Origin of the sequence: Bacillus smithii (genome assembly GCF_001050115.1) — a bacterium.
GTDB classification, from domain to species: Bacteria; Bacillota; Bacilli; order Bacillales; family DSM-4216; genus Bacillus_O; species Bacillus_O smithii.
Genome location: NZ_CP012024.1, coordinates 1,709,974 through 1,767,644, shown reverse-complemented (window position 1 = coordinate 1,767,644; position 57,671 = coordinate 1,709,974). Strand labels below are relative to the sequence as shown.

Sequence of the window (57,671 nt, the reverse complement as noted above, 5' to 3'; positions counted from 1 at the left end):
CAATGCCCGGGATTTAATCCAGCTGAAAAAATCACTACAGCAAATACCTTCTTTGAAAGATCTATTAGGTCAAATGGACAATGACGATATTCAAACAATAGCGTCCAAATTAGACCCGTGTGAAGAATTAACCGATCTGCTCGAACGGGCGATTGTCGAGAATCCGCCATTGTCCGTGAAAGAAGGCGGAATTATCAAGGACGGTTACCACGCGGAATTAGATCGCTACCGAGACGCTAGTCAAAACGGGAAAAAATGGATCGCTCAATTGGAAAAAGAAGAAAGAGAGCGAACCGGAATTAAATCGTTGAAAGTCGGCTATAACCGCGTGTTTGGATATTATATTGAAGTGACAAAAGCCAATCTACATTTGCTGGAAGAGGGGCGCTATGAACGTAAACAAACGTTGGCAAATGCAGAACGTTTTATCACACCGGAATTGAAAGAAAAGGAAGCTTTAATTTTACAAGCGGAAGAAAAAAGCGTAGATTTGGAATACGAAATCTTTTTATCTATTCGGGAATATGTTAAAACATTTATTCCGAGACTGCAGGCTTTGGCCAAAACCGTCAGCGAGCTGGATTGTTTGCAATGTTTTGCCACTGTCAGCGAAAAACAACACTACGTAAAACCGCGTTTTAACGATGGGCGAACATTACGGATTAAAGGGGGCCGCCACCCGGTTGTAGAAAAAGTCATGGATTCACAAATGTATGTGGCCAATGATTGTTTGATGGATAAAGGTCGGGAAATGCTGCTCATCACCGGACCGAACATGTCAGGAAAAAGCACGTATATGAGACAAATTGCCTTAACGGCTATTTTAGCCCAAATTGGTTGTTTTGTACCGGCTGAAGAAGCGGTTCTGCCTATTTTCGATCAAGTGTTCACGAGAATTGGCGCAAGTGATGATTTGATTTCAGGACAAAGCACGTTTATGGTGGAAATGCTGGAAGCAAGAAATGCCATCGTTCATGCGACGCAAAATTCTTTAATTCTTTTCGATGAAATCGGCAGAGGAACCTCTACATATGATGGAATGGCTTTGGCACAGGCTATCATTGAATATATCCATGATCATATTGGGGCTAAGACTTTATTCTCGACCCACTATCATGAATTAACGGTTTTGGAGAAAGAACTGGATCAATTGAAAAATGTTCATGTAAGTGCCGTCGAGCAGAACGGAAAATTAGTTTTCCTTCATAAGGTAAAAGAAGGAGCTGCAGATAAAAGTTACGGTATTCACGTAGCGGAATTAGCGAATCTCCCTCAAACGTTGATTAAAAGAGCAAAGGAAATTTTGACGGATCTCGAATCTACAGGTGCTTCTCCTTCTAATAAGGAAAAAACCGATGAAAGTGAAAAGAAAGATTCCAAGACGTCAGTGAAACAGGAAGTGGAGCAGCTGTCTTTCTTCGATGAGGAGCAAAAGACAGAACCGAAAGCAGCCGTCACCCCGCGGGAAAAAGAAGCAGCCCGAGCGTTAAAAGCTCTCAACTTATTAGAAACGACTCCGTTAGAAGCATTAAACAAGTTATATGAATTGCAAAAAATACTAAATCAATAATATGATGAAATGAATCTCCGTTAAGCCGTCCGTTTAGAGGATCGAGGAAAGGAGAGGGCTTTTATGGGAAAAATTATTCAACTCGACGACATGTTGTCCAATAAAATTGCGGCGGGAGAAGTCGTGGAACGCCCTGCATCGGTTGTCAAAGAATTGGTGGAAAATGCCATAGATGCCCATAGCACGGTGATCGAAATCGATGTCGAGGAAGCTGGTCTCCAATCCATTCGAGTAGTGGATAATGGGGACGGAATCGAAGAAGAAGATGTGTTGACAGCGTTTGAACGACATGCCACAAGCAAGATCAAGGATGAAAACGACTTATTTCGCATTCGTACGCTAGGGTTTAGGGGCGAGGCGCTCCCAAGCATTGCTTCGGTATCTTATTTAGAAATCACGACAGGAACAGGGGAGGGGGCCGCTACCAGAGCTGTCTTAGAAGGAGGCAAGGTCGTTCGGAAGGAAAAAGCATCCGCTCGTAAAGGGACGGAAGTGATCGTTTCCAATCTTTTTTATAATACACCCGCAAGGCTGAAATATATGAAAACGATTCATACAGAACTCGGAAACATTACCGATACGGTCAATCGTCTGGCGCTTGCTCATCCAGACGTTTCCATTCAGCTGCGACATAATGGCCGAGTTTTGCTTGAAACAAACGGAAATGGGGATGCTCGGCAAGTTCTCGCCGCTATCTATGGACTAAACACGGCTAAAAAAATGATCCCGATTTCTGCCAGGAGCATCGATTTTGAAATCGAGGGATGGATCTCCCTTCCGGAGTTAACGCGTGCCTCCCGCAACTATATTTCGACTATTATCAATGGCCGATATGTCAAAAATTATCCTTTAGTGAAAGCCATTCAGGAAGGCTATCACACGTTGCTTCCGATTGGAAGATATCCCATTGCGTTAGTGATGATCCAAATGGACCCTCTACTGGTAGATGTCAATGTGCATCCATCCAAATTGGAGGTTCGTTTAAGCAAGGAACAAGAATTGAATGAGCTGATGATGAAAACCATTCAAGAAGCGTTTCGGTCAAAGCGATTGATTCCGTTGGAAAATGCTGCTCCTAAATGGAAAAAGGAAAAAACTGTCCAGCAAAGTTTTGAACTTGACCACCTGCCGAAACAAACGGAGCCCATTATCGATACAGCCGTTCCAATTCATCGTCCGCCTGAGCTTACCAACACTTATGAGAAACATCAAGAAGAGGAACGTCATTTGCCTGAAGACATGTTGGAACAAGAGCAGTCGGAGCCAAAGAGTTCTCCGGATTTTGTGCGAGAATATGATGTACAAGAATCCGAAACGGTTGTGGAGGCCGCTGACGACTCTTCATTGGAAACGACCGAGAGCAGTCAACGTCAGAGCCGCATTCCGCCATTATATCCCATCGGTCAAATGCATGGAACTTATATACTGGCCCAAAACGAACTAGGACTTTACATTATTGACCAACATGCTGCTCAAGAACGGATCAAATATGAATTTTTCCGTGAAAAAGTGGGGCAAGTGGAAAACGAACTGCAAGAAATGTTAGTGCCGTTGACATTGGAATTTTCGGCTGACGAATATGTGAAAATTTTAGAGTATAAAGATGAATTGGAAAAAGTGGGAGTTTTTCTGGAGCCGTTCGGTATTCACTCTTTTATCGTACGCGCTCATCCTCAATGGTTTCCAAAAGGAGAAGAACAAGAGATCATTGAAGACATCCTTCAACAACTGATTACGATGAAAACGGTTGATATTAAAAAACTGAGGGAAGAAGCAGCGATTATGATGAGCTGCAAACGATCCATTAAAGCGAATCACCATTTGCGCCAAGATGAAATTCAGGCGCTTTTGGACGATTTACGGAAAGCTTCCGACCCGTTCACTTGCCCTCATGGCCGACCCGTTATTATTCATTTTTCGGCATATGAACTGGAAAAAATGTTTAAACGGGTAATGTAGCGGGATTATGATTAACACGATTTGGTGGTGTTTATCCGCCATTTTCCCTCATTTTCTAGGCTATCGAATACCTCTTTTATTCAACTTTGATCAATATGAGAAGGCGTTTGTGAAGACTCCTGTCTAATGGCGATCTGAACCAACCAATGATGGTAGGAGCACTTCACAAATGCTTTTTTTATGCCTTTAACCCAAGATGTTGTACCGAACGAAAATGTGGTTTAGAGCAAAATTTTTTTGCCTTTTTCAGTTTGCTATGTATGCTGCAATATCATAGATGATCACGTCATACTCTTTGTTATCGATTTGAATGGAACAGCAATCAACCACTGGCTTCTTATTTACAAGAATGTTTGGCGAAGAGGGAGAAATGAACAGAGTCATTTATGAATCACAACCTTCGTTCCAACTGGCACTTTAGAAGATAATTCTAGAACATCATGATTAAACATTCGAATACATCCATGTGAGACATTCTTGCCGATGGAAGATGGGTTATTGGTTCCGTGTATGCCGTAATGAGGCTTTGACAACCCCATCCAAAACACTCCGAATGGTCCACCGGGATGGCGTTGTTTATTGATAATTGTAAACGTCCCATAAGGGGTTTGTGTCAATATTTTTCCAACTGCTATGGGGTAAGTTTTTATAAGTCTGTTTCCGTCAAATAGTTTTAATCTATGCTGAGATAAGGATACGTCGATCCATTTCACTATAAAGATCCACTCCGTTTTTGAATATAGTATGAAGTGACTTAGGCATTTGTTCATGGCTCTTTAAAAAATTGCTTGGATTTCTCCCGCTTTGCCCAGCATGGCAAAGGGGATTGTAAATATTTGGGAAGCGAACAATTGCAACGTATATCGTTAAGGATATACAACCAAAATGATTTCGGCACCTACAAGCGGATAGGGGAGACAGACAATGGATCGGCTGATGGAAATATTTCCGTTTTAATTTGAGAGAAAAACAAATAAAGAGGTTTAAATATCTCTGGGATTCCTATAAAATGGAATTATAGTCTAATAATGGTGGTTGATGAGGGAAATGAAATTAATGGGAATTTCTTTTGCTACCAGTTTTTTAGCCGGAGCTTTAATAACACTTATTTCTTTATTCTTTCATGATTTACTAACGTACTTCCTTTTTTGTTTTTCGCCAAGCTGGTATTTTGTTATGAAGCATCACAACATGGAGGCAAAAATCTTAATAGACATTTTGTTATGTGTCGTCATTTTTGCTTTCCTTCTAATAATAAGGATGATAAAAACGAAACGTTCGATGGAAAAATAACAGGGATTGACGAAACGAAGCAACTCTATCGTAAAAACCGAGGACACTGAATCACGCAAAAGCGTTGTTTAGTGTCCTATTTATTTGATTTAATATATATTGTTTGACTTAGGTAATCCAGCCATTAAAAAAATCATTTTTTCTCGAATTTTAAAGAGTGATCATTTGAAAATAGCCATTTTTAAATCTCTCTTTTGTGAAACAACATAATTAGAACAAGTTCTTGTTAAAGAATGAAGAAAGTTTTTTTATAGCATTTTTACTTTCAGGTAAGGTAGGATCTGCGCAAAAAACATGCCAAAGACCATTAAAAATGTCTAAACTCACTTCTACTTTTTGATTCATAGCATTTTGTGCAATGCGAGTTGAATCACTTAATAATATTTCATGACTACCAGCAATGATCATCATTGGTGGAAAATCTTTATAATCTCCATAAACAGAAGAAATGAAGGGGTTTTTTACATCTTCTTTTTGGACATACATGTTTGCGAATACGGATAACTGTTCTTGACTTAAGATGGGATCTACTCCGGCCAAAGTATTAAAAGTTTCTCCAGAAAAACTCAAGTCAGCCCATGGAGATAACAAGCCCAAAGCTGCTGGCAATTTGGCATTCATTTCCTTGAGCTTTAGTAACATTGATAATGCAAGCCCCCCACCTGCAGAATCACCTAAAATACCAATATTATTTGCTGAGTATCCATGGTTGCAAAGATAATGAAAAACTTTGACCACATCATTTAATCCATTAGGAAATGGATTTTCTGGGGCGATGATGTAAATTATTTTGTGTAAGCAAATTTTTCTACTAGAAAAAAAGAAAAAGGCAGGGTATTCTCAGATTTGCGACCAAACAAAACTGAAAGGAGATACCCTACCTTATGAGTAATAGTATACTCAACTCAGATTTCGCAAATCAACTGGAAAATATGATAAAAGATTTTGTTCAAGAAAAGCTTGAATTCATCATGAGAGAAGAAATCAAAAATTTCCTCCAAGTGGAACAGGAACACGTTCAAAACTCAAGAAATGGTTATTATCACCGTACTCTTGATACAAAGTACGGGAAAATAGAAGCTCTTACGGTTCCAAGAGATCGCAACGGGGATTTCCAGACTCAACTGTTTGAGCCTTATCAACGTCAAGACGGCTGGCTGGAACAGGCGATTATTAAAATGTATCAAAGTGGGATGAGCACTCGAGAAATTGGGAAGTTTATCGAAAGAATTCTTGGTTCAACCTACTCTCCTACCACGATTAGTCATATTACAGATGCCGCGTTGGAGGATATTCAAAAATGGCAACAACGTCCATTAAACAAACGGTATTCTGTGTTGTATCTTGATGGGTTTTATATAAAAGTTCGTCGTGATACGTATGCCAAAGAAGTCATTTACGTTGTTCTTGGTGTCAATGAAGAAGGTTATCGTGAAATTCTTGGCTTTTACGTTGGAGGTCAAGAAAGCGCGCATGGCTGGCAAGAGATTCTCCAAGACCTTTATACACGCGGTGCTCATGAAGTCTTACTTGGTGTTTTTGATGGACTCCCAGGTCTTGAAGAAGCCTTTAAAGCCGTCTATCCGAAAGCCGATGTTCAACGATGTGTGGTCCACAAAGTAAGAAATACGTTAAACAAGGTAAGGAAAAAAGACCAATTTGAAGTGGCTGAAGACCTAAAGCTGATCTATCGTTCGATGACAAGAGACGCAGCCATTCAAGCCTTTCATGAGTTTAAAGACAAGTGGTCTAAAAAGTATCCTAGAGAAGTCCAATCTTGGGAACAGGATTTAGATGTCCTCCTAACATTCATGAAATATCCGACCAGTATTCGTAGTGTCATCTACACGACCAATGCGATTGAACGAACGATTAAAGATATACGTAAACGACTCAAAACGATGAACAGCTTAACCAGTATTGAAGCAGCAGAAAAAATCACGTTCTTAACGGTACAGGACTTGAATGAAAAATGGTCCACTAGAAAACTTAAAGGGTTTTCTACGGCATACAAGGCACTTCAAGATATGTTTGAAGAAAGATACTGAAAGACCAAATTTTGTTCATGAAGAACAGAGTCTAGGGAGACTAAGTTGTCTTATATGAGACTGAATATTCAGTCTCATATAAGACAACTAAACACCTCCTCCAAGATTAAAAAAACGTATCTGAGAATACTCTCTTACACAAAATTCTTGACGGTACCTCTGGGGCTAAACTATAATCAATAGATAAAATATTAATCTGACTACTATGAGCTAGTTGAATAGGTATGGTAGTGTATATTTCGGTATTTCCAGATACGTAACATCCACCATGTAAATAAAGAATCACTTTTTTATCTTCTTGGATCTGTGGAGTTGAGATCCAGACAGCCTGTATGCCATCGATGCTCACTCTTTCTAATTGATAGTCCACTGTTATTTTATTTAGTAATTCTTTTAAGTTTTTATCCATCATTCGTCTAAAAATTTCTAATGAATGGGGGTGGGAAAAGTTTATATTTTCAGATTCTTTGGAGGAGGTAAAAAGCATTTTCGCAATTGTTTGAGCTTCTATGCTCATTTCTTTATTGATGGGAATATGAAATTCATTGTTAATCTGGCTCATCCTGTTCACTCCGTTTCTAAATATACTATAGAAGAAACAATATAGTACATCATTGCATATGTAATGACTTAATCGAATCCAAAAAGCTTATGTGAGGGTTGTATTATTAAAGAAAAACCCACTTGTAATGGAGAACGGTTAAGTTGGCACAAACAGTATAATGAAGTAAGAACGGTCACTGGCCGTCCTTTTATTAATGAATATATTACTCTTTATCCCATTCAACAATTGTAAGGAATCGATTGTTCCAAATGTTTTCATGATGTTTGATAATGGTATGGGCATCTAAAATGGCATTATTTACAGTACTATGAGTATTTTTAAAAAGAAGATTATTTTGAAATCCTAAACTAAAAGCTGCTCTTATGGTTGTATCCATACAAAATTCTGTTTGCGCTCCTGCAAAAATAAGTTGTTCTATTTCATTATCTTTTAAGTAATCTAAAAGTTCAGTTTGGTAAAATGAATCCCAGGTTGTTTTTTGAATAATTTTATCTGTGTGACGTATGTTTAAATTTTCATGAAGTTTCCATGTATCTTTCCCTTCAAATAAATCATCTCGTTCATCTTGACTTGTGTGTTGAATGAAGATAACGGGTGTATTTTTTTCATGAGCCTGATCTATTAATCTGCTGATATTATTCACTAGTTGTACACTATTATATAAAAGGTTTTGGGGAAGCTTGAAGAAAATTTCTTGTACATCGATGACAATTAAGGCTTGCTTCATTTATCCATCACATCCTAATCGAATCTAATTAATGTTGTTGTAGTTATAGTATCTAAAAAATGATGAAAAAGCACTCTTTAGTTTAATTCGGATTTCCCGTCCATTCTTTTATTTGAGCATTTTGCATATTTTTTGACCCAAGAGCCATAAGGATTTCAAAGACACAAAAAAGGACTTCACCCCTAAAATGTAGAATTTTTGAAGTGACGAAACCACAAAAATTCAAAAGGAGGAAGTCACTTTGTATATTCTACAAGAAAGCCTATTTTCCTTTGAAGAACTGCAAAAATTAGAGTCAAAAGAGAAATTACCTATCTTTTTTAGCTCGCTTGATTTACGCCCTTATGCTAAACAGTTGAGAAGTTCTTCACCCCGAGGGGCTGACGGTCATTCCAGAGAAGGGATTCTAAGGGCTCTCATCGCTGCCCCACTCGAAGGCATCGACACCTTTACCGCCCTTCATCATCGATTGGATAAAGACCTTCGTTTCCGTTATCAATGCGGTTTATCGATTGATCGCCCCGCACCGTCTATCTCCACTCTCAGCCGGGTTTTTGCGGCACTTATCAAAAAAAAGCTGGCTGAAAAGATCTTCCTTGACTTGGTACAGTTAGCTCAGGAGGAAGGAATAATTGACGGCAGCCACCAGGCCATCGACAGTGCCGCCATTGATGCCTATGAAAAGAAACAGCCCAAAAAGCGTAGTGAACAAACGGGTAATGCCAATTGGGGCGCAAAATATGATTCCTTCGGCAATAAAATTACCTGGTTTGGCTATAAGATGCATCTTTCAGTCGATACCGCAAGCGAACTGCCAATGGCCATAAAAGTAACCCCTGCCCATGTGAACGATGGAGAAGTCGCACCAGAATTAATAGAGCAAGTGGCAGAGCGTACCAAATCCAAAATTGAATTTCTGATCATGGATGGCGGATATGACCAACTAAAAAACTATGAATCAGCCAAAAACATTGGAGCGCAAGCCATTATCCCGCTCAATTTGCGCAACGAAAAAGAGCCTCCTGAAGGGATTTCTTCCAATGGAACTCCGCGTTGTTCCATGGGTTATGAAATGACTTATTGGGGAGCTGATAAGGACCAGCTCAAGTTCAGATGTCCTCACGCAACCGGCAAAGTGGATTGCCCATTAGGAATGGCAGCCTGTTCATCTTCCAACTATGGAATGGTGGTAAAAGTCGACATCAAAAAGGATGTGCGCCGATATTCCAATCCGCACCGTGATACAAAACGTTGGAAAGAGCTTTACAACGAGAGGACAAGTGTAGAACGCTGTAATTCAAGAATGAAAAGCTACCTTACGGCGAACTCCCTACATGTATGGGGAATTGAAAAAGTAAAGACCCATATTTACCTGAACGCTATTGTATTACTTGTTTCAGCGCTAGCGATGGCAAAGGAAAATAAAGGGAAGAAAGCCGCTTAAAAAAATTCAATGTGAAAAATTCTGTAGGTATGCCCGAAAACAAGATTATTGTAATATTTTGTAAAATAACATGCTGGTAGCTATTTGTCGAGTGCTTTATTTTTTATACTTTTATCCAAAAAATCTAATTTTGCAAAATGCTCATTTAAATACTTTATCAATTTTTCCTCTGTCGTAATCTAATATCCAACAATTGTATTTGTTATAAATATATGATCATCTTGACATCTTTTTATTTCCACAGTCGTTCTAAATGAACTTGTTTATTCGTAAACCTTAATAAAAAAACATCCGGATTGGTGAGATTTTGCCATTGTTCAAATCCAAAATCTTGATTGAAAAATTTAATCAGGAGAGACATTAGATTTCCGTGAGTAGCCATAAGAATATTTTCATGTTCGTTTTTTAATGCTTCTTCCACAACGTTTACAATGCTTTTGTCGCTTCGTTGCTCGACTCTCCGCCTTCATATGATAACTCCTTTGATTTTCATATTCCCCATCCATTCACTTTGCTTGTTATTCATAGGTTATTATATCAGGTGTCTATTCATAAGTACTATGCATGAATTTTATGCAAATATACAATTTGAAGTGATGGAAAACGTGTCGTATCAAATTTAATGTTTCAAAACAAAGAGGCTAAATGATTTGAGCGGCTTTTTTTGTAACTAAAAAGCTACTTCCAGTTTTTTTAAGAAGATGGTAGAAGTTCCTTCAATTCTTTATTGAAAAATGATTACTCACTTTCCAAAAGAGAAATCGAAAAAAATTTAATGAGTTTTAACGAATGTGTAGTAAAAAGATGTTTTCTCATATTTTTGTAATGTAAGGGATACAACCGCTTTCTAATAACATAATGAAATTTTGTTGGATCAAATGAAAATAAACGAAAACTCCCGTTTGAAAGGATTTCAGTTTGCCGATACCTGGGATTATTTCTCGCTAGATCTGAGATTTCTTTATGTAATATAAAATTGACGGAAATAAAAACCTTAGAAATTCAATGAAATCTTATGAATTACATAAGTGTGGAACTTTCTGTAAGTAGATGAGTTTGTCCGATACAACTCTTTCTAAAGAACATATCTTAAAAGTAGGGATTGCTGATCCCCGAATACTAAAAAGGAGGTGAATCTCACCATGTATCGAGGACAGAGGGTGCATTTTTCCGCTTCGAACGGCACCATCCAACAACTGATGGAATGTAATCGCATTTCCGCTCAAATTTGGAATGATTGTCTTACCGAAGCCCGAAATTACTACCTTACTCATCAAAAATGGATTGGCAAATCTCAGTTGCAAAAACGCTTAAAAGGGAAATACCATCTGCATAGTCAAAGTATCCAAGCGGTGGCTCACAAATATCTTTTTGCCAGAGACAGCACTCACAAAGCTATCCAGAAAGGTATCAAAACCGCTAAGTATCCCTATAAACAAAAGAAATACTTCAATACCAAGTGGGTAGACAAAGCCTTCACCATTTCCGAGAATGGGAAAATCACTTTGTCGTTAGGTACACATGGCGGTAAACGCATTCCACCGCTGGTGGTCTATGCCAAAAACTTACCGAAAGGAACTATCAAAGAAATCGAATTGTGCTATGACAATGGATTATACCTTTCGGTTTCGTATGAGGATGGACAAGAACCTCTTCCTTATACGCCTCATCACTCCGCAGGAGTCGATATGGGCGAAATTCATACCATTGCTTCGTTTTGCGACCATGGGGAAAGTGTTCTTCTGTCAGGTCGGAAACTTCGCAGTATCCACCGTCTTCGCAACAAGAAACTTCGAGAATTGCAAAAACTTCAGAGCAAATGCAAAAAAGGCTCTCGGAGGTGGAAAAAATACCAACGGGCGAAGCGGTATATCCTTTCGAAAAGTGAACGACAGTTGCGGGACGCTTTACACAAAACCACCAAAGCGTTTGTGGATTGGTGCATCCAACAAGGCGTTTCGGATGTATATGTCGGCAATCCCGAAGGGGTACAGAGACACACGAAAAAGAAAAGACGGAAAAACGTCAATCAAAAACTATTCAATTGGAGATTTGGCAAAATAAAGAAATATTTGGAATACAAATGCCAAAACAAAGGTATCCAGGTAACGTTTGTGAAGGAAGCGTACAGCAGTCAAACATGTCCTGTTTGCAAACGAAAAAAGAAAGTACGCACCCGAATGTATCATTGCCATTGTGGATACACTTCTCATCGGGATATTCATGGAGCGAAGAATATCCTGAGCCAAGCCTTATACGGTTCATTTGAACCTTGGGGACAGGAGAAGATTCCAACGTATCTACGACCCGCATAAGCGGGAAGTAGTAGATGGTGCGAACCCACCCACCGCAAGGTGTCGCTTCTTTTAGAACGTGGAAGATTCCCTTCTTTCGAAGAAGAGAAACGCCGAAAGGTGTTTCGTGGAAGTTTCTATGTTTGCCAGAGAAGAAACCCCCACTTCCATAAGTGGAGGGAGGTTCATCGATTTGTGAGATTTCTATTGAAAAAACCCCCTCATAATCTATTTCATGATGCAGTATTTGGTGTATTCATTGTCCATCGAATAAACGGAGAAAAAAGAAGCAAAAAGAACGATAGAGGAATGTTTGGCGTTTCAATTGGTTAGAATGATCAAAGTGTGTAAATCCTTTCGTTTTATGGTACGATAAGGGAAAAGTAAAGGAAAAGTAAGGGGAAGGCTGGGAAGAACGTGAAAGAGAAAGAAAAGCTGATTGTGCTCGTTGGCCCGACTGCAGTAGGGAAAACTGCACTAAGCATTCGCCTTGCGCATCGTTTTCAAGGAGAAATCATCAGCGGAGATTCAATGCAGATATATAAAGGAATGGACATCGGAACGGCAAAGGTGACTAAAGAGGAAATGGCCGGCATTCCCCATCATTTAATTGATATTAAAGAACCGGATGAATCTTTTTCAGTGGCAGAATTCCAAAAGCTTGTGAGAAAAAAGATAACTGAAATAACGGAAAGAGGACGAATCCCTATTTTAGTGGGTGGCACCGGACTTTATATTCAGTCTGTCATATATGATTACCAATTTACCGATGTTCCGGGGGATTCGTCTTTAAGAGCTGAATTGGAACAAACAGCAATAGAAAAAGGCGAACTTTATTTGCATCAACAGTTGAAGGAAGTGGATCCTAAAAGCGCAGAATCCATTCATCCTCATAATGTGAGACGCGTTATTCGCGCTCTCGAAATTTACTATACGACTGGGAAACCGATGTCTGAGCATCAATCCGAACAACTTTCGCAGGAACTTTACCATACTGCCATTGTTGGGTTGACGATGGAACGCAGTAAGTTGTATGAGCGTATTAATCAAAGGGTGGATCTGATGATCAGCCAAGGGTTAATCGAAGAAGTTAAGGAGCTGAGAAAGCGAGGCATTCGCAATTGTCAATCCGTTCAGGCCATTGGATATAAAGAGATTTATGATTATTTGGATGGAAAAGTAACGCTTGACGAAGCCATCGAACAATTAAAAAAGAATTCACGACGTTATGCAAAACGGCAGTTTACGTGGTTTCGAAATAAAATGAATGTACAATGGTTTGATGTCACCAATGAGCATGAACGTGAGAAAAAATTTCAGGAAATTTCACAATTTATAGCAGGAAAGCTACATTTAAAATAGAATATTTAATTTTAGAGATAGAAGAGGAGGACTTTACATGAAACAAGCGATCAATATTCAGGATCAATTTTTAAACCAATTGCGTAAGGACGGAACTTTAGTCACTGTTTTTTTGTTAAATGGTTTTCAACTTCGCGGCTATGTGAAAGGTTTTGATAATTTCACTGTTTTGTTTGAATCCGATGGCAAACAGCAGCTTGTTTATAAGCATGCTATTTCCACTTTTGCCCCCCAAAGAAACGTGCATATTCAATTAGAAGAACAAGAATCGTAAAATGAACGCTGTTGTTTTATAAATTTTTTATAATGGCTCATGTCACATGAAAAACCATTTCTCCTGACGTGAGCCATTATTTATGATTTGAATTTTTTCTTATTTTTTTTAAGAACAATGAATCCATCGTGCCTAAGCCGTTTATTGCATTTCAATTAGAAATACGCTCTTCATATGCTGTTCTTGGAATTTTTTTGTCTGCTATGAAACCCGACTGATTCTTTAAAAGAGGGCGATATGATAAAAAAAGGACGGATAACCTCCGTCCTTGTGCATTTCTCCCTATTCAATCGTTATTGAAACTTCCGGCTGGAAAATCAACGGTTGGATGTTTCAGAGGGAAATATGAGATCATTGCTTCGAATGGTCATAAGTTCTTTTTTATCATAATGATGTTCGGTCAAAAGCCTCATAGCCTGTGACCGTATCGATTTTTCGATGATATTCCGGACATAGCGGCCGTTTGAAAATTTGGCTGGGTGGATCACACTTTTCAAATGAATTAAATGTTCTCTTAATGTCCGTTCCGCTTCCTGGCTTAACTGATATTCTTTTTCGCGAAGAATCTTTGCGCTGATTTCCATCAGTTGATCGACTGTATAATCAGGAAAATGAAAAACGAGCGGAAATCGGGATTCAAGTCCGGGGTTGAGTGTCAAAAAATAATCCATTTCTCTAGAGTAGCCGGCTAATATTAAAATAAAATCATGCTGTTTGTCTTCCATATGTTTAACCAGTGTATCAATCGCTTCCTTGCCAAAATCTTTTTCCCCGCCCCTGCCTAAAGAATAAGCTTCATCGATAAATAATATTCCGCCCATTGCTTTTTTGATGAGATCGCGTGTTTTTTGAGCTGTGTGGCCAATATATTCACCGACCAGATCGGCTCGTTCCGCTTCGATCAGATGGCCTTTTGAAAGGACATTCATTTTATGAAAAAGTTTTCCGATCAACCTGGCAGCCGTCGTTTTTCCTGTTCCAGGATTTCCTTTAAACATCATGTGAAGAACCTGTTTGCCTGTTTTTAAGCCATACATTTCTCTTTTTTTATTAATATAGATCCAAGCATAGATTTCTTTGATCATTTTTTTCATTTCCTCAAGACCGACTAGCGAATTCATTTCTTCTTCTATTTCCTTTAAGATCGTATGCTCTTGGGCAAAGGATTCCGGCAATAAATCTTTATGAAGATGCTCCGATTCTTTTTGCTTCAATTTGGAATTAAAAACGATGTTTATTTGACCATTATTTTTTAAACGAATAGGTTGATCCAAAGCTTTCACCTCACAATATCAAACGTGGATCATTCGGCAAAACTCCTTTAGAAGGCTCTTATCTCCGGCCTTCGTTCTTTTTGTTTACTTTTGTTGGTGACAAGAAAAAGAGTTTTTAACCAGCATCATTTCGATTGGATGGTCAAAAACACAGTTTTCAAGTTTAAGACATGTTGTTTCCCATTTCGACAGCTTGCGCTCCAATTTCTAGGATTGTCAGGCTTCTTGTCAAAATTTGCGCTTTCCCGAGAAATAATACTCCTCTTATTATCATCTTATTCATGATGATTGCTGTTCATTAATAAAATTATTATTGGATCAACCTTCGATCATAATGGAGAACTTTTTTGCAACCATTTTTATTCTTGATTGGAAGTTTACATGGTATTTGTTATCATTGTAGTTAATAAAAGACCACCAATAACTAGTCGTTGTGCATGGACATGTACACTGAATTTTCTGGGAAATACGGAGGCCGTTCCATAGAAGAGTCTTTTTAATAGGTTAACGACGGGTGGTTCGCTTGAGGAAAATCAATTGTTTGCGACATTGGACCCCTTAACAAAAAAGATGACACTATTAGAGAGGAAACTTGTTGTAATCAGAAAGAGGGTTTTGTATTGACGAATCAGAAAGAAAAAGCGATTTTGGTCGGCTGCCTTTTAGATGGCGATGAAGAGTCCTTTTATTATTCGCTCGAAGAACTTGCATCTTTAACCCATACTGCAGATGGGGAAGTAGTTTGTACCATCACGCAAAAACGAGATCGGATTGATCCGAGTACATATATTGGCAAAGGTAAGCTGGAAGAGCTCAAACATTTAGTGGAAGAATTGGAGACTGATGTCGTTATTTTTAATGATGAATTAACACCAAGCCAAATTCGGCATTTAACGGACACTCTCCGAATTCGAATTATTGACCGTACCCAATTAATTTTGGATATTTTTGCTAGGCGAGCCCGTTCAAAAGAAGGAAAGCTTCAAGTTGAACTGGCTCAGCTGGAATATTTATTACCTCGGCTTAGCGGACGAGGAACTGAACTTTCAAGACTTGGCGGCGGAATCGGTACAAGAGGGCCGGGGGAAACAAAATTGGAAAGCGACCGTCGGCATATTCGGCGCCGTATTCATGATATTAAAGAACAATTGCAGTCAGTGGTTCACCATCGCGAACGGTATCGGTCGCGGCGCAAAAAGAATCACACCTTTCGAATAGCACTAGTCGGCTATACGAACGCTGGTAAATCCACTTTATTTAATAGGTTAACGACGGGTGGTTCGCTTGAGGAAAATCAATTGTTTGCGACATTGGACCCCTTAACCAAAAAGATGACACTTCCAAGCGGATTTACCTCATTGCTATCAGATACGGTAGGTTTTATACAAGATCTTCCCACCACACTGGTGGCAGCGTTTCGTTCAACGTTGGAAGAAGTCCGGGAAGCGGATCTTCTGCTGCATGTTGTGGACAGCTCCAATCCCGATTACCTCCAACATGAAGAAACAGTCAATCAGCTATTGGCGCAACTAGACATGGATGAATTGCCAAGGCTTTTGGTCTATAATAAAATCGATCAAAAATGTTCGGGTTTTGTGCCGGTTTCAAAAGATGACCACATCATGATCAGCGCTTTAAGCGAGGAAGATCGTACACGTTTAAAAATCAAAATAGAACAAGTGATGAAAAACCTCATGATCCCGTTTCGGGCTGAAATTCCCGCTGATGAAGGAAAACTACTGGCAAGAATCAAGACCGAAACGATGCTGCAGCATTTGTCGTTTCATGACGAAACTTTTTTCTACTTAGTCAAAGGATACATGATGGAGGATCATCCGTTATCCGGGATTTTAAAAAAATATCAGCAACAATAGAGGGAGAACAGCATGTTTGAATTATTAAAACACGGTAAAAGAATCCAACCAATAGTAGAAGAAATTGAAGAACAAATTAAGCCAATTCATAAAAAGATCGATCAAATCGTGGATACAAATCAATTTAAAGTATTGAAAAGTTTTCAAAAGCATCAGGTCGGGGACTTTCATTTACAGTCCTCCACAGGTTATGGCTATGATGATTCAGGCCGAGATACACTGGAGAAAATTTACGCGGATGTTTTCGGTGGAGAAGCAGCACTTGTTCGTCCGCAGATTATATCAGGAACGCATGCCATTACGATCGCTCTGTTCGGCATATTGCGCCCTGGTGATGAACTATTATATATTACCGGGAAACCGTACGACACATTAGAAGAAATTGTCGGAATCAGAGGGAAAGGGAACGGTTCGCTGCGTGAATTTGGCATTGGCTATAATTGCGTCCCTTTGACAAAAGAGGGGAAAGTAGATTTCGAAAAAGTGGAAGCGGCCATCAACGAGCGCACAAAAATGATTGCGATCCAACGGTCGAGAGGATATGATGTAAGACCGTCCTTTACTATAGAAGAGATCCGGGAAATGATCGAATTTGTCAAAAAAATCAAGCCGGATGCGGTTGTTTTTGTTGATAATTGTTATGGCGAATTTGTAGAAGAGCTTGAACCATGCCATGTCGGAGCGGATTTAATGGCCGGTTCGCTCATCAAAAACCCGGGGGGCGGACTGGCGAAAACCGGCGGGTATCTTTGCGGAAAAAAACATTATGTTGAAGCTTGCTCTTATCGAATGACTTCGCCTGGAATCGGAGCTGAAGCGGGAGCTACTTTAAACGCGCTTCATGAAATGTATCAAGGGTTCTTTTTGGCGCCGCATATTGTCGGACAAGCTTTAAAAGGAGCGGTATTTACAGCAGCTTTGCTGGAACGATTTGGAATGAACACAACTCCTAAATGGGACTCACATAGAACCGATTTGATCCAAACGGTGCAATTTGAAGACCGAGAAAAAATGATCACTTTTTGCCAAGCCATCCAGTTCGCTTCGCCCGTTAATTCTTTCGCTACTCCGCATCCGAGCTATATGCCGGGATACGAGGACGATGTGATTATGGCAGCGGGAACATTTGTCCAAGGTTCCAGCATTGAATTAACGGCAGACGGGCCTTTAAGACCTCCGTATGTTGCATACGTTCAAGGCGGCTTAACGTATTCTCATGTAAAAGTTGCCATTTGCAGCGCCATCGATCATTTGCTGGAAAAGGGTTTATTGCCATCCTAAAAGGATATAGTCGGAGTATATCAGCCGGTCGTTTATGGATTAAGACAAATACGATCGGCTGATAAATCATTTGTTTTGATTAAAAAGAAAATTCTTGATAAAAAATTATGTAAGAATAAATAACATCTATTGAAAAATAAAATTACATAAATTATAATAAAATCAAGGAAACGAAAAGAAAGGGGGAATATCGATGGGGGGTAGTGAAATTCGCCGTTCGATGCCGTTGTTTCCAATTGGAATTGTGATGAAGCTGACCGATTTAACAGCTCGTCAAATTCGATATTACGAAGAACACCAATTGATTTCTCCCGCAAGAACTGAAGGAAATCATCGCCTTTTTTCTTTGAATGACATCGACAAGCTGCTGGAGATCAAAGATTTACTTGATCAAGGCGTGAATATGGCAGGCATCAAAAAGATATTTGCCGTGAAACAAGAACAAACAGATCAATCATTCGCAAAAACGGACGTTCACGCGAAGAAAGAACTTTCCGATTCAGAATTGCGAGAACTTTTGCGTAATGAAATTTTGCATGCCGGCCGCTTTAATCGTTCGTCGATCCGCCAAGGAGATATTTCCCGGTTTTTTCATTAAGAAAGGCGATCACTGAATTCGTTATTAAAGCTAATGCTTTAAATAAATTGAATTTTTAGAGAGAGGAAGTTGGACGAATGGGGAAATACACAAAAGAAGACATTCTGAGAATGGCCAAAGAAGAAAACGTAAAATTTATCCGGCTGCAATTCACGGATATTTTGGGAACCATTAAAAATGTGGAAATTCCGATCAGCCAGCTGCCAAAAGCGTTGGACAATAAAATGATGTTTGATGGTTCCTCTATAGAAGGATTTGTTCGGATCGAGGAATCTGATATGTACCTCTATCCGGATCTTGATACATGGGTTATTTTTCCTTGGACAGCAGAAAAAGGAAAAGTTGCCCGCTTAATCTGCGACATTTATAACCCGGATGGAACTCCTTTTGCAGGTGATCCACGTGCGAACTTAAAACGGGTATTGCAAGAAATGCGTGAACTCGGCTTTACAAGCTTCAACCTTGGACCGGAACCGGAATTCTTCCTGTTTAAACTGGACGAAAAACGTGAACCAACTTTAGAATTAAACGATAACGGCGGTTACTTCGATTTAGCTCCTACAGATCTTGGTGAAAACTGTCGTCGTGATATCGTGTTGGAACTGGAAGAAATGGGATTCGAAATTGAAGCATCTCACCATGAAGTGGCACCAGGACAACACGAAATTGATTTCAAATATGCGGATGCCGTTACGGCTTGCGACAACATTCAAACCTTTAAACTTGTGGTTAAAACTATCGCAAGAAAACATGGCCTTCATGCGACATTCATGCCGAAACCATTATTCGGTGTCAATGGATCCGGAATGCACTCCAACTTGTCTTTGTTCAAAGGCGACGAAAATGCTTTCTATGATCCAAACGGCCGTTTAGAATTGAGCGAAACAGCTTATCAATTTATTGCCGGAGTTATCAAACATGCTACGAATTTCACGGCAATTACGAACCCAACTGTCAACTCTTATAAACGTCTTGTACCGGGTTACGAAGCACCATGCTATGTCGCTTGGTCTGCTAAAAACCGCAGTCCGTTGATCCGGATTCCTGCTTCTCGTGGATTAAGTACACGCATTGAAGTTCGCAGCGTGGATCCGTCTGCCAACCCATATTTGGCAATGGCCGCATTATTAAGTGCCGGATTGGACGGAATCAAAAATAAATTGACTCCGCCTGCTCCTGTAGACCGCAACATCTATATCATGAACAAACAAGAACGCTTGGAAGCTGGCATTATTGATCTCCCAGCTACACTGTTGGAAGCACTTCAAAACTTGAAAAACGATGAAATGATCAAAGAAGCATTGGGTGACCATATCCTTGAACACTTCTTAGAAGCAAAAGAAATCGAATGGGATATGTTTAGAACACAAGTTCATCCGTGGGAACGCGAACAATATATGCAAATGTATTAATCACTTTAACCCTTGGCGCTTTGGCGTCAGGGGTATTTTTCATTTTTGGTCTTATCATTAACTTTTCGTTAATAATTGATTATGACCAAAATATGACCAAAAAATCATAAAAAAGTTATTCGAGTACATCCTTGATGATGTATAAAATTTTGTGTCAAGCATTTAGTTAGACCAAAAGAAAAAGGTAGGGTATTCTCTGATTTGACCAATCATCTAGAGAAAGGAGTACCCTACCTATGTCTAAGAGTATATCGAATATAGATTGGATGAATCAACTGGAAAACGTTATTCGTGAGTTTGTAAAGGAAAAATTAGAGCTGATCATGAAGGAAGAAATCCAGACTTTCCTCGAAATGGAACAAGAGGGAACGTCGAATAGAAGAAACGGCTATTACCATCGAAACCTAGACACGCAGTATGGTCGTATCGAAGGACTTTCTGTTCCAAGAGACCGAAAGGGGGAATTTCAAACGCAGCTGTTCACCCCTTACCAACGCCATACGGGCTGGCTCGAGGAAGCCATCATCAAGATGTATCAAAGTGGTATGAGTACGCGTGAAATTGGCAAGTTTATTGAACGAATTTTAGGCAAGGCCTATTCTCCTTCAACGATCAGTCGTATGACCGATATCGTGAAAGAAGACATTGAGAAATGGCACAAACGTCCCCTGAACAAACGTTATTCTGTCTTATATTTAGACGGATTGTATGTAAAACTTCGTCGCGATACCGTGGAGAAAGAAGTGATTTATGTGGTGTTGGGGGTCAACGAAGAAGGATATCGCGAAATTCTTGATTTTTTCGTAGGAGGACAGGAGAGTGCCTATGGATGGCAAGAGATTCTTCAACAGCTCTACAAAAGAGGCGTACAGGAAGTGCTTCTGGGCGTATTTGATGGCCTTCCGGGGCTAGAGGAAGCCTTTAAGGCTGTTTATCCGAAAGCCGATGTGCAGCGCTGTGTCGTTCACAAAGTACGTAATACCTTAAATCGTGTTCGGAAAAAAGATCAATTTGAAGTGGCAGAGGATCTCAAACTGATTTATCGCGCACCGAATAAGGAGATTGCGTTACAGATGTTTCAACAGTTTGAGTCGAAATGGTCGAACAAGTATCCGAGAGAAGTTCAATCTTGGGCCAATGAGTTGGATGTCCTCCTTACATTTATGGATTATCCAAGCAGTATTCGAAGTGTGATTTACACGACCAATGCCATTGAACGAACGATCAAAGAGATTCGGAAACGTCTAAAGCCGATGAACAGTTTGAGTAGTTTAGAAGCCGCTGAAAAAGTCGTGTATTTGACCATCCAAGATTTTAATGAGAAATGGGCAGGACGAAAATTACGAGGATTTGCTGAAGCCTATGAAACCCTTCAACAAATGTTTGAAAAACGTTATAACTAACCAAATATTGTAAACGAACAAAATAAAGGGATTCTCCCTTTCCACACAGGAGACTGAATATTCAGTCTCCTGTGTGGAGGAAATCGAACCCCTATCCATTCCAAATCCATTTCAGAGATACCCTATCTATCTTACATAACACAAAATTCTTGACGGTACCTCTTTGGTAAATGGACTCCGAGACACAAAAACTCCCCCTAAGATAAACAAGTTTTTTTACCTGTCTACTTAGAGAGAGCATATCAATAAATGGGCGGAGATTATTTTACGTACTGTAGTATTTTTAATATATGGAGAAAAATGTTTTAAAATAAATCTTCTTGATGAGCACCAACATTGGATAGCATTTAAAAGGAAAAAGGATCGGGCGTTCTTTGCCCGTTTTTTCTTAAACCACCTAAAAAACTTTCCTAACAGGAATGCTCCCTCTATAAACTTTAATTTTCTTCAAAATTCTCGCGTTTTCTTTAAATTTCGCTAACACATAATAGCTTCTTCACCTCAAATGAGTGTAAATTTCTTGTATTTATTCAATATATTTACATGGTAAGGTGCATCCTATAATACAGATTTACAATATCTGTAATATCATGTATGACCGTGCAAGAAGTCTCCACACTTCTCATGGTCGCTCACCCTCCCATGTATCACTGGATTTTAAGATCCACACATTCCTTCGTCCTGCGTACCCATGAGGTGGAGGTTGGATATGCTCCTTTACAGGGTCTAATGCCCGAATGGTGAAAATATACTCCAACTCTGCACTATTGGTGTTTGTCAGAATAACAAGTCGTTTGAAAGCTTTTATGCAGCCTGTAATGCTTTTATTTGAGGTAATCCCTTTAATAGCTTTAATCCATCAAACTCACACTGTTTCTTACCAATGGCAAATAACACACGTAATAATTTACAACACAAGGCAATCAGAGACTGTTGTTTTTTTAACGGCCTGTCTGGCCGATTGGTATAGTAATGATGCAAGGCTTTAAATACAGGATTATGGGCAACCAATGGTCGAATGGCCAGGTATAATGCTTTTCGTAAACGTCTTCGACCCCTTTTGGTTATGCGTGTTTGCCCTTTATACTTTCCTGAACTGTGTTCTCTTAAAGAAAGCCCTGCCAGATTGACTAATTGTTGCGGATGATTGTACTTGGTTAAATCTCCTACTTCCGCAAAGAACAAAGCAATGGTAGTGTAACTAAGTCCCGGGATATTGGTCATTTGTTTCGCACCTGGTATGCTTTCAACAACACCTTCTAGTTCTTCATCTAGTTGTGCTAACTGTTTCTTGTAAAGCTCATATTGATCCAATAGGCAATCCAATTCTCTTTTTGCGAACTGGATTCCTGTCTCAATCCCAACGCTCTTTTTCGCTACTTCTACGAGTCGGGTTGCTCGTTTCAGCCCAACCCCACGCTGTACATACGGTTTCCATTTTTGCAGCACTTCTTCTGGTGACAACTTTTGAATATGAGAGGGAAATGGAAACATGCGCAAGGTATAAAAGGCTGCTTTACCTTTCCAATCTCCAAACACATCGAAAAACTCTGGGAAAAAGCGCTGAATGACGTTTTCAATCCGCCCTTCAATGATCATAAGCTGTTTGATGAGCTGATCTCGTAATTTGACGCCTTCCCTTAGTTCAGCGTATACGCCCTCTAATAGGTTCGGTACGGAGTATCGCCCATCTTTCATTAACTGTGCAATGACACGAGCATCTTTTGTATCGTTTTTTGTAGGCGAATTGTCATCAAGCTCTTTACTTTTTTTGACGTGCATGGGATTCACTAGCACTACATCATATCCTTTTGCCTTAAGAAAGTAAGCAAGATTTAGCCAATAATGACCTGTTGGCTCCATTCCAAAAATCACGTGGTCCTTATGATTTTCTTTTTGAATATGATTAACCCAATCTAATAAGGTTTGAAAGCCGTGTATACGATTTTCAAAGATCAATCTCTTGCCAAATTCTAAGCCTCGGTCATCTTGAAAACGGGCAACGTGCTTTTCTTTAGCTACATCAATACCTACAATGAGAGTTGATGGTGTAATTTGAGAGATTTTTTGATTTTGTGTATAATTCATTTTGAGTCCTCCTTGGTTTATTGAAATTCGGGGTCAACGCGCATTGACACCCTGTACTATACCAAGGGGACTTTTTTTTATCAAACCTCAAATTTCCTCATTACAGGAATGCTCTTTTAAAACTAGTTTTGTCTTATATCAAATTACCAGATATACCTGAAAAGCTACAGCTAGTCTTCTTTGCAGGAACTATAGTATTATCAACTATAGTTTTGTTACTTGAGGCATTTAAACAGAATAAACAATAACTTGAGCTTGTTTACAGTAAAAAGCTTTCTTTAACTAAAGGGTGAGAAAACTCAACAACAATTATGCTTGTTCAGGAAAGTTTAAAAAATCATGAATATGGCGGTATTTCTCAGCTTTTTATGATTACAAAAAGCCCTTCTCATTCGAGAGGGGTTTCTTTATGGAATCCTTTGTATGATTGCGGAAAAAATAAATTTTATGATTCCAACGAGAAAATCAGAATATTTTACTCTTTTCAGCAAATTTTAGTCATTTATTAAAGCTCTTTATTTTAAGGATTTTTTGGGCGAAAAGAGATAAGAGTAAAAGATCGAATTTAACAATGAAACTATAGGATGATTGTTCGTTGTAATCTACAGATGAAGGACTATGGGATCTTACATGACTATGTTGTCGGATGAAATGTAAAAATAATTTGACAATTCATTCTCTTTTCGTATAATAAATGTAAAACATTTTTTACATTTTAAGAAGTTTAGGTGGGTGAATTGAAAAATAACATTAGAAATGTACGAAAAAGTATGAACCTTTCACAAGAAGAACTTGCAAATAAATGTGGTGTAACAAGACAAACCATAAATGCCATCGAAAATAATAAATATGACCCTTCATTATCATTAGCGTTTAAGTTATCCATACATCTAAATACACAACTTGAAAAATTATTTTTTTACGAGGAGGAGAATAAATGAAGTGGCGAAAAGCCGATGAAATGGAAAAATATCAGAGCGATCAGTCTGCGAAATATGGGTTTATTTTTTATACCGTTGCACTGTTGATTTGGTCATTATACAGTTTTTTTACCAATGGCGACTCTGGATGGCAAATGACTATTTTATTGATAGGTTGTGCTGTTTATTTTTGGTCAAGAGTAGTTTTTAATCGAAAAATGAATAAAGAATAAAAAAATAACTTTCTTCATGGAAAACGTTAGATAGCGTCTTCCAATGGTTCGGGGTATCAAAAGAGCAGCTGTATGATCACGTGCAAGGCAATATAATGGACGGGCAGTTAAAGATGGAATTTTACAATGGGTAATTGCAATTGTTGGAGGATTAGACGATGATAAAAGCTGCAACAATAGACGATATACCTGCCATTACTTTACTGAAATTAAAAATGTTTAGAGAAGTTGGGATGGAACATATGCTCTTAGATGGTTTTTATTCAAGAAGTCGAAAAGACTTACAAAGAGTTTTATAAATCTGGTAAAGCCAAACATTTTATCATAAAAAACGATATAAGGTAATTGCTTGTGCTGGTGCCTTTATAAAAGAAGATATACCATATTGCTTTTTTAAAGAACGCAAGTATGGTTTTATTGGCGATGTATAGGTAGAACCCGATTTAAGAAAGAAAGGGTATGCAAGGATATTGACCAATTCTGTGATAAAATGGTTAACGGAACAGGAAATAAAAACCATTCGATTACTAGCAAGTGATAACGCCAGAAAGCTATATGAATCATTAGGTTTTAAAGGAACAGACGAGATGGTTTTACACATATAAGTTATTTCCTTTTCGTGTGTGAGTAAAATGTTTGTGGGAGAAATTCTTAGAATTCCCCGATGAGGGGGTTGGGAACGTAGGTTCGCAATCCCCCTCATCGGGGCCACCAAGCAAAGTGCGGTAGGATCCCAAGCAGGAAACATGAAAAAAGGACTCTCTCCCTGGTAAGATGATCATTGTTCACACCATCAAACAGGAGGAGAGAGTCCCATGAATATTCAACAACATCTTACCACAAATTCGTTGACATGGAAAGAGATCGAACTTGATTTGTTTCGAGCCTTGCAAAACGCCTTCACCGAGCTGTTTACGGCTCTGTTGGAGGACATCGACCGACAATTGGCGGAAACCCGGGACAAGCGCCGGTACCACTTGAAAGACAAACGACGCACCACGATTCAAACCTTGTTTGGCGAAGTTACCTTTGAGCGAAACTACTATTTAGACCGAGAACAAAACCGTTACACGTTTTTGCTTGATTCCTTTTTAGCGTTTGATGGATCGCAGTCAATCAGCCCTTGTCTAGAAGAAACGGCGATGGGATTGGCTGTGGAGTGCTCTTCCTATCGCAAAGCGGCTCATACGCTTGCCCAGATGGTCGGGTATCCGGTGATGAGCCATGAGACGATCCGCCAGTTGGTGCTCGAGGCTGAAGTTCCGCTGCACTGCCCGGTTGACCAGCGATATGGACGGGTGCTGTTTGTGGAGGCCGATGGACTGTTTGTCTCTCTCCAAGGGAAGGGAAAACGGGCCAAGGAAGACAAAATCCTGACCGTTCACGAAGGATGGAAGCGCAACGGCTCACGGATCGAATTCGTGAATCAGCGCCATTACGTCCATGAAGGCAAGGGGGAGGTGTGGGAAGGCTTCGAGGAATTTTTGATGAACGAATATGCCTATGATCCGTGTCGGGATCTTCTTGTCATCAACGGGGACGGCGCTCCATGGATTACCGCGTGCCGGGAGTATTTCAAAGGACGGGTCTGCTTCCAATTGGATCGATTCCACGTGGCGCGTGAGTTGCGCCAATGCCTCTCGGGCCATCCACGGTGGCAGGCGATTCGGCAAAAGCTGGCGAAGCAGGATGAAGAGAAGCTGCTTGTGGAACTGAACAGCGCCCTCGGCACGCTGGGGGACGAAGCGAAAGAACAACAGCTGGCTGCCTTGATCCACCGGATCGAATCGATGCCGGGATGCATCCGTGATTACCGGGAATGGCTGAAGGAGCAAGGAGTGGACACAACGGGCATGTATCCGATGGGGAGGGCTGAAAGCGTGATGAGCCAGCTGGCGTATCGGGTGAAATACCGCCGCAGTTGGACAGACAAGGGACTCAGGGCGTTTTTCAAGGCAATGATTGCCCGGATGGATGGGATTCGTCTTTTCGGACATCGTTTAGGAGAAGAATCGTCGCATCCGGCGGAGGAAACGGCATCTACCAAACAGACGATCGTGAACAAGGCGAAACAACGCATCCGCCGTCTTCTTCCAGAGGTAACGCGGAATAACGTGCCATATTTACAGCAATCGTCCGGGACTCCGATCTATCATGCCCTGTCTGAATTCAAGGGATGGTAAAAAAAGGTATACATATTCGTCTGTCATGGCAAGGGATGAGAGTCCGAAAGCGCTTACGGATGAAATTCAAAAAAATGGTTCGCTAACCTATGACTTACATCTATTTTCAGCGAACCAAAAAAATTCCCACAAAGTCTTGACTGACTCCCTTTTCGTCCTGTTTTTGGTAAGTCCGCTCAACTTAAACTATACTATAGAGAGGTTGAGAAGATTTCGTTACCCTCTGTTTCTCATCTTAGTTGATTTATAAATATATTTAACCTTTTGCATTGTATTTAACCCTAATATTGTAATGATTACAGTGTAGACCGTTGTTAAAATAATTGCAGTATATCCTAAATAGGTAAGACTTCCAGATTTATTTGCTAGTCGCAAAACCCATCACATCCTTCACTCATTTTGGAATCTTTACATTTAGTCTGTTTTTATTTTAAAAATTATTCCAATTACTTTTATTCGCATTCATTCTAAACTAGGTTGTTTAGAAAAGATCCGGAACCGCGTGAATAAACAATGGCCGATGAAGATAATGAAAATCTTTTAACATGAAAAACCAGTGTCGAGCATCCTTTTACACTCGATTCGCTTTTGAGGTTTAACATCGAACATGACATCGGTTTTGCTAAATCCTTTGAGAAATTACGAGTTTAAAACAATAAAGCTTGGCATTTTGCCAAGCTTTATCCGGTACCAAATTTTTCGTCAAACCCAATAGCGAAACATTCGTGATGTATTTTATTGATACTCCAACGCTAGGCAAGTGCAGCTGCCATTAATTCTCCGATCCAAGCGAAAAGAACCCCTAATAGCACTGACGTCGAAACATAAATGATTGCGTTCCTCGCATCTTTTTTCTGCAACATTTGGATCGTTTCATATCCGAATGTTGAAAAGGTTGTGTAGGCTCCAATAAAACCAATGCCAATTAAAAGCCATGACCATTCAGGTATGATTTTATTTGAATGCAGAACTGCAAGAATACCAAGCATGAATGAACCCGTTAGGTTGATAAACCAAGTGCCAAATGGAAAGACAGAAGATGTTTTGCCGGTAATCCATTTCCCTAGAAGATACCGCGAAATGGCTCCAAATATTCCTCCGATGCCTACCCAAATCATTCTTCTGCTCCCCCTTTCGATTGCTGAATATTGAAGGTAGCCAATTTAGCCCCAATGATCGCGAATCCAATGCCGCCGCCAACACTCAAAAGAAGGTAAATAAGAGCGATGAAAAATTGTTGATGTTCTATAAGATTGAGCGTTTCGACGGAGAAAGTTGAAAATGTCGTGAATGCCCCCGTGAAACCAGTTCCTATGGCCAGCTTTAATTGCGGGTTTATCATCCATCGTTTCGCAGTTATAGTGAAAAACCAAGCAAGGAATAAGCATCCTGCAAGATTAATCAGCAAAGTGCCAACTGGAAACCCGTTGGTTGCAGGAATCCATTTTCCTACTGAATAACGGAGTATCGCACCAAAGAATCCTCCTATTCCAATTGCCAATAAGTTCATCCTATCAGCCTCCTCAACTTTATTGTTGTCATAAAAAATAGACTCCTACCAGCAAATGTGCATTACTGGTAGGAGTCATTAGTCGCATGGACGGTTATACGGCGAACTCCATCGCCTATTCAGCTGAAAATTATTATATACTTAATGCCTTTTTCATTCAATATCTTATATAAAATTCTTATCATTTATCCAGATATACCATTGAGAAGGGCTCATACTGTTTTTTAAATGGACTTTCCCGCAAATAGCGACAATAGGCACCAAAAATAATCATAATAAAGTGAATTTGTTATTTCGTTTCCTTTAATATCACCCGTTGAAGCGGCACACCTATATTGATAGTCTTTTCAGTCAGTGTGTACTTTTTGTTATTTAAAATAATGGTGTAATGATCGATTTTTTCACAGCTGTTTCCTTTGCTAATTAGATGTTGGACGACAGCGTTGCTTAATTCTTCCTGATTAAAATATCTTTCATCCAATTCAATGACCATTTTATTTTTTGACAACATACTATTCAAATCCTTTCGGAAATAATGGAATTTTGCGAAAAATGATATCAGCATTAGTGACCTATCCCGATGCGAGCGGCTACTAGAACGTATTTGTCTCCTACGTAGACAAATACGTTCAATGCTTGTGAACTTTACAGGAAAGAACCTAAAAGTACAATGATGGAATGACTCGTCGTATCACAACAATGGAACCAGTAAATAAGCGGTCTATTGATTGATAAACATATCTATAGTAAAAATTTAACATGGCCAAAAATAAAAATCAATGTTCTACCAGCAACTGCTAGATACAGAGTAGGACGTAAAGCATTTTTTGTTGTCCTTTTTTCTTGTGCATTTAATGAAGTAAGAAGTGTTTCACCAGAAAAAACATCTAAATAAAGAAGCTTTATTCGGTTAGAAGATGAAATGAAAGCAATCTTGTTGTTTAGGCGGGAATTTTTTGTTTTCAACCATTCTGTTGGGAGTTTTAAACGCCAACGATAATCTTCAAACCATCATGAAAGAGATCATCAACCGTTCGACCGGAAGCAAAATATTCTCTTTTCTTTAACCATTAGAGGATGTTCATTACTTTTATTTTGAACGATATCATAAAGTAACACCTAACTTTTCAGCGAGCTATGCGTTTAAAAGCCCCTGCTGAGAGGGGCTTTTGGCCTTTTAATCCTTAAACAATCCTTTCATTAAATTTTCTATTTCTTTTCTTTGTCTTTCCGTTTCTTTTTTGTCCAGACGAAAACGGCCATTTTCTAATTTCATCACATCACCAACTTTACAATTCTTAGGAAGCTTGCTTTTTTCTATCGTTACCCTTTTTCCGTCTTTAGTTTCGCAAACTGCTAAACCGCCTTCAAAATAATCAATAATATACTCCACTTTTATGGTCACATCCTCTTTATTGGGTCTGGGAGTGCAAGACGTGCTTCTCTTCTCTAAATGACCGGTAAATTGTGATGTTGTACGACCATGCTTGTTCTGTTAATAAATATTCACACTAGCTATTAAATGATACGATGGGGGAGATGGGGCTTAGTGAGCAATGTTGCTATTACTTGTTATCGGTCTAACGTTAAAAGATAAATGGGTTCCATCCGTTTTGGCTATAATCGTACCTTGCTGATCCGTTCGAAAAATATTGATTTTGTGGATTTTTAAGCGATTTATTACTTCAGCGGTTGGATGCCCATACGTATTTTCTTTTCCAACGCTGATAACGGCATAGGTTGGCTTTACTCCATTCAAGAATGCTTCACTTGTAGATGTTTTCGCCCCATGATGTCCAATCTTGATCACGTCAGCTCTCAAATTTTGCTTAGAAGCGATCATATCAGATTCCGCAGTTGTTTCGACGTCCCCCGTAAACAGGAAAGATCTTTTTCCATATGTTAGTTTAAGAACAGCGCTCCAGTCGTTTGTATCGTCTGTGCTGTAGGATTTAACCGGGCCTACGAATATGGCGGAAACATCATTTAAACCAAGAGCAGTCCCTTTTTGGGCGGTTTGAATGGTTAATCCTTCATTTTTTACGGCGTTCAAAAAATCTAAATACGATTGAGTCGTGTGAGAAACTCTTGGAGCGTATACTTGTTCTACTTTAAAGGATTTTAAGACAGTGTCCAATCCCCCAATGTGATCAACGTCCGGATGAGTCGCGATCATAATCTCGATATCGTCGACATGTTGTTGTTGGAGATATGCTACGACATCATCGCCTTTGTCATTATTGCCGCCGTCAATTAAAATATCTTCCCCGTCTGAGGTTTTGATATAAATACTGTCGCCCTGTCCAACGTCTATGTAGTGGACATACAGAGACGATGTTGCGGTTTTTCCGAAAGACGGGAAAACAATGGAGGACAAAAAAATAAAAGGCAATAAAAATGTACGGATTTTCACACATATCCTCCTTTTTCTATGGTGATTTAACTTTATTATGGGATAAAAGGCAGAGAAATTTGCAAAAAAGAATGGCCTTTATGATGAATATAAAAAATAAGAAGGGAATGTTTTATTGACTGCTTATTCCGGAATGATCGTAATGCTCTTTTTGGTTAGTAAGGTAGGCGCAAATCCAAATCAAAGATTCAAGCTGCCTTTGGTGTAAAAAAGTTCACTCGCGTTATTACAGGCATATACGACACGTTAAGGTGTAGTGTTTGCAGATCGGAACCATTGCACATATTTTGGAAAATCGTATCATACATCGATTAGGAGATGCATTCTATAAGGCATGTTTAAGGCAAGGCATAAAAGTTTTTCATTTCCTGCAAGAAACAAATGGGGAAGGTACAGATAATAAACCTGAAAATTTAAAAATTTTTATCTTTTTTGTTTCTTATGATAGTCTTGTATCAGATACTTTGAATTTTGCAAGGACTGTTTTCTTATGGATATAGAACAAGAGATTAAACGTATGAAGAAAAGGGCATTAGTTGGGTGTTTAATATGGTTTTTGATCCTGATGAGTATTCCCGTTTTTATGATCGGCGATTTTGCCTACAACCTATTCTATAAAGAAAAGGCTCTTGAAACCAGCTATTCCCCCAGTAAAATCAATAAAATTGAAATTGTTCAGAAAGGGGAAGCTATATACTTTGGACCGTCTTTGGTGAGAATCCACTTTGGAAAACAGTACGAAGACCATTCTGTTTTCAACGATGGAAAAACTCTTATTTTAAAATATTTAGAACCTAGGGGTGTTTATTTTGGATAAATTTTTAATTTCTGAAATGTTTAAAAATTTTGCTGATTATGAATGCGAAGGTTCAAGTCGGTTATATGAATTTTTGTCTCGACAAATTGCTAAAGATGATGAATTGCTGGAATTATGTGCGTTTGCCAGGGATGGACAACCAGTTCCGAATTTATTTTTAGGTGCTGTTCATTACCTATTGTTGAAAGGAAAAAAACATGCTTTGAAAGAATACTATGCAAGTATTGTTCAAAATCCAAAAGAATTAGAGGAAGTTTTTATTCATTTCAAGGATTTTTGTCAAATTTATAGAAATGAAATTATTTCAATCCTTAAAAGTAAGTTAGTACAGACTAACGAAGTAAGGCGTTGTGCTTACCTTTATCCAACTTTTTGCTATGTATATAATAAAGCGAAGAAACCTTTATCTTTAATTGAAATCGGAACGAGTGCAGGTCTGCAACTTTTATGGGACCAGTATTGTTATTCATACGGAAACTATGAAGTTTATGGAAATAAACTTTCAAATGTTCATATAACATCTGAAATAAAAGGGGGCAATACTCCTTTGTTATTTCATGAGAGTCCTCCAGTAGCATCGAAAGTTGGATTAGATTTACATATAAGTGATCTGGGTGATCGAGAAGACTATTTATGGTTAAAATCTCTTATTTGGCCTGAACATCAAGAAAGATTACTGCTTTTTGAAAGTGCAGCTAGCCATTTTAATGAAAATCCTGTGAAACTTATCGAAGGGGATGGAGTAGCTTTACTTTTAGATGTCGCAAAGCAAGTGCCAAAAGATACTGCAATATGTATTTTCCATACCCACGTCGCGAATCAAATATCAGAAGATTTGAAATATGAACTAATTGAAAAAATTAAAATGATAGGAAGTACAAGAGAGGTATTTCATGTATATAACAATATGTGGGATAGAAAACTTCATCTAGACTATTTTATTGATGGAGTAGAACACAAAGTAACGATTGGGGATACAGATGGACACTGTAGATGGTTTTATTGGGATTTAAATTAATTAGCTTTTATGGAAGGAAGGATCATCGAACAATCCTCCTTTGGTAAACCTACTTCGTAGTTAAAAATGGATGATTTTTTATTCTTCAATGAATGTATGAATTTAGTTAAAATCGTACGTACATTTTCGCTTATGATCTTATCCTTTTGATTTTTTTTGACATGATCGAGGTATCTACAAAATTGTACATTCAAATAATGGATTTCAAGGAAGGTGAAAGGATGATGACACTAAATATGTGCAGTTGAAGAGGTATTCCGGCTTCGTTGTAGCGCTTTTTTGAAGAACAAAAGTCAACTTTTCAAAAGATGTTTGAAACACGAGCACTGCTAAAAAGCATGTGTATTTTTAGCCGTTCATTTTTTGACTTTTGTCGAAGCTGCTATGAGTATTTGTAGTCTGCGGTATCATGGTTGATACAGTGATACTCTTCCTTAAAGCGATTGTCAAAGTAACGAATATTTAGAATAAATGACTGATAGAGAATAGGAGGAATTATGATGTTTAAGGTAATATCGAAATGTTCAAAATGTGGAAAAGAAATTCATGGCAATGAAGAGGTTTATGTGAAAATGCGTTATCCTGAAAGAAGAGGGATGGTTGAAATTAAAGCATTTTTACAAAACGAAGGGAAAATATTTTGTGAAAAGTGCTTTCTTGATATAAAGAAATAAACTTTAATAAAGTCGGAGGAAGAGGTGATTGCAAATAAAGTATTTTTCCTCTTCCAAATCGATATTATGAATCGTCCATCATAATGCGAAAGAAAGATTCTTGATCATACATATTGATGATTTCATGCTACGAATCTTTGTCTAATCAATTTCCGAACAAAGGATGACTTACTTGTCCAACGATTGTTGCACTGAATTGCAGCCGAAAGAGGCAATGTGATCAAAATTCTATTACACATGCAAGAACTTTCCATCGAAAAGGGCATTTTTATTTTCCAGCTCCAGCAGTTGTTTTTTCATCTCCAGACCGCCTCGGTAGCCTGTAAGAGTTCCATTTTTGCCGATCACCCGATGACAAGGCACCACTATTAATACTGGATTGGCGCCAATAGCGGTTCCAACAGCACGAATCGAAGTCGGTTTTTGAAGATAATCCGCAATTTCGGAGTAAGATTTTGTCTGTCCGTATGGAATTTCGCACAATGCGTTCCATACGGATAATTGAAACGGGGTGCCGTATAAATCAACGGGTACCGTAAAAGTTTGGCGCTGGCCTTCAAAATACTGGGATAATTCGTCGATATACGGCTGCAATTTCTGATCATCTTGCACCAATACGCTGTTCGGTAAGCGCTTCTTCAGCCAACGGGATAAATCGGCAAGTGATCCATTTGGAGAGCCGATATAACAAAGTCCATTTGTTGTCGCTGCTATATGCATTTTCCATTGTTTATTATCAAACAAAGTCCAATAAACGAATAGATCATTATTTGTATTCATTGTCTTTCATCTCCACAACGATGTAATTGACGATATTCTGCGGGGGTATATCCTGTTTCCTTCTTAAACAACGTGATAAAGTAGGATACATTCGGAATGCCTACTTCAAAGGAAATTTCTGTCATACTTTTATCGGTATGAGTCAAATACTGAATAGCTTTAGATATTCTCGTTTGCCGGATATATTCGGCCGGTGTCAACCCTTTGATTCTTTTAAAAGTACGGTGCAAATGGTAAGGACTGCCGTGACAAAAATTCGCCAATATTTCAAGCGTTAAAGTTTTACTGAAATTCGTGTCTATAAAATGGGTGATTTGTGCCACCCAATCTTCATCCGGCAGTCGTTGTTCGGTCGGTTTGCATCGTTTGCATGGACGATAGTTTTCCGATAGAGCTTGCTTGGCATTTTGAAAGACGCGTACGTTTTCCTTTTTAGGGGGGCGGGATTTGCAAGAAGGGCGGCAAAAAATGCCGGTTGTTTTTACACCATACAAAAATTGATCGTCGTAGGACGATTTATTCATTATAATTGCTTGCCAAATTTCGTCCGTCATATTTTCCATAACCGGTTTTACTTCATGATCGTTTTGCGAGATGAATTGTATCATCTCGTATTCTTTTTGTTTTTGATTCTTCATTTGGATTCCCTCCATTTTCAGTATACACTGGATGAAGATATCAAGTATGTCTCCACGAATAGAAAAGCAAGATTTCAAAATGACTTTAAGTCATTTTATGTTAAAACTAAGATTGTATTGTTATATAGGAGTGGGAGATTTATATGAAAAACAGTTTGTTTAATCATGAGTGGGATGCCGCTTATTTTGTGGGCGACAAAACAACGAAGATTTATTGTTTCCCCTGGTGCGAAGAGAATAAAAAGACAGAAAACATCATTCGATTTGCGTCTAGAATAGAAGCAGAGCAAGCCGGCTATCGTCCTTGTAAAACATGTTGTTCTCATCTTCCGCATGGTTCCTGGGAAGATCACAAGGATGAAATCAGGTTGATGGTGCCGAAAGAATTCAGCTTTGCCGAAAACATGAAATATTTGTCTATCGCTCCAAACGAAAGTATGTATCGTATCAAAGACAATAGAATTTACAAAGCGGTTCCGATCGAGCAGGAAACAGTATTAATGGAAATTAGTACGGACCATGATGATTCTCTTATCATACGTTTTGTTGGTCACACCATTCCTTCTCATAAATGGGTCCGGGCAGCGGCAGCACGATTCGTAAGAGAATGGTTTGATTTGGAGACCGATTTACGCCCATTTTACCGTTTAGCGGAAAATGATCCGTTACTGCAAAAAGTCACCAGCCAATTTTATGGACTTCGTCTCATCGGAATTCCCGATTTATTTGAGGCTATCTGTTGGGGGATTATCGGACAGCAAATCAATCTAAGTTTTGCGCGTACTTTAAAAAGGCGTTTCGTGGAAACCTTTGGTCGGCACGTAAACTGGAATGGAGAACCATATTGGATCTTTCCATCTCCTCAAGTCGTCGCGGAATTGACGATCAACGATTTAACCGAATTACAAATGTCTGCCAGAAAAGGTGAATATCTCATTGGAGTCGCTCGACTCATGGCGGAAGGAAAATTAACGAAAGAGCGATTGATAGGCACGGGAGACTATAAGGAAGCGGAAAAAGCCTTAGTCAAAATTCGGGGAATAGGACCGTGGACGGCAAACTATACTTTAATGTTTTGTCTGAGAATGCCCAGTGCTTTACCCATTGATGATGTCGGTCTGCACAATGCTATGAAACATCTTCTTGGTTTCGAGAATAAACCTTCTAAAGCAGAAATCTTAAAGTTATTTTCAAGATGGAAAAATTGGGAAGCTTATGCCACTTTTTATTTATGGAGATTGCTTTATTAAGTTTTGATGGATACCCATGTTGAACAGTTTCGGATTAATCAGACTGATTCCGTTAGATAAGATTTAATTGATATCCATACGGAGCCTGTTAAGGAAAAAGTAAAGCCCCGTATGTGGGGCTTTGAAAGTTAAAAGCCAAATGGTCTCGGACAACAAGGATCATGCGGTACTCCACACATCACATGTTGTTCGCAGCATTCATTTACTACAGATTCAGTGTGTGGGAAATAATGCTCATGAGTAATCATATGCTTGTTAACATTAGTGGTATGAGATGGGTGAATATGTGGTACTACAGTATTGGTTAAATTGGTTTTTACGTATTGCTGTGGCGGCGAGACTAATGGTAGATCGTACATAGTTGGATACACTTGTGGCGGACAGAATACCGGGGGACATCCAAAAGAAGGGTGGTGGCCCCATTTTTTGTGTGCGTGCATTTTAATACCTCCGTTTTTGATTTGTTTGACAGTAGCAGTATATGAAAGAGGGTGTTTGGTTGTACTAGTTGTTTAACCATTTATGAGAATTATCACAATAAGTCAATTGTTGCTGAAGATCCAGTATAAGAGAAAGGGAGCTTCGAGCATAGTGGTGCTAATATGCCGATAGAGGAATTCATCAATATATCGTTGGATAAAATAGGAAGAAGTGAAATGATGCCAATCATCGGATTGAAGGAAAGATAGTGCAATGAGGAGATGAAACCTTAAGGCTTTATCTTGATATGACAATGAGCCATCATCAGTGTTTTTGTATTTTACTATAAATGGAGATATTTGGAGTTTTTTTCCTGTTTGGCAGGATATCCCTCATTATAAAAAACGGGTGGATTGACCTCAAAGCACTGTTTTGTCAATTTTTGAATGATTGCTGATCATAAAATTCTTCAAGATATGATAAATACACAGCACTCATATTCATCCTTATATTCTTAAATAGCCTGTTTTGTTCAGAAAAGTTCGCTTTTTCGTGAACATACTCATACCCCTTTTGCCATTTCCATCGTGACGAGTGTGAGTAAAATGTTTGTGGGAGAAATTCTTAGAATTCCCCGATGAGGGGGTTGGGAACGTAGGTTCGCAATCCCCCTCATCGGGGCCACCAAGCAAAGTGCGGTAGGATCCCAAGCAGGAAACATGAAAAAAGGACTCTCTCCCTGGTAAGATGATCATTGTTCACACCATCAAACAGGAGGAGAGAGTCCCATGAATATTCAACAACATCTTACCACAAATTCGTTGACATGGAAAGAGATCGAACTTGATTTGTTTCGAGCCTTGCAAAACGCCTTCACCGAGCTGTTTACGGCTCTGTTGGAGGACATCGACCGACAATTGGCGGAAACCCGGGACAAGCGCCGGTACCACTTGAAAGACAAACGACGCACCACGATTCAAACCTTGTTTGGCGAAGTTACCTTTGAGCGAAACTACTATTTAGACCGAGAACAAAACCGTTACACGTTTTTGCTTGATTCCTTTTTAGCGTTTGATGGATCGCAGTCAATCAGCCCTTGTCTAGAAGAAACGGCGATGGGATTGGCTGTGGAGTGCTCTTCCTATCGCAAAGCGGCTCATACGCTTGCCCAGATGGTCGGGTATCCGGTGATGAGCCATGAGACGATCCGCCAGTTGGTGCTCGAGGCTGAAGTTCCGCTGCACTGCCCGGTTGACCAGCGATATGGACGGGTGCTGTTTGTGGAGGCCGATGGACTGTTTGTCTCTCTCCAAGGGAAGGGAAAACGGGCCAAGGAAGACAAAATCCTGACCGTTCACGAAGGATGGAAGCGCAACGGCTCACGGATCGAATTCGTGAATCAGCGCCATTACGTCCATGAAGGCAAGGGGGAGGTGTGGGAAGGCTTCGAGGAATTTTTGATGAACGAATATGCCTATGATCCGTGTCGGGATCTTCTTGTCATCAACGGGGACGGCGCTCCATGGATTACCGCGTGCCGGGAGTATTTCAAAGGACGGGTCTGCTTCCAATTGGATCGATTCCACGTGGCGCGTGAGTTGCGCCAATGCCTCTCGGGCCATCCACGGTGGCAGGCGATTCGGCAAAAGCTGGCGAAGCAGGATGAAGAGAAGCTGCTTGTGGAACTGAACAGCGCCCTCGGCACGCTGGGGGACGAAGCGAAAGAACAACAGCTGGCTGCCTTGATCCACCGGATCGAATCGATGCCGGGATGCATCCGTGATTACCGGGAATGGCTGAAGGAGCAAGGAGTGGACACAACGGGCATGTATCCGATGGGGAGGGCTGAAAGCGTGATGAGCCAGCTGGCGTATCGGGTGAAATACCGCCGCAGTTGGACAGACAAGGGACTCAGGGCGTTTTTCAAGGCAATGATTGCCCGGATGGATGGGATTCGTCTTTTCGGACATCGTTTAGGAGAAGAATCGTCGCATCCGGCGGAGGAAACGGCATCTACCAAACAGACGATCGTGAACAAGGCGAAACAACGCATCCGCCGTCTTCTTCCAGAGGTAACGCGGAATAACGTGCCATATTTACAGCAATCGTCCGGGACTCCGATCTATCATGCCCTGTCTGAATTCAAGGGATGGTAAAAAAAGGTATACATATTCGTCTGTCATGGCAAGGGATGAGAGTCCGAAAGCGCTTACGGATGAAATTCAAAAAAATGGTTCGCTAACCTATGACTTACATCTATTTTCAGCGAACCAAAAAAATTCCCACAAAGTCTTGACTGACTCATAAGCAGTAGGTGATTTGATATCTCGAAAAATATGGTTATAATAAAACTATGGATACCATGATGATGTTAAAAGCTCTTTCCAATGAAACAAGATATAATATTTTAAAATGGTTAAAACATCCTGAACAACATTTTGGCCCTCATTTGCATGTACCGAATCATGACGATTTTAAAGGGGGAGTTTGTGTAGGAGATATACAAGAAAAGGCTGGCTTGGCTCAATCTGTCGTTTCAAATTATTTGTTGATGATGCAGAAAGCAGGGCTTTTGGAGTCAAAGCGGATTGGAAAATGGACGTATTACCGACGCAATGAAAAAATGGTTCGGGAATTTATTGAACAATTGGATAAGGACTTATAGGCAAAAAAATTTTGCCTATATCATTATAATTAGTATATCTAAATATATAGATATATAGAATTTTTATGAGAGGAAAACGGGTATGGATATGAAAACGAACAAAAAAAGATTGCATGACATTGAAATTTCTGTTTTGGACTTAGCTCCGGTACTATCGGGGAAAACACCAGCTGATTCTTTTCGGAATAGTTTAGATCTTGCTCAGCATGTGGAACAATGGGGATTTAAGCGTTATTGGCTGGCAGAACATCATAATATGGAAGGGATTGCAAGTTCCGCTACTTCTGTCTTAATCGGTTACATTGCGGGAGGTACATCTACAATTAGAGTAGGATCTGGAGGAGTCATGCTGCCAAATCACGCTCCTCTTGTCGTTGCTGAGCAATTTGGCACATTAGAGTCTTTGTATCCCGGACGAATTGATTTAGGATTAGGCCGCGCACCCGGAACAGATCAAATGACGGCGATGGCGTTAAGACGTCATTTAAAAGGATCTGATTCGGAGTTTCCAAAAAATGTACAGGAATTACTCCATTATTTTTCGTCTAAAAGTAATCGCAAATCTTATGTTCGAGCGATTCCTGGCGAAGGCTTAAATGTTCCTATTTGGTTGCTTGGTTCAAGTACTTACAGCGCTCAGCTTGCGGCTTTGCTCGGTTTGCCTTTTGCTTTCGCGAGTCATTTCGCTCCAACGCATATTTTCGACGCTCTCAAGATATATCGAGATCGATTTCAACCATCTGAAAATCTAAAAGAACCGTATGCGTTAGCATGTGTGAACGTGATCGCTGCAGACACGGATGAAGAAGCGAAACGTCTAGCCACCTCTTTATATCAATTCTTCTTAGGTGTGACACGCGGGACTTCCAAGCCTTTGCAACCGCCTGTTGAAAGTATGGATGGAATGTGGAATGAATTTGAAAAAGAAGCCGTCCGCCATCAAGTGTATTATACTTTTGTTGGATCGAAAAAGACGGTAAAAGAAGAACTCCAAGAATTTTTAGATAAAACACAAGTGAATGAATTAATGGTGGTATCTCACATATATGATCATTCAGCACGACTGCGTTCCTATGAGATTTTATCTGAAATATGGAACGAAAAAACAGAAGATTAAACCATAACCAACTTTTCAGTTTCTAGTAAGTTCCATTATACTCTCGTAGCTTTGAAACCTGCTTACAATAAAGATGGAATCATTTAGTTGTATTACTTTTTTAATTTGAAGAGACTGTTTTGAAAATATGATGGTTGAAATGAGGGATAAGACATTAAGAGCCCTTCAAACATAAAGAAGGGCTCTTTCCATACCTTTTTTTGTTAGGAAATTTTAGTTCACTTTAAATTTAAAAACCAAACTTGTTAATTGAACAGACATGTCTGATAAATGATCGGCATCTTCTTGGACGCTCAAAATATTTTGAGTGTGGTTTTGAGAGAATTTCGCAATTTTACTTATATGGTACTGACATTTTTTTGTCATGAAAATTATAACAATCAAAGGAAAATATTACTATGTATAATCAAATCTTTACATTTTCTTAACAAAATGGGATCCATTTAAGAATAATCCAGTCCAAAAGGCCTATTTTTAACGCGAAATGGAGCAGGATAAAAGTCTAAATCTTGTTGTATTTTCAATCTCGAATGAAACGAAAAAAATTTCAAATTATTCTTTACAAATTTTATAGTTTCGTATATATTCTTTTTTGTAAGTGAATATGGAATTCAAACTAGGGGTGTCCAATGAGTTGGGCTGAGAAAGAAACACGATGAAGTTTCTTAACCCTCAGGACCTGATCTGGTTCATACCAGCGTGGGGAAGTTAGTATTTTAAGATGAAAACCTATTTTTGCGGATGCTTCATACTAACATTTCCCGGGTCTGCCATAAAGGCCCGGGTTTTTCATGCTGTGGGTGGACTCTAGATTTTGTCCTTTTTAAACTATGGCTCTATGTCAATTGTTGGGGTACACTTATCGAAGTGCCCCTTTTTTTGTAGTTGACTAGATGAGTGAACATAAAGCTTTATTTCTTAGTCTCTTAAAGTTCCGAATGCCATATGACATTCGTTTGATGACTTTTATCTTGTTGTTGATCCCCTCAATAAATCCATTCGTGTAAGGGAAGAGAAAGGAATTTAAGATCTCCTTTTCCCAGTTTTTGAATGTTCTTTTCATGTATTGATATTCTTCGAGTCCCGATTCCTCTATGACCTTATAGAGGTGCTCAAGGTTTCTTTTGGCGTTTGTTTTGTCACTTTCCTTCAGCCACTTATGGAAGGTCTCTTTTACGATATAGGCCTTCTTTAAGTCAAGGGCCAGTGAAAAGAAATAGTTCAGCTGTTCCATTTCATCTGCATTCAAATGGGCATGTGGCTTATGAAGCAGATAACGCAACTTCTTCATGGATTTACGATCCTTCTCTTGAAAGTTTTTCTGGACTCTCTTCCTTACCCGTTCCAATGCCCATACATTATGCCGAACATAATGGAATCGATCGACCACCAGAATCGGTTTATCAAAACTTTTCAAAGCGAGCGTCTTGTAGGGCTGCCCACATATCCATGACCACCATCTGTACTTTCTCCCTTGGAAGTGTACGGAAGTATTCCTTTAGGGTGGATAGATTCCTGTTAGGAATGATATCGTAAACCCTTCGGTTTACAGGATCGCCAATGATACATTGGTACTTGCCCGTTTCAGAAGTCCCTTTCAATTCATCAATGGCCAGAACTTTCGGGAGGGCCTTATTGTCATAGGAATAGTACTTGTCAAAGAGCCGAATGACGGTGGAATGCCCAAGTCCTGTTTCCTTGGCAACCTGCTTAAAGTTATACTCCCTCACTTTAACCAAAAGAGCTTGGAGGAGTCGTTTCGTGTGGCGCTGGTAACGCTCTAGAAAAGAATAGGGTTCGTAGAACCGTTTTCCACAGGACTTACATCTGTATCGGCGCTTTCTCAAGATGAGAAAACAATATTTTTCAAAGACCTTTACATCACGAATCTTTTGAATTCGATCATCATGGACAGAGGAAGTTTCCTTCTGACAGCAGGGGCATTTTTGAACTTTTACAGGCGTTTGAATATGGATTTCAAAGTGAGTGATTTGATCCTCTACATGAGTGATTTCAACATCTTCTAACCCAAGCAGTTTTGTGATAAAATGAGAATGCATTTACGAAATCTCCTTTTTGATGTAGTCGCCAACTATCATTTTAAAGGGAGATCTTCGTAAGTGCTTTTATTTTGCCTGAAAAGTCTCTTAACCCCAACATTTAGTATAGAACCAAAGAAAAAAGCGTTCATCTTCAGGCGATGAGCGCTTTTTTCCGTAATGCGTCATAACGTATTGCAACTGTACATATATAAGAAAGTAAGACAAGCTTTTTCCGTTTATGGTATACATCCATTAATGAATTTCTCTGTAAATTCCAATCACTTTTCCAAGAATTTTCACATCACGCAAAATGATTGGTTCCATTGATGAGTTTTCAGGCTGAAGCCTTATGTAATCTTTTTCTTTAAAAAATCTTTTGACAGTGGCTTCATTTTCGTCTGTCATAGCGACAACAATTTCCCCATTTAGTGCGGATTGCTGTTGGCGGACGATGACGTAGTCTCCATCAAGAATTCCAGCTTCAATCATGCTGTCACCCATAACTTCCAGCATAAATATCTGTTCATCGCTGGGTGCCAGCCTCTCTGGAAGAGGAAAATATTCTTCAATATTTTCAATGGCCGTAATGGGAATCCCGGCTGTTACTTTTCCAACAATTGGTACATTGATCACATTTTGGCGCGGAATGATATCATCTTCGGCATCGAGTATTTCAATCGCTCTAGGCTTTGTAGGGTCTCTTCTAATCAACCCTTTTTTCTCAAGACGCGCCAAATGGCCATGGACAGTCGAACTGGAAGCTAGCCCTACTGCTTCGCCAATTTCACGCACAGATGGTGGATATCCTTTCGTTTTCACTTCGTTCTTAATAAAATCAAGGATTTCTTGTTGCCTCTTTGATAACTTAGTCATTTTAAGGCAGCCCCCCCGTATCTCTTTCTGTTAAAGGTATTATAGCATGCCAAGAGTTGGAATACAAACATAAGTTCGAAAAAAGAGTTGACTCAAACAAATGTTCGTATTACAATTTTTCGTAAAAGAACAAACATTCGTTCGGAGGTAATTTTTATGATAAAATGGGTGTGGAAAAACTACCGTTTCGCCATCATTTTAGTGATTGTTTCCGTTCTGTCCGGTTTATTTATCATCGGTCAAATGACAAAGGAGCCAAATTATCAGAAAATCGTAGTGCATGAAGGAGATTCGTTATGGTCGATCGCCATGAAATATGGGGACCATCACAACATGGATTATAATGAATTTGTCAAATGGGTGGAACAGAAGAATCATCTTGCCAGCCCTGTCATTAAGCCAGGTGATAAAATTATTATTCCGGTTACAGCCGTGAATAAAAAACATCAAGTTGCTTATAAAGAGGAGTGATGAAACACGAAGGCCATTATCTATTGCCGAGTGAGCACGACAAAAGAAACTCAGGAAACATCATTGGAAAGGCAAGAAGAGGAACTTCGACGGCTCGCTTCAGAGTTTGGATTTGAACTGGCAGCTGTTATTCGTGACCAAGCAAGCGGTTATGATTTGGATCGTCCCGGCGTGCTGGAGATGTTAGATATGTTAAAAGACAAAAAAGCTGGCGCAGTATTGATTCAAGATGAAACTAGAATTGGAAGAGGCAATGCCAAAATTGCTCTTTTGCATTGCATTTATAAAGAAGGGGCTAAAGTTTTTAGCATATCTGACAAAGGAGAACTTCAGCTTTCAGAGTCGGATTCGATGGTTCTTAAAATCGTAAGCATGGTGGAAGAATATCAGCGAAAAATACATAATCTAAAAATCAAAAGAGGAATGATAAGAGCAGTTGAAAAGGGATATCGGCCTGAAAAGAATTTAAAAGGATCCGGAAATCCTTTAGGCAGAGAACGCAAAACACTCCCAATAGAAGAAATCATTCGATTGCGCAACAACGATCTTACATTTGCGGAAATTGCAGCTACATTAAGAGGATTCGGCTACGATGTCTCAAAAGCAACCGTCCATCGCCGCTACCAAGAATATATGGACAGACAGAAGAATGAATCGAAACAGTTGAATGAACAAGACTGAATTCTTGTTTTTTTGTTCTATTTCTAGTATGATTTCCATTAAAATAGGGATATCAAATGAAAAGGAGCAACGGTATGCTTTCAAGTGATAAGATTGCTAGAATCAATGAACTGGCAAAAAAATCTAAAACAGTTGGATTAACTCAAGAAGAAGCGAAAGAGCAATCTCGTTTGCGCGCTGAATATTTAACTGCATTTCGTTCTTCTATGAAAGAAACCATTGAAAAGGTCCGGGTTTTCGATTCAACTGGTCAAGAAGTCACACCAAAGAAATTAAGAAATATCCAAATGAGGAAAAAGCTTCATTGACAACCAATTATTGCTTCCCTTAACATCATGTTGATGGGAAGCTTTTTTCGTTTCAATCGAATGGCAACTTTTAAGTATTCAAATTGGGAAATTCAATCAGGTAGTTTGAAAATCTGAGTAATTTTTCACAAACCATATCATTTTGTTGTATAATTGCTCACAGACATATAATATAAATATGTAAGAAAATGAATTGGAAAGGGTGCTAGTCATGTTTGACCATACAGACCAGCTTGCAATTACGACAATTCGAACATTGTCGATTGATGCAATTGAAAAAGCAAAATCCGGGCATCCAGGTATGCCAATGGGAACAGCTCCGATGGCCTATACCCTCTGGACCCGTTTTATGAATCATAATCCGAAGAACCCAGATTGGTTTAATCGAGACCGATTTGTTCTTTCCGCCGGACATGGATCGATGCTTCTTTATAGTCTGCTTCATCTTTCCGGTTACGGAGTGACAATGGATGATATTAAAAACTTCCGTCAATGGGGAAGCAAAACTCCGGGACATCCGGAATATGGCCATACTCCAGGTGTTGAAGCTACAACCGGACCACTCGGACAAGGAATCGCCATGGCAGTCGGAATGGCAATGGCTGAGCGTCATTTAGCATCAGTTTATAATAAAGAAAACTATCCAATTGTCGACCATTATACATACGCAATTTGCGGTGACGGCGACTTAATGGAAGGGGTTTCTGCAGAAGCTGCTTCTTTAGCTGGTCATCTAAAACTTGGTCGTTTAATCGTGCTGTATGACTCCAATGACATTTCGTTGGACGGTGAATTGAACAAAGCGTTTTCAGAAAGTGTAGAACAACGCTTTAAAGCATATGGATGGCAATATCTTCGTGTAGAAGACGGCAATAATTTAGAAGAAATTGCCAAAGCCATTGAAGAAGCCCGAAACGATGAAACGCGTCCAACAATCATCGAAGTCAAAACAGTTATCGGTTATGGATCTCCTAATAAAGCAGGTACATCGTCTGTTCATGGCTCACCTCTTGGAGCAGATGAATTAAAGAAAACGAAAGAAGCATACAAATGGACTTTTGAAGAAGACTTCTATGTTCCGGATGAAGTTTATGAACGTTTCCATCAATTAACGGTTGAAAAAGGAAGCGAAAAAGAAAAAGAATGGCTGAACCTTTTTGCACAATATAAAAAGGATTACCCAGAATTAGGAAAACAATTGGAGCAAGCTATTAACGGAGACCTGCCTGAAGATTGGGATGCAGAAATACCGGTTTATGAAGAAGGAAAAAGCATCGCTAGCAGATCATCTTCTGGAGAAGTGCTGAATGCGATCGCAAAACGCGTTCCAACTTTTATCGGCGGATCTGCTGATTTAGCTGGTTCTAACAAAACAACCATTAAAGAAGAAAAAGATTTTGGACCAAATTCTTATGATGGCCGTAACATTTGGTTCGGTGTTCGCGAATTTGCAATGGGTGCCGCTATGAATGGAATGGCCCTACATGGTGGAGTAAAAGTATTTGGTGGTACATTCTTCGTATTCTCCGATTATTTGCGTCCGGCTATTCGTTTGGCCGCTCTAATGGGACTGCCTGTTACTTATGTGCTTACCCATGACAGCATCGCTGTTGGTGAAGATGGCCCAACGCATGAACCGGTTGAACAGCTGGCGTCTTTACGGGCAATGCCTAATTTATCGGTTATCCGTCCTGCAGATGCTAATGAAACCGCAGCTGCGTGGAGAATGGCGCTTACTTCAAAAGATAAACCAACTGCATTAGTATTATCGCGTCAAAATTTACCGACGTTAAAAGGAACCGCAGAAACAGCTCAAGAAGGAGTAGAAAAGGGAGGATATGTCGTTTCTCCTTCTAATAAAGAAACTCCAGATGCCCTCTTGTTAGCGTCCGGTTCTGAAGTCCATCTAGCAGTTGAAGCCCAAAAACAGCTTTTGGAAGATGGAATTGACGTTTCCGTTGTCAGCTTGCCTTCTTGGGATCGTTTTGAAAAACAATCAGATGAATACAAAGAATCAGTCATTCCGTCAGCCGTTAAAAAACGGCTTGCGATCGAAATGGCTTCCTCTTTCGGCTGGGAACGATATGTTGGAGACGAAGGAGAAATTTTGGCAATTGACCGTTTTGGAGCATCAGCCCCAGGAGAAATTGTAATGAAAGAGTACGGTTTTACGGCAGAAAATGTGGTAAATCGCGTAAAACAGTTATTAAATAAATAAGTTTGTTTAAGCTGCTGGCATTAAGCTGGCAGCTTTTTTATGCTGTTTTTGTAAAAAGCTGGTGTGGACTGTTTCGTTGATAAAACAACGTTGGTTTTCGTGAGCCGTTTTGGAAATAAACAGGAAGCGACAAAAAAAGAAAATCCTTTTACGAGAATTCTACAGGACATGCCGTTCCATTTTGTTATAATGAGCCATAACCAACTAAAACGGATCAAAATTGGACAAACGGGGGGATGGGTTTGCGCTTCTATCATATTTATTGGATAAAAGATGAATTTGCCTTTTATTTTTATGGACGGGAAAAAGTATTTTACCACTTGTTTTATGATTGGATGCATTCAAAAGGAGAATATAGAAGTATATTGGATTTGCAAGTTCAATATATTACGGAAGAACTTCCCGTCATGCAATTGTATCGGTTGATTCGCCAAAATCTTTCACGGCAAAAAGGATTTACCGTCGAAGGCAACACGTATCGGATGGAATCTACAGAAAAGAATGGGAGTACACTTGAAATTCAATCGACCAAAATGCTTTTAAAGGCCTCCGGCAGCTATGATTCAGAAATGTTATTTTTCGAATCTTTGAAAAATTTTAACGGTCGGTTGCTTGCTTTAGATTTTAATAATGGACGCTTTGGATGGGTGAAGCCATTAAAAGAAAGAAAATATGTTTAAAAAAGAAAAAGTGAAAGAAAATATTGTATAATCGGGTATCCTTTAGTACACTCTTATTAGACAACATGAAGGAGGAAGTACTATGTGGTATGTGCTAGTTGGAGTTCTGGCGTTGCTCGCCGGAGTTGCGCTAGGATTTTTTATTGCACGCAAATACATGATGGATTATTTAAAGAAAAACCCACCTATCAATGAACAAATGCTTCGAATGATGATGATGCAAATGGGCATGAAGCCGTCCCAAAAGAAAATTAATCAAATGATGAACGCGATGAACAAACAGTTTAAACAATAAATGCTTTGGACATCTAAAGGATTTCTGTATTATTGAGTTCACGTTCAAGTGAATTTCAAAACTTAAGAGCATCAATTGGTTAATTTTTCATCGGAATTTTCCATTTTTATCAGATTAATTTTTCCTATTTAAGTAAAGACTATTCTTTTCTATGGAAACGTGACCAAAGAAAGGAGTAGTCTTTTTTATTTATTTGGTATAAGCAAACCCATAGATTGTAAACTGTCTAGCAAGCTGCAATCGGTCGCATTTCCGGATAAATCATGATTCTTTCAAATGTGAATGGTGTTTAGATTCGTTCGGGTCTTTACCGCAGATTTTACGTTTTCCTAGACAGGGCGAGACAGCTATGCTACTCTTTTTGTTATCAGATTATTTCGACTTATCGCTCTCGTTTTTCCTTCGACTTTTGTGGTTTTGATCGTTCCTATTTAAGAAAAGTCTCTAATCACTTTTTTATAAAAAATGGGAGGTCTTATCATGGCGGCAATAGAGGATTTTTTGAAGTTAGATATTCGTATTGGTACGATCATTAAGGCAGAATCTTTTCCAGAGGCACGAAAACCCGCTATAAAATTAGAAATTGATTTTGGGGAATTGGGTATTAAACGTTCATCAGCCCAAATTACAAAGAGATATGAACCGGAACAGCTTATTGGACGTCAAGTAGTCGCAGTAGTAAACTTTCCCGCCAGACGAATTGCAGGTTTTAAATCGGAGGTTTTGGTGCTTGGCGGTATTCCGGAAGAAGGGGATGTGGTACTCTTAAAACCGGATGAACCTGTTAAAAATGGTACACCGATTGCCTAGGACGTTCGAGCGGCAGAATGTTCAAACAAGCATCATTTTTGTGGAACACAATCGGAATGAATAGTTGAAAACATACAAAGTAAGCCACTCAGGAACATCTGGTGGCTATTCGTTTGATTTAAAAAGCTTCTTTATATACTTTGATTTTACGACATCTGCTATAAGAATATTTTTTCCGTTTCCTGAAAAGTGTCAAACAGAGATTCTTTTTTATTAGTCCATATTTGTTACAAATCCAGGTGGTTATTCTATCTTTTCGCATATTTCCTATATTTTTTATTACTTGATATAATTCCCCATTGCCCTAGTAAAGCGACTAACACAAGACAACCGGCAGCAAACGGAAGTTGAGAAGGAGTCAATCCTGCTAGCATTGCAAATCCAAAAAGAGCGGAACCTACAGCGCTACCTAAATAATTGGCGGAACTATTTAATGCAACAGAAGCGGCACCATGATTCGGATGCAATTGAAGTAATGCATGTTGCTGTGGCGATTGTGAAGCCCACCCCATCGCTCCCCAGAGAATGAAAGAAAGGTAAGAAAGTGAAGGAAGTTTCAGACCAAATGGCAGACTGAACATGGCGAAAGCCATAGTGGCTAGAATACAGATCATAAGTATGTCTGGCCGTCCTGTTCGATCGATTAGAGCACCAATGGAAAAGATCCCAACAACGCCGCCGATCCCCCATGCCCAAAGATAGGGTGTGATGAATTGAATGTCTGCCACATTTTGCAATATGGATGCAGTATACGTGTAGAGACCTAAGCTGGCAGTGCTGGTCAAAAAAGTGATACTAATAATTGCCGCATTCCGTCCATTTGCTATCATGGCAACACGTTGACGAAGTGATGGTGGAGACGAAGCTGGAAAACTTGGAAACCATATCATGATTCCAAACATGGCAACAAGACCTAAAACAGTAATAAACCAAAGAGTTGCATGCCAATCGAGATGTTCAGCAATGATCAATCCAAGCGGAACTCCTACAACGGTTCCTGTGCTCATGCCGCCTAGCATCATACCCAGAGCTCGACCGCGTTTCTTTTTGGAAACGAGGGAAGCAGCAGCAGTTGCGGCCAAAGGGGAATAAAGACCAGCTCCAATTCCTGCAACTGCACGAGCTATAAGCAGCATGGAGAAACTCGAAGCTATTGCACTAGCCCCATTTCCTAATGAGAAAACTGCTAGTGCCCATACTAAGATTCTGCGTATTGATTTTCCGGACAACAATGTTGCAAAAATGGGTGCAGCTAATGCATAACAAAGTGTGAAGACACTTACCGCTTGTCCCGTTTGTGATGCGCTTATTCTAAGCGTTTTCCCGATATCCGGCAACAAACCAGCTATTACATAGGCGTCAAATCCAAGAGTGAACATACCTATTGTGAGGAGAAGAATTTGTCGCATACTAACCTCCATTTTCATTGAATCATTCTTTTTGAATGGAACCTTCGTAATTTCACTTTACAAGAATCATTTTTATACGTCTAATATATATTTAAGGATACATTAATACATAATAAGTATTAATAAGGAGAGGAAAGTGTTGGAACTACGACATTTAAAATATTTCGTAACAGTTGCTGAAGAATTACATTTTGGAAAAGCTGCTGCTCGTTTAAATATGGCACAGCCCCCGCTAAGTTCTCAAATTCGCCAATTAGAAGAAGAAATAGGAGTGCCGCTTTTCCATCGAACGAAAAGGAAGGTAGAGTTAACAAAAGAAGGGCAGGTGTTTTTAGAAAAAGTTTATCTGATTTTGAAGAATTTAGAGGACGCAATTGAAACAGTCAGAATGGTGAACCGTGGTGAGATCGGAGAAATAGCAATCGGTTTCATCTCATCCGCATCCTATGATATTCTTCCAGCCATTATTCAGCATTATCGAAAAAAATACCCTAATATTCATATTGATTTACAACAGTTAACGACAGAAGAACAAGTGAAAGCTTTACACGAAGGACGTATTGATGTGGGCATACTATGTCATCCTATTGAAAATGACAACGTACTTTTTGAAGTCATTCGACAAGAGCCTATGGTGATCGCTTTACCAAAGGATCATCCACTAGCACGCGAAACATCTTCGATCAATCTTAACGATTTATCCAATGATCCATTCATAGTGACGGGAAGAAAGGCAAATCAGAGACATTATGATACATTGATAAAATTATGTTATCAGGCAGGATTTAGTCCAAAGGTAGTGCAAGAAACAAAAGAATTATCTACGGTTCTATCGCTTGTTTCATCGGGAATGGGCGTTGCTCTTGTACCAGCTTCCATACAAAGCATTTTTAAAAATAAAGTCATTTATCGTAACATTCGGAATCATCCATATACTACGACCGCTCTTGCTTGGAAAAGCGGCAATCTATCCCCGACAGTACGTGCCTTTATTGAACTAGTGAAGAAATCTATCATCCCGCTTATGAATCAGTATGATAGTGAATAATTTCTTTTTGTTTAAGCAAACATTTTGCTGATGATATAATCCGGAAGAAAGAAAAGAATGGATGTTAGGATGCGAAGAGTTTTCTTAATAGTTTCTTGAAACTCGATCAGCTTGCCACAAAATGTTCAAATTTTCAGGCGGAAATTTCGTCTGCGTCTCTGCTAAAATGGAAGAACGAAAGAAAGGGAGTGGAACGATTGACCGATGTAAATGGGCTGCTGGCTTTTGGAGCGGGGTTTTTAAGTTTTATTTCTCCCTGCTGTCTGCCTTTATATCCTGCTTTTTTATCCTATATAACAGGAATGAGTGTCAATGAGTTAAAAACAGAAAACGCTATGTTGCAAAAGAGAAGTTTGCTCCATACTTTCTTTTTTTTAGTCGGATTTTCTGCTATTTTTATTTCACTTGGATTTGCCACTTCCTTTGTTGGATCCTTTTTTCGCAACTATCAAGATCTCATCCGACAAATTGGCGCTTTATGCATTATTTTTTTTGGTTTGATCGTAGCCGGCCTATTGAAACCCGAATTTTTCATGAAGGAGCGGCGCTTTCAATTTAAAAACCGGCCTTCTGGCTACTTAGGCTCCATCTTGATAGGGATGGCCTTTGCCGCCGGCTGGACGCCATGTACGGGCCCCATTTTAATGTCTGTCATCGCTTTAGCAGCCTCCAATCCGGAATCTGGATTCCTTTATATGTCTGCCTATACGCTTGGTTTCGCTATTCCGTTTTTTATTTTGTCATTCTTTATCGGCAGATTGAAATGGATGCGGACACATAGTGGATGGATCGTCAAAGTGGGTGGATATTTGATGATTTTGATGGGAGTGCTCTTGTTTTTTGACTGGTTGACGAAAATCATCATGGTGTTTAATCAGCTATTTGGTACGTTTCAAGGATTTTAGCCAAAAAATGGTGCCGTTTTAATAAATATCATTTCGAAAACGATTCATCGTTCTTGAAAAGAGGTATTAAAAAAGAATGAATTGAAAAATAAGGGTGTGAGTAAAATGTTTGTGGGAGAAATTCTTAGAATTCCCCGATGAGGGGGTTGGGAACGTAGGTTCGCAATCCCCCTCATCGGGGCCACCAAGCAAAGTGCGGTAGGATCCCAAGCAGGAAACATGAAAAAAGGACTCTCTCCCTGGTAAGATGATCATTGTTCACACCATCAAACAGGAGGAGAGAGTCCCATGAATATTCAACAACATCTTACCACAAATTCGTTGACATGGAAAGAGATCGAACTTGATTTGTTTCGAGCCTTGCAAAACGCCTTCACCGAGCTGTTTACGGCTCTGTTGGAGGACATCGACCGACAATTGGCGGAAACCCGGGACAAGCGCCGGTACCACTTGAAAGACAAACGACGCACCACGATTCAAACCTTGTTTGGCGAAGTTACCTTTGAGCGAAACTACTATTTAGACCGAGAACAAAACCGTTACACGTTTTTGCTTGATTCCTTTTTAGCGTTTGATGGATCGCAGTCAATCAGCCCTTGTCTAGAAGAAACGGCGATGGGATTGGCTGTGGAGTGCTCTTCCTATCGCAAAGCGGCTCATACGCTTGCCCAGATGGTCGGGTATCCGGTGATGAGCCATGAGACGATCCGCCAGTTGGTGCTCGAGGCTGAAGTTCCGCTGCACTGCCCGGTTGACCAGCGATATGGACGGGTGCTGTTTGTGGAGGCCGATGGACTGTTTGTCTCTCTCCAAGGGAAGGGAAAACGGGCCAAGGAAGACAAAATCCTGACCGTTCACGAAGGATGGAAGCGCAACGGCTCACGGATCGAATTCGTGAATCAGCGCCATTACGTCCATGAAGGCAAGGGGGAGGTGTGGGAAGGCTTCGAGGAATTTTTGATGAACGAATATGCCTATGATCCGTGTCGGGATCTTCTTGTCATCAACGGGGACGGCGCTCCATGGATTACCGCGTGCCGGGAGTATTTCAAAGGACGGGTCTGCTTCCAATTGGATCGATTCCACGTGGCGCGTGAGTTGCGCCAATGCCTCTCGGGCCATCCACGGTGGCAGGCGATTCGGCAAAAGCTGGCGAAGCAGGATGAAGAGAAGCTGCTTGTGGAACTGAACAGCGCCCTCGGCACGCTGGGGGACGAAGCGAAAGAACAACAGCTGGCTGCCTTGATCCACCGGATCGAATCGATGCCGGGATGCATCCGTGATTACCGGGAATGGCTGAAGGAGCAAGGAGTGGACACAACGGGCATGTATCCGATGGGGAGGGCTGAAAGCGTGATGAGCCAGCTGGCGTATCGGGTGAAATACCGCCGCAGTTGGACAGACAAGGGACTCAGGGCGTTTTTCAAGGCAATGATTGCCCGGATGGATGGGATTCGTCTTTTCGGACATCGTTTAGGAGAAGAATCGTCGCATCCGGCGGAGGAAACGGCATCTACCAAACAGACGATCGTGAACAAGGCGAAACAACGCATCCGCCGTCTTCTTCCAGAGGTAACGCGGAATAACGTGCCATATTTACAGCAATCGTCCGGGACTCCGATCTATCATGCCCTGTCTGAATTCAAGGGATGGTAAAAAAAGGTATACATATTCGTCTGTCATGGCAAGGGATGAGAGTCCGAAAGCGCTTACGGATGAAATTCAAAAAAATGGTTCGCTAACCTATGACTTACATCTATTTTCAGCGAACCAAAAAAATTCCCACAAAGTCTTGACTGACTCAAAATAAGGTAATTTTTTGTTTTCATCATCAAAATGTTATATAATAGTTCGTGCAAATCTACATTCATAAAAAAATTTCTTATCGACAAACTGAAAGAAATGGAGCGTGTGAATCAAAACCGATCATTGTTCATATAGTTTGTACGAAAAAAACGTTTTAAAAATTTGAAAAAAGGTGATTCAGATGTGGTTAATCGCTTCATCTATCTTTGCTGTAGTGATGGGTGTTTCCGTCATCATGATTCGATTAAAAGCAGCTAAAAAGCCAACATCCGTTAAGAAAATCATTTTGCCGCCGATTTTTATGAGCACTGGCAGTTTGATGTATTTGTTTCCGCAATTTCGGATAACACCAATGGAAATGATGGAATCCATTATGCTTGGAATGCTTTGTTCCATTATTTTAATTAAAACGTCGAGATTTGAAATTCGTGATAATGAAATTTATTTAAAACGATCAAAAGCTTTCGTTTATATTTTAGTGACGCTTTTAATTGTTCGATTGATCGTAAAAGCCATTTTAAGTACTACTATTCATGTAGGTCAGCTGAGCGGAATGTTCTTCTTGCTGGCATTTTCGATGATTGTTCCTTGGAGAATTGCGATGTACATTCAGTATAAAAAGATGCTGAATCAATTAAACGATGGCCCCATTCAAACGAATAGCCTGTAAAAAGAGAATTTTGTTCGATGAATTTTTCTGTTAAAGTTTATACAAAAAAGAGGCTGGCTCATAGGATTCAATCCTGATAGAGCCAGCCTTTCCTCTATGTTCAAAAGAAATGTTCGTACTTTGATAAATCCACATTCATTGCCGTCAGCTTTTTTCTTAAAAATTTGTGATCTCTTTTTGGAGTGGCCATGATATAACCCCGAATAATTAAGTCCATGTTCATCCGTTCGGCTTGTTCATTTAAAGCAAGTTCTCCGATTTTGCCGGCAATTTTATGACGGGCGACATCTCGAAACAGTTCAGGAACCGGACTGACAAGCTCTTCCAAAATGGCTTTATGGGTGTCATCCCATAAATGGCGTGTCTTCTCTACATAATATTCTTCCCAGTCCATGTCGGATTTACCGTCCGCTTTCGGAAGCCGTTTCAAAAATTTGCGAAACATGAAAAAACCGCCGATGGAAATGGTTATAATCAAAAAGATTCCCCACAGCAAAATAAAATAAGAAAACCAGCCGACAAGCATAGACTACCTCCGTCATTCGAACATTGATTGATATCATTATAGACAAAGAATGGAAAAACTACAACTTTTCTCCACCATTAAGAGAGTTCGTTCACTCCTTCTGAGAGAATGGCGGAAAGAAATTTTGTTATAATGAAATCAATGAAACTCGTATGAATATTAGAGGCAAAAACGACTGTGAGAAAGAAACATTTTTACCCGCTATCAAACACAATTAAGAGCGGACGTTTTTATTTCTTTGGAGTTATAACGAGGAAAAGGTGATCGATATCATGAAATTGATTCATACTGCCGATTGGCACTTAGGAAAACTTGTTCACGGAATTTATATGACAGAACAGCAGAGAGAAGTGTTAAGGCAATTTGTTCAATTAGTAGAAAGAGAACAGCCGGATGCCGTATTGATCGCTGGCGATTTATATGACCGATCCGTTCCACCGACAGAGGCGGTCGAACTGTTAAACGAAGTGTTATACCAACTCAATGTTGAATTAAAAGTGCCGGTACTCGCTATTTCCGGTAATCATGACAGCGCCGAACGTCTTTCGTTTGGTTCATCTTGGTTCCGGCGCAGTCAGTTTTATTTAAAGGGAAAACTCACAACGGATTTTACGCCTGTTCGGATAGAAGGGGTTAATTTTTATTTAATTCCTTACAGCGAACCTGGAATCGTGAGGGAATTATTGGGTGATGATTCGATACATACGCATGAAGATGCCATGAAAGCGATCATCGGAGAAATTGAAAAACAATTAAATCCGAATGAGATCAATATTTTAATAGGTCATGCTTTCGTTCTTGGAGGAAAAACGACGGACTCAGAAAGGACGTTAGCTGTCGGTGGCTCTGGTTGTATTTCTGCAGATGTATTTTCTCCGTTCCATTATACCGCTCTTGGACATTTGCACAGTCCAAACGCTCTTTCTCATCCAACCATTCGTTATTCTGGTTCATTGTTGAAATATTCGTTTTCAGAAGCGAATCAAAAGAAAAGTGTAACGATCATCGAATTGGATGACAACGGACAGTTTGAGATCAGAGAAGAAAAACTGACTCCAAAATTCGATTTAAGAGAATTGGAAGGATATCTCGATGAACTGCTTGATCCTGCTTTTTATCAACAGCAAAAAACGGATGATTTCTTAAAAATTACCCTGTTGGATGAAGGAGCATTAATTGACCCAATTGGGAAATTGCGAAAAATATATCCTAATGTTCTCCATTTAGAGAGAAAAGTAGATTTTTTGGACGAAAGAAGGAAAGAACAATATTTTATTATGAAAGAAAAAGAAGTATCAGAATTAGAGTTGTTTCAGCGCTTTTATGAACAGATGACTACTAGACCGTTTACAGATGAGAAAAGATCCATAATGAAAACCATCATAGAAAGCGTCAAAAAGGAGGTGCTGTGACCATGAGGCCTCTTCGGCTCACTTTACAAGCGTTTGGACCGTACGCGGGAAAAGAAGTGATTGATTTCACGAAATTAGGAAACAGAACCATGTTTGTGATAACCGGGAAAACAGGAGCAGGGAAAACAACGATTTTTGACGGCATTTGTTTTGCTATTTATGGAAAGGCGAGCGGAGAAGATCGGAGCGGAACCGATCTTCGCAGCCATTTTGCCGATCCAGAGACTTTGACGGAAGTTTCTTTATTGTTTTCGCTGCGTGGACAAACTTATTACATTGTCCGATCGCCTCAGCAAGAAAAGAAGAAAGCAAGAGGAGACGGTATGACGACAGTAAATGCTAAGGCAGAGCTTTACCGTATAACAGATCAAGGGGAGAAACAAATCATTGCTTCCAATGTTCGGGAAACGGAGGAGAAGATCAAAGAATTAATCCAGCTGGATGCCCATCAGTTTCGACAAATTTTGATGATTCCCCAAGGAGAATTTCGCAAGCTGCTTGTTTCGGACAGCAAAGAGAAAGAAGCGATTTTGCAGAAATTGTTTCATACAGAACTGTATAAAAAAATTGAAGAAAAATTAAAAGAAGAAGCGGACCAGCTAAAATCAATCGTTCAGCAGAGAAAACAGGAACAAGAACGGCTGTTAAAAAGCATTCGCACTCAAAACAGCGAACTTCTTGAAGCACTTCATCAGGAAATAGTGGATCCACAACGCATATTAGAACTGCTTTCATCGGAGTTAAAAGAGTGGAGAAGCCAATATGAGTCGATTAAAAGTGAAATTTCGGAAAAGCAAGTGCAACGTGATCAGCTGAAAGAACAAATCACGCAAGGAAAAGCGATCCTTGATCAATTTACTTTAAAGCGCCAGTTGGAAGAAGAAAAAACAAAGCTTGAACGTCAAATCGAAGAAGTGGAAAAACAGCAATTGGAAGTCGAAAGAGCGAAAAAAGCGGCCAAACTGGATCAACAAGAAAATCAGTGTCGACGCTTGCATGCTGAAATTCAAGAATTTGAAAAGCGAAAACAAATATTTCAGAACCAACTATCGGAAATAGAGCCTCAGCTGGCAGCAGCTCAAAAGAATTGGGAAGAAGAACAAGCGAAAGAAGAAGAGAGAAAAAGAGCGGTAGAAGCAGTGAGTCGTTTAAAAGCCCTTGAAAACGATATCCAATCGTATGAAGAAGAAACGATTGCTCTCGATAAGATGGAGGCCCAATGGAAAGAGCTGCAACAAGAGAAACAAACCTATTCAGATCAATTGGAAAAAATCGAAGAAAGGTTAGAACAAAAAAATACTTTGCTGAGTGAACTCGAACAAACGAAATTAGCCCTATTACAGCGTGAACGTTTGATCGAAAAAACAGAAAGGATTGTCAATCGGCTGTTAAAATATCAAGATGAACAACATC

55 protein-coding genes, 1 pseudogene and 2 riboswitches (2 of these 58 only partly in view) are annotated in these 57,671 nt (G+C 39.6%); of the genes and pseudogenes, 37 read left to right on the top strand and 19 right to left on the bottom strand.

Annotation, left to right across the window (positions count from 1 at the left end; all coding sequences use genetic code 11):
* Both mutS and mutL read left to right on the top strand, forming a co-directional pair.
* A protein-coding gene (mutS, locus tag BSM4216_RS08330) for a DNA mismatch repair protein MutS (RefSeq protein WP_048623405.1) crosses the window boundary here: on the top strand, positions 1-1,570 show its 3' portion. The gene continues 1,049 nt to the left of window position 1, outside the view; only the last 1,570 of its 2,619 coding nucleotides appear in the window; the start codon falls outside the window, past its left edge; its stop codon occupies positions 1,568-1,570.
* Positions 1,571-1,633: 63 nt separating this feature from the next.
* A complete protein-coding gene (gene mutL, locus BSM4216_RS08325) occupies positions 1,634-3,529 on the top strand; it encodes a DNA mismatch repair endonuclease MutL (protein WP_003352398.1) in 1,896 nt (631 codons plus the stop codon).
* Positions 3,530-3,909: 380 nt separating this feature from the next.
* Here mutL and BSM4216_RS08320 read toward each other — a convergent pair whose 3' ends face one another.
* Entirely contained in the window at positions 3,910-4,245 is a 336-nt protein-coding gene (locus BSM4216_RS08320; RefSeq protein ID WP_048624455.1) for a L,D-transpeptidase, read from the bottom strand.
* Positions 4,246-5,032: 787 nt separating this feature from the next.
* On the bottom strand, positions 5,033-5,599 hold the full coding sequence (locus BSM4216_RS08310) for an alpha/beta hydrolase fold domain-containing protein (RefSeq protein ID WP_280513061.1): 567 nt from the start codon (positions 5,597-5,599) through the stop codon (positions 5,033-5,035).
* 107 nt (positions 5,600-5,706) lie between these two features.
* On the opposite strand from BSM4216_RS08310, the gene BSM4216_RS08305 reads away from it, so the two are divergent.
* Complete coding sequence (locus tag BSM4216_RS08305; protein WP_048623008.1) at positions 5,707-6,870, top strand: IS256 family transposase; 1,164 nt, start codon at positions 5,707-5,709, stop codon at positions 6,868-6,870.
* A 106-nt stretch (positions 6,871-6,976) separates the two neighbouring features.
* Here BSM4216_RS08305 and BSM4216_RS08300 read toward each other — a convergent pair whose 3' ends face one another.
* Together BSM4216_RS08300 and BSM4216_RS08295 are read right to left on the bottom strand one after the other, a co-directional pair.
* On the bottom strand, positions 6,977-7,432 hold the full coding sequence (locus tag BSM4216_RS08300) for an alpha/beta hydrolase (RefSeq protein ID WP_048623402.1): 456 nt from the start codon (positions 7,430-7,432) through the stop codon (positions 6,977-6,979).
* A gap of 205 nt (positions 7,433-7,637) precedes the next feature.
* On the bottom strand, positions 7,638-8,162 hold the full coding sequence (locus BSM4216_RS08295; protein ID WP_048623401.1) for an isochorismatase family protein: 525 nt from the start codon (positions 8,160-8,162) through the stop codon (positions 7,638-7,640).
* A gap of 241 nt (positions 8,163-8,403) precedes the next feature.
* On the opposite strand from BSM4216_RS08295, the gene BSM4216_RS08290 reads away from it, so the two are divergent.
* From BSM4216_RS08290 to hfq, 4 genes are all read left to right on the top strand, one after another.
* On the top strand, positions 8,404-9,606 hold the full coding sequence (locus tag BSM4216_RS08290) for a transposase (RefSeq protein WP_048623400.1): 1,203 nt from the start codon (positions 8,404-8,406) through the stop codon (positions 9,604-9,606).
* Between the two features lie 1,142 nt (positions 9,607-10,748).
* Positions 10,749-11,921, top strand: coding sequence for an RNA-guided endonuclease InsQ/TnpB family protein (locus BSM4216_RS08280; RefSeq protein ID WP_048623399.1), 1,173 nt, complete (start codon positions 10,749-10,751; stop codon positions 11,919-11,921).
* 396 nt (positions 11,922-12,317) lie between these two features.
* Positions 12,318-13,262, top strand: a complete 945-nt coding sequence (gene miaA, locus BSM4216_RS08275; RefSeq protein WP_048623398.1) for a tRNA (adenosine(37)-N6)-dimethylallyltransferase MiaA — start codon at positions 12,318-12,320, stop codon at positions 13,260-13,262.
* A 37-nt stretch (positions 13,263-13,299) separates the two neighbouring features.
* Positions 13,300-13,536, top strand: a complete 237-nt coding sequence (gene hfq / locus BSM4216_RS08270; protein WP_003352393.1) for an RNA chaperone Hfq — start codon at positions 13,300-13,302, stop codon at positions 13,534-13,536.
* 317 nt (positions 13,537-13,853) lie between these two features.
* Here hfq and spoVK read toward each other — a convergent pair whose 3' ends face one another.
* Positions 13,854-14,750, bottom strand: coding sequence for a stage V sporulation protein K (spoVK, locus tag BSM4216_RS08265; protein WP_371836638.1), 897 nt, complete (start codon positions 14,748-14,750; stop codon positions 13,854-13,856).
* Between the two features lie 680 nt (positions 14,751-15,430).
* On the opposite strand from spoVK, the gene hflX reads away from it, so the two are divergent.
* The 5 genes from hflX (at position 15,431) to BSM4216_RS08240 (ending at position 21,378) form a co-directional block, all read left to right on the top strand.
* On the top strand, positions 15,431-16,684 hold the full coding sequence (gene hflX, locus BSM4216_RS08260) for a GTPase HflX (RefSeq protein WP_048623397.1): 1,254 nt from the start codon (positions 15,431-15,433) through the stop codon (positions 16,682-16,684).
* A 12-nt stretch (positions 16,685-16,696) separates the two neighbouring features.
* Entirely contained in the window at positions 16,697-17,965 is a 1,269-nt protein-coding gene (locus BSM4216_RS08255; protein ID WP_048623396.1) for a methionine gamma-lyase family protein, read from the top strand.
* Between the two features lie 193 nt (positions 17,966-18,158).
* Positions 18,159-18,563: a MerR family transcriptional regulator gene (locus tag BSM4216_RS08250; RefSeq protein ID WP_003352389.1), complete on the top strand. Its 405-nt coding sequence runs from the start codon at positions 18,159-18,161 to the stop codon at positions 18,561-18,563.
* A gap of 77 nt (positions 18,564-18,640) precedes the next feature.
* Positions 18,641-19,975 carry a type I glutamate--ammonia ligase gene (gene glnA / locus BSM4216_RS08245; protein WP_048623395.1) on the top strand — a complete coding sequence of 445 codons (1,335 nt, stop codon included), beginning with the start codon at positions 18,641-18,643 and terminating at the stop codon, positions 19,973-19,975.
* A gap of 236 nt (positions 19,976-20,211) precedes the next feature.
* Entirely contained in the window at positions 20,212-21,378 is a 1,167-nt protein-coding gene (locus BSM4216_RS08240) for an IS256 family transposase (protein WP_048622577.1), read from the top strand.
* Between the two features lie 804 nt (positions 21,379-22,182).
* Here BSM4216_RS08240 and BSM4216_RS08235 read toward each other — a convergent pair.
* The gene (locus tag BSM4216_RS08235) at positions 22,183-23,466 is read right to left on the bottom strand and encodes an IS110 family RNA-guided transposase (RefSeq protein ID WP_048622726.1); all 1,284 of its coding nucleotides are present in this window, start codon (positions 23,464-23,466) and stop codon (positions 22,183-22,185) included.
* 737 nt (positions 23,467-24,203) lie between these two features.
* Between BSM4216_RS08235 and BSM4216_RS08225 the strand changes: the two genes are divergently transcribed.
* The 5 genes and pseudogenes from BSM4216_RS08225 (at position 24,204) to BSM4216_RS08215 (ending at position 26,802) form a co-directional block, all read left to right on the top strand.
* Complete coding sequence (locus BSM4216_RS08225) at positions 24,204-24,407, top strand: helix-turn-helix transcriptional regulator (protein WP_048623394.1); 204 nt, start codon at positions 24,204-24,206, stop codon at positions 24,405-24,407.
* Complete coding sequence (locus BSM4216_RS08220; RefSeq protein WP_003352380.1) at positions 24,404-24,619, top strand: hypothetical protein; 216 nt, start codon at positions 24,404-24,406, stop codon at positions 24,617-24,619. Before BSM4216_RS08225 ends, BSM4216_RS08220 begins: the two co-directional genes overlap by 4 nt.
* 158 nt (positions 24,620-24,777) lie before the next feature.
* Positions 24,778-24,918, top strand: coding sequence for a hypothetical protein (locus BSM4216_RS16730; RefSeq protein WP_156179237.1), 141 nt, complete (start codon positions 24,778-24,780; stop codon positions 24,916-24,918).
* 144 nt (positions 24,919-25,062) lie between these two features.
* Positions 25,063-25,224: pseudogene (locus tag BSM4216_RS17325) on the top strand (GNAT family N-acetyltransferase); the annotation flags it as partial.
* A 210-nt stretch (positions 25,225-25,434) separates the two neighbouring features.
* Positions 25,435-26,802, top strand: a complete 1,368-nt coding sequence (locus BSM4216_RS08215) for an ISLre2 family transposase (protein WP_003355652.1) — start codon at positions 25,435-25,437, stop codon at positions 26,800-26,802.
* A gap of 752 nt (positions 26,803-27,554) precedes the next feature.
* Here BSM4216_RS08215 and crcB (BSM4216_RS08210) read toward each other — a convergent pair.
* From crcB (BSM4216_RS08210) to BSM4216_RS08190, 5 genes are all read right to left on the bottom strand, one after another.
* Positions 27,555-27,920 carry a fluoride efflux transporter CrcB gene (gene crcB / locus BSM4216_RS08210; protein ID WP_003352373.1) on the bottom strand — a complete coding sequence of 122 codons (366 nt, stop codon included), beginning with the start codon at positions 27,918-27,920 and terminating at the stop codon, positions 27,555-27,557.
* Complete coding sequence (gene crcB, locus BSM4216_RS08205; RefSeq protein ID WP_003352372.1) at positions 27,917-28,312, bottom strand: fluoride efflux transporter CrcB; 396 nt, start codon at positions 28,310-28,312, stop codon at positions 27,917-27,919. Before crcB (BSM4216_RS08205) ends, crcB (BSM4216_RS08210) begins: the two co-directional genes overlap by 4 nt.
* A 62-nt stretch (positions 28,313-28,374) precedes the next feature.
* A riboswitch (Fluoride riboswitch) is annotated at positions 28,375-28,437 on the bottom strand.
* 164 nt (positions 28,438-28,601) lie between these two features.
* The gene (locus tag BSM4216_RS08200) at positions 28,602-28,823 is read right to left on the bottom strand and encodes a hypothetical protein (protein ID WP_003352371.1); all 222 of its coding nucleotides are present in this window, start codon (positions 28,821-28,823) and stop codon (positions 28,602-28,604) included.
* Between the two features lie 666 nt (positions 28,824-29,489).
* Positions 29,490-29,705: a DUF3006 domain-containing protein gene (locus tag BSM4216_RS08195; protein ID WP_003352370.1), complete on the bottom strand. Its 216-nt coding sequence runs from the start codon at positions 29,703-29,705 to the stop codon at positions 29,490-29,492.
* Between the two features lie 153 nt (positions 29,706-29,858).
* Entirely contained in the window at positions 29,859-30,725 is an 867-nt protein-coding gene (locus BSM4216_RS08190; RefSeq protein ID WP_156179236.1) for a ComEC/Rec2 family competence protein, read from the bottom strand.
* Positions 30,726-31,215: 490 nt separating this feature from the next.
* Between BSM4216_RS08190 and BSM4216_RS08180 the strand changes: the two genes are divergently transcribed.
* The 3 genes from BSM4216_RS08180 (at position 31,216) to BSM4216_RS08170 (ending at position 33,234) form a co-directional block, all read left to right on the top strand.
* Positions 31,216-31,542, top strand: a complete 327-nt coding sequence (locus tag BSM4216_RS08180; protein WP_048623392.1) for a hypothetical protein — start codon at positions 31,216-31,218, stop codon at positions 31,540-31,542.
* Positions 31,532-32,560, top strand: a complete 1,029-nt coding sequence (locus BSM4216_RS08175) for a DUF2332 domain-containing protein (protein ID WP_048624452.1) — start codon at positions 31,532-31,534, stop codon at positions 32,558-32,560. The genes BSM4216_RS08180 and BSM4216_RS08175 overlap by 11 nt, the downstream gene beginning before the upstream one ends.
* A gap of 500 nt (positions 32,561-33,060) precedes the next feature.
* A complete protein-coding gene (locus tag BSM4216_RS08170) occupies positions 33,061-33,234 on the top strand; it encodes a hypothetical protein (protein ID WP_048623391.1) in 174 nt (57 codons plus the stop codon).
* Positions 33,235-33,465: 231 nt separating this feature from the next.
* Here BSM4216_RS08170 and BSM4216_RS08165 read toward each other — a convergent pair whose 3' ends face one another.
* Both BSM4216_RS08165 and BSM4216_RS08160 read right to left on the bottom strand, forming a co-directional pair.
* Positions 33,466-34,014, bottom strand: coding sequence for a methylated-DNA--[protein]-cysteine S-methyltransferase (locus tag BSM4216_RS08165; RefSeq protein WP_048623390.1), 549 nt, complete (start codon positions 34,012-34,014; stop codon positions 33,466-33,468).
* Positions 34,011-34,652: a bifunctional transcriptional activator/DNA repair enzyme AdaA gene (locus tag BSM4216_RS08160; RefSeq protein WP_048623389.1), complete on the bottom strand. Its 642-nt coding sequence runs from the start codon at positions 34,650-34,652 to the stop codon at positions 34,011-34,013. Before BSM4216_RS08160 ends, BSM4216_RS08165 begins: the two co-directional genes overlap by 4 nt.
* 143 nt (positions 34,653-34,795) lie before the next feature.
* Here BSM4216_RS08160 and BSM4216_RS08155 point away from each other — a divergent pair, with 143 nt between their 5' ends.
* On the top strand, positions 34,796-35,902 hold the full coding sequence (locus BSM4216_RS08155) for an Ada metal-binding domain-containing protein (RefSeq protein WP_082142293.1): 1,107 nt from the start codon (positions 34,796-34,798) through the stop codon (positions 35,900-35,902).
* Between the two features lie 128 nt (positions 35,903-36,030).
* Here the strand turns inward: BSM4216_RS08155 and BSM4216_RS16300 are convergent, their stop codons facing one another.
* The gene (locus BSM4216_RS16300) at positions 36,031-36,342 is read right to left on the bottom strand and encodes a CotD family spore coat protein (RefSeq protein WP_003352974.1); all 312 of its coding nucleotides are present in this window, start codon (positions 36,340-36,342) and stop codon (positions 36,031-36,033) included.
* A gap of 768 nt (positions 36,343-37,110) precedes the next feature.
* Between BSM4216_RS16300 and BSM4216_RS08150 the strand changes: the two genes are divergently transcribed.
* The 3 genes from BSM4216_RS08150 to BSM4216_RS08140 all read left to right on the top strand — a co-directional run bounded on the left by BSM4216_RS08150 (position 37,111) and on the right by BSM4216_RS08140 (position 40,104).
* Positions 37,111-38,478: an ISLre2 family transposase gene (locus BSM4216_RS08150; protein ID WP_003355652.1), complete on the top strand. Its 1,368-nt coding sequence runs from the start codon at positions 37,111-37,113 to the stop codon at positions 38,476-38,478.
* A 197-nt stretch (positions 38,479-38,675) separates the two neighbouring features.
* The gene (locus BSM4216_RS08145; RefSeq protein ID WP_048623388.1) at positions 38,676-38,987 is read left to right on the top strand and encodes an ArsR/SmtB family transcription factor; all 312 of its coding nucleotides are present in this window, start codon (positions 38,676-38,678) and stop codon (positions 38,985-38,987) included.
* A gap of 82 nt (positions 38,988-39,069) precedes the next feature.
* Positions 39,070-40,104 carry an LLM class flavin-dependent oxidoreductase gene (locus BSM4216_RS08140; protein WP_048623387.1) on the top strand — a complete coding sequence of 345 codons (1,035 nt, stop codon included), beginning with the start codon at positions 39,070-39,072 and terminating at the stop codon, positions 40,102-40,104.
* A 608-nt stretch (positions 40,105-40,712) separates the two neighbouring features.
* Positions 40,713-40,827: riboswitch (TPP riboswitch) on the top strand.
* A 166-nt stretch (positions 40,828-40,993) separates the two neighbouring features.
* On the opposite strand, the gene BSM4216_RS17245 is transcribed toward BSM4216_RS08140, so the two are convergent.
* The 3 genes from BSM4216_RS17245 to lexA all read right to left on the bottom strand — a co-directional run bounded on the left by BSM4216_RS17245 (position 40,994) and on the right by lexA (position 43,019).
* Positions 40,994-41,494, bottom strand: coding sequence for a transposase (locus BSM4216_RS17245; protein ID WP_280513060.1), 501 nt, complete (start codon positions 41,492-41,494; stop codon positions 40,994-40,996).
* A gap of 13 nt (positions 41,495-41,507) precedes the next feature.
* Positions 41,508-42,164, bottom strand: coding sequence for an ISL3 family transposase (locus tag BSM4216_RS17240; RefSeq protein WP_048623385.1), 657 nt, complete (start codon positions 42,162-42,164; stop codon positions 41,508-41,510).
* A 234-nt stretch (positions 42,165-42,398) separates the two neighbouring features.
* Positions 42,399-43,019: a transcriptional repressor LexA gene (gene lexA, locus BSM4216_RS08125; RefSeq protein ID WP_003352960.1), complete on the bottom strand. Its 621-nt coding sequence runs from the start codon at positions 43,017-43,019 to the stop codon at positions 42,399-42,401.
* A 156-nt stretch (positions 43,020-43,175) separates the two neighbouring features.
* Here lexA and yneA point away from each other — a divergent pair, with 156 nt between their 5' ends.
* From yneA to csaA, 7 genes are all read left to right on the top strand, one after another.
* Positions 43,176-43,490 (top strand): cell division suppressor protein YneA, encoded by a 315-nt coding sequence (gene yneA / locus BSM4216_RS08120; protein WP_003352959.1) that lies wholly within the window; start codon positions 43,176-43,178, stop codon positions 43,488-43,490.
* A gap of 15 nt (positions 43,491-43,505) precedes the next feature.
* Positions 43,506-44,171: a YneB family resolvase-like protein gene (locus tag BSM4216_RS08115; RefSeq protein ID WP_040340893.1), complete on the top strand. Its 666-nt coding sequence runs from the start codon at positions 43,506-43,508 to the stop codon at positions 44,169-44,171.
* A gap of 74 nt (positions 44,172-44,245) precedes the next feature.
* The gene (locus BSM4216_RS08110; protein ID WP_003352957.1) at positions 44,246-44,479 is read left to right on the top strand and encodes a DUF896 domain-containing protein; all 234 of its coding nucleotides are present in this window, start codon (positions 44,246-44,248) and stop codon (positions 44,477-44,479) included.
* 211 nt (positions 44,480-44,690) lie between these two features.
* Positions 44,691-46,697 (top strand): transketolase, encoded by a 2,007-nt coding sequence (tkt, locus tag BSM4216_RS08105; protein WP_003352955.1) that lies wholly within the window; start codon positions 44,691-44,693, stop codon positions 46,695-46,697.
* A gap of 242 nt (positions 46,698-46,939) precedes the next feature.
* Positions 46,940-47,377 carry a sporulation inhibitor of replication protein SirA gene (gene sirA / locus BSM4216_RS08100; protein ID WP_048623384.1) on the top strand — a complete coding sequence of 146 codons (438 nt, stop codon included), beginning with the start codon at positions 46,940-46,942 and terminating at the stop codon, positions 47,375-47,377.
* A gap of 82 nt (positions 47,378-47,459) precedes the next feature.
* Complete coding sequence (locus BSM4216_RS08095) at positions 47,460-47,672, top strand: YneF family protein (RefSeq protein ID WP_003352953.1); 213 nt, start codon at positions 47,460-47,462, stop codon at positions 47,670-47,672.
* A 480-nt stretch (positions 47,673-48,152) separates the two neighbouring features.
* On the top strand, positions 48,153-48,482 hold the full coding sequence (gene csaA, locus BSM4216_RS08090) for a chaperone CsaA (protein ID WP_048623383.1): 330 nt from the start codon (positions 48,153-48,155) through the stop codon (positions 48,480-48,482).
* A 248-nt stretch (positions 48,483-48,730) separates the two neighbouring features.
* On the opposite strand, the gene BSM4216_RS08085 is transcribed toward csaA, so the two are convergent.
* Positions 48,731-49,891 carry an MFS transporter gene (locus tag BSM4216_RS08085; RefSeq protein ID WP_048623382.1) on the bottom strand — a complete coding sequence of 387 codons (1,161 nt, stop codon included), beginning with the start codon at positions 49,889-49,891 and terminating at the stop codon, positions 48,731-48,733.
* 136 nt (positions 49,892-50,027) lie between these two features.
* On the opposite strand from BSM4216_RS08085, the gene BSM4216_RS08080 reads away from it, so the two are divergent.
* The 4 genes from BSM4216_RS08080 to BSM4216_RS08065 all read left to right on the top strand — a co-directional run bounded on the left by BSM4216_RS08080 (position 50,028) and on the right by BSM4216_RS08065 (position 54,320).
* On the top strand, positions 50,028-50,939 hold the full coding sequence (locus BSM4216_RS08080) for a LysR substrate-binding domain-containing protein (RefSeq protein ID WP_244877996.1): 912 nt from the start codon (positions 50,028-50,030) through the stop codon (positions 50,937-50,939).
* Between the two features lie 197 nt (positions 50,940-51,136).
* Complete coding sequence (locus BSM4216_RS08075) at positions 51,137-51,844, top strand: cytochrome c biogenesis protein CcdA (RefSeq protein WP_048624450.1); 708 nt, start codon at positions 51,137-51,139, stop codon at positions 51,842-51,844.
* A 288-nt stretch (positions 51,845-52,132) separates the two neighbouring features.
* A complete protein-coding gene (locus tag BSM4216_RS08070) occupies positions 52,133-53,500 on the top strand; it encodes an ISLre2 family transposase (RefSeq protein WP_003355652.1) in 1,368 nt (455 codons plus the stop codon).
* 331 nt (positions 53,501-53,831) lie between these two features.
* Positions 53,832-54,320 (top strand): CcdC family protein, encoded by a 489-nt coding sequence (locus tag BSM4216_RS08065; protein WP_048623380.1) that lies wholly within the window; start codon positions 53,832-53,834, stop codon positions 54,318-54,320.
* Positions 54,321-54,420: 100 nt separating this feature from the next.
* On the opposite strand, the gene BSM4216_RS08060 is transcribed toward BSM4216_RS08065, so the two are convergent.
* Positions 54,421-54,846 (bottom strand): DUF2621 domain-containing protein, encoded by a 426-nt coding sequence (locus BSM4216_RS08060; protein WP_003352947.1) that lies wholly within the window; start codon positions 54,844-54,846, stop codon positions 54,421-54,423.
* Between the two features lie 272 nt (positions 54,847-55,118).
* Between BSM4216_RS08060 and BSM4216_RS08055 the strand changes: the two genes are divergently transcribed.
* Both BSM4216_RS08055 and BSM4216_RS08050 read left to right on the top strand, forming a co-directional pair.
* The gene (locus BSM4216_RS08055; RefSeq protein WP_048623379.1) at positions 55,119-56,258 is read left to right on the top strand and encodes an exonuclease SbcCD subunit D; all 1,140 of its coding nucleotides are present in this window, start codon (positions 55,119-55,121) and stop codon (positions 56,256-56,258) included.
* A gap of 2 nt (positions 56,259-56,260) precedes the next feature.
* Positions 56,261-57,671: the start of an AAA family ATPase gene (locus tag BSM4216_RS08050; protein WP_048623378.1), read on the top strand. 1,721 nt of this gene lie beyond the right edge of the window; 1,411 of the gene's 3,132 nt are visible here — the first part of the coding sequence; its start codon is at positions 56,261-56,263; the stop codon falls past the right edge of the window.

Excerpts from the sequence above, each read along its gene's own strand:
- BSM4216_RS08160 (WP_048623389.1), bottom strand. The coding sequence starts at position 34,652 with ATGAAGAATCAAAAACAAAAAGAATACGAGATGATACAATTCATCTCG.
- BSM4216_RS08140 (WP_048623387.1), top strand. The coding sequence starts at position 39,070 with ATGGATATGAAAACGAACAAAAAAAGATTGCATGACATTGAAATTTCT.
- lexA (WP_003352960.1), bottom strand. The coding sequence starts at position 43,019 with ATGACTAAGTTATCAAAGAGGCAACAAGAAATCCTTGATTTTATTAAG.
- BSM4216_RS08155 (WP_082142293.1), top strand. The coding sequence starts at position 34,796 with ATGAAAAACAGTTTGTTTAATCATGAGTGGGATGCCGCTTATTTTGTG.
- BSM4216_RS08145 (WP_048623388.1), top strand. The coding sequence starts at position 38,676 with ATGGATACCATGATGATGTTAAAAGCTCTTTCCAATGAAACAAGATAT.
- BSM4216_RS08060 (WP_003352947.1), bottom strand. The coding sequence starts at position 54,846 with ATGCTTGTCGGCTGGTTTTCTTATTTTATTTTGCTGTGGGGAATCTTT.
- crcB (WP_003352373.1), bottom strand. The coding sequence starts at position 27,920 with ATGATTTGGGTAGGCATCGGAGGAATATTTGGAGCCATTTCGCGGTAT.
- BSM4216_RS16730 (WP_156179237.1), top strand. The coding sequence starts at position 24,778 with ATGATAAAAGCTGCAACAATAGACGATATACCTGCCATTACTTTACTG.
- BSM4216_RS08295 (WP_048623401.1), bottom strand. The coding sequence starts at position 8,162 with ATGAAGCAAGCCTTAATTGTCATCGATGTACAAGAAATTTTCTTCAAG.
- BSM4216_RS08095 (WP_003352953.1), top strand. The coding sequence starts at position 47,460 with ATGTGGTATGTGCTAGTTGGAGTTCTGGCGTTGCTCGCCGGAGTTGCG.
- BSM4216_RS08220 (WP_003352380.1), top strand. The coding sequence starts at position 24,404 with ATGAAGTGGCGAAAAGCCGATGAAATGGAAAAATATCAGAGCGATCAG.
- BSM4216_RS08255 (WP_048623396.1), top strand. The coding sequence starts at position 16,697 with ATGTTTGAATTATTAAAACACGGTAAAAGAATCCAACCAATAGTAGAA.
- BSM4216_RS17240 (WP_048623385.1), bottom strand. The coding sequence starts at position 42,164 with ATGCATTCTCATTTTATCACAAAACTGCTTGGGTTAGAAGATGTTGAA.
- BSM4216_RS08280 (WP_048623399.1), top strand. The coding sequence starts at position 10,749 with ATGTATCGAGGACAGAGGGTGCATTTTTCCGCTTCGAACGGCACCATC.
- csaA (WP_048623383.1), top strand. The coding sequence starts at position 48,153 with ATGGCGGCAATAGAGGATTTTTTGAAGTTAGATATTCGTATTGGTACG.
- yneA (WP_003352959.1), top strand. The coding sequence starts at position 43,176 with ATGATAAAATGGGTGTGGAAAAACTACCGTTTCGCCATCATTTTAGTG.
- tkt (WP_003352955.1), top strand. The coding sequence starts at position 44,691 with ATGTTTGACCATACAGACCAGCTTGCAATTACGACAATTCGAACATTG.
- BSM4216_RS08180 (WP_048623392.1), top strand. The coding sequence starts at position 31,216 with ATGGATATAGAACAAGAGATTAAACGTATGAAGAAAAGGGCATTAGTT.
- BSM4216_RS08235 (WP_048622726.1), bottom strand. The coding sequence starts at position 23,466 with ATGAATTATACACAAAATCAAAAAATCTCTCAAATTACACCATCAACT.
- crcB (WP_003352372.1), bottom strand. The coding sequence starts at position 28,312 with ATGAACTTATTGGCAATTGGAATAGGAGGATTCTTTGGTGCGATACTC.
- glnA (WP_048623395.1), top strand. The coding sequence starts at position 18,641 with ATGGGGAAATACACAAAAGAAGACATTCTGAGAATGGCCAAAGAAGAA.
- BSM4216_RS08085 (WP_048623382.1), bottom strand. The coding sequence starts at position 49,891 with ATGCGACAAATTCTTCTCCTCACAATAGGTATGTTCACTCTTGGATTT.
- BSM4216_RS08300 (WP_048623402.1), bottom strand. The coding sequence starts at position 7,432 with ATGAGCCAGATTAACAATGAATTTCATATTCCCATCAATAAAGAAATG.
- hfq (WP_003352393.1), top strand. The coding sequence starts at position 13,300 with ATGAAACAAGCGATCAATATTCAGGATCAATTTTTAAACCAATTGCGT.
- BSM4216_RS08150 (WP_003355652.1), top strand. The coding sequence starts at position 37,111 with ATGAATATTCAACAACATCTTACCACAAATTCGTTGACATGGAAAGAG.
- BSM4216_RS08055 (WP_048623379.1), top strand. The coding sequence starts at position 55,119 with ATGAAATTGATTCATACTGCCGATTGGCACTTAGGAAAACTTGTTCAC.
- BSM4216_RS08240 (WP_048622577.1), top strand. The coding sequence starts at position 20,212 with ATGTCTAAGAGTATATCGAATATAGATTGGATGAATCAACTGGAAAAC.
- BSM4216_RS08305 (WP_048623008.1), top strand. The coding sequence starts at position 5,707 with ATGAGTAATAGTATACTCAACTCAGATTTCGCAAATCAACTGGAAAAT.
- BSM4216_RS08165 (WP_048623390.1), bottom strand. The coding sequence starts at position 34,014 with ATGAATACAAATAATGATCTATTCGTTTATTGGACTTTGTTTGATAAT.
- BSM4216_RS16300 (WP_003352974.1), bottom strand. The coding sequence starts at position 36,342 with ATGCACGCACACAAAAAATGGGGCCACCACCCTTCTTTTGGATGTCCC.
- BSM4216_RS08070 (WP_003355652.1), top strand. The coding sequence starts at position 52,133 with ATGAATATTCAACAACATCTTACCACAAATTCGTTGACATGGAAAGAG.
- BSM4216_RS08110 (WP_003352957.1), top strand. The coding sequence starts at position 44,246 with ATGCTTTCAAGTGATAAGATTGCTAGAATCAATGAACTGGCAAAAAAA.
- BSM4216_RS08200 (WP_003352371.1), bottom strand. The coding sequence starts at position 28,823 with ATGTTGTCAAAAAATAAAATGGTCATTGAATTGGATGAAAGATATTTT.
- mutL (WP_003352398.1), top strand. The coding sequence starts at position 1,634 with ATGGGAAAAATTATTCAACTCGACGACATGTTGTCCAATAAAATTGCG.
- BSM4216_RS08170 (WP_048623391.1), top strand. The coding sequence starts at position 33,061 with ATGTTTAAGGTAATATCGAAATGTTCAAAATGTGGAAAAGAAATTCAT.
- BSM4216_RS08215 (WP_003355652.1), top strand. The coding sequence starts at position 25,435 with ATGAATATTCAACAACATCTTACCACAAATTCGTTGACATGGAAAGAG.
- BSM4216_RS08065 (WP_048623380.1), top strand. The coding sequence starts at position 53,832 with ATGTGGTTAATCGCTTCATCTATCTTTGCTGTAGTGATGGGTGTTTCC.
- BSM4216_RS08250 (WP_003352389.1), top strand. The coding sequence starts at position 18,159 with ATGGGGGGTAGTGAAATTCGCCGTTCGATGCCGTTGTTTCCAATTGGA.